Source organism: Bacillus sp. ISL-46 (genome assembly GCF_018613205.1).
In genome coordinates, this window is sequence record NZ_JAGGQR010000048.1 from 1 (window position 1) to 55,578 (window position 55,578).

Here is a 55,578-nt window from a genome sequence, read left to right on the forward strand (position 1 = left end):
CTTTACAACGGGTACAGTTTACCTTTTTACTATCCTTTTTTTATTTTTAACATCGAATTAGCATTTGTTTGAAATTCATAGGTTACTTTTACTTCCTCTACAGAATAACCTTTTTCGATAACATGATTTCTTACTTTGTCTAAATGTATATATCTTTTACCTTCTAAATCAACTAAGGGGAAGATGCGAACTTCCTCTTTAGTAACCCTTAATAATTCATCTAATGTATCTATATGAAATTGATAATCTAATCTATCGGCATACATAAATAAAAAATGTGCAGATAGAAGAATATCAAATTGTTCATTCTTAAACGGTAAAGTAGGTAAAGTAACGGGAATGTATCTTTCTCTGGATTCCATCATATCGTTGACACAATCATGTAAGGCTTTTAACCGATTGTTTCTAAGCCCCTCTATATTCTTGAAATAATCCCATTTATAATTGCTATGAGCTTTTTCCATATGCTTCATCGCGTGTTCAATATCCTGAAGACCTTTATTTTTCAGGTCTTCGCCTGAGTGATAATAGGCAATATCACACGCAGTTACATCTAAATCTGATTTGTTACCAACAGCAGTAAATGAACAAGCTCCTGCTGGACAATCGAGTATTTTCTTTCCTTTTAGTTCTTCTTCTGAAAGAGAAAACATATCCAAATACTCTTCGAATGTTCTCCCAATAAAAACAATTCGTTCTAAACCTAACTTTATATTCTGCTGAACATTACTCAACTAAACTCACCTCTTCTAAAAGATTACATTTCAATTTTCATAACTAAATACTAATCTTAACCTCTTTGTTTTGGTCAAATAACCGCCTTTAAATCAATATGAAAGCTGCCCATTTGGGCAGCCACGACCTCCTGCACACATTACCTATTAAAATAAATATTTATCTTGTTTGTTGCTCTCATTATTTGGCAGTGACCTTTAAATTATCCCATCTCCGATTTCCAGTTTCACTTCGCAAGCCGACAGAGCCTTTCATGAAGGGGTCTTGATAGTCGCTGACGGTTCCCATTTGATTTAAATCAATCTCAATTGTAAATTGATTCCCTATACAGGTTAGCTTTAAATAATGGTAGCCTGAAGAGTAAATGTACTCTCCTCCTTTTATCTCTCGCCATGTCGTTCCATCAAATTTATATAATTCATATTTGTTGCCTTCCTTTAATTCTAGCTGATAGAATCCACCATCCTGCTGTATGCGTGCGAGAATAGCTCCATTATTGGTAGTATCAGGTATATAAACATGGCCTTCAACCGAATAATCCCCAGTATTGAAACCATTTTTATATTTAGCAATACCCCCATTTGAGCTTGTAACAGTTAATTCCCCTGTAGAACCTGTAGGCTGTGTTATTGACCAGGCTCCGTTTAATGGGGCCCATCCCGTAGGCAATGTCCCCACCCCGTCCGACTCAAAGTCATTAAATATTATCTGACCTGTTTCATTTTGATCCTTCTCAATCCATACCATATCCCAATAGTGCAATTTAGGTACCGTTAAAGAAATATAATTTCCCTGAGAATCGCTTCCTTTAGTGTACGATAAGCTGTTTGCTTTACCGTTTTCAAAGTCAGGAGTGGCCCACCATACTTTGGCGTTTGAAGAAAGGGTCCCATCATAATAAATTTTCACAGGAATATTTTCCTGCACATTTGGTGCAGGATAGTCTCCATTATCATCCCGCCATTTAGTAGATGTATTGTTCATAAGATTGATTAAATGCACAATATCGTAACCATTCTTCGATTTCGCAAACGTCCAGATTTTCCCTGCCTCCCCATCGGTACTTGATGGAAAATTTACTTGGTCCGTCAGGGTAATTTTGTTGCTTCCCTTTACAATATTATCACGCAGCAGGTTTTCATAGGCTGTTAAAAAGTTGTAATAATTCCCCATTGCCTTCTTTAAGGAATCCGTCATAATGAGATTCTTATTAGGAAAGTACTCATCAGAAAGCATATATCCGCCGTCACCTAATTCAATATGTGAAGCTCCAGCTGCAAATATTGCCGCGTCTGCTAATCTTATTGAAGAATCATTAAAATTCCTCTTAGTCTCTGCAGGGGTTGTTTTGGAGTAGTTTCTATTCATGTAGGCTGCGAAGACTACTGATTTATTGCTTAATGCCTTTGATTTCTCTACCAATTTTACCAAATCAGCATAGTCATCATTGCTTGGATTCCCATCCCATAGCTCAGAATATACAAAGTCTGCATTGGACTTGGAAGCCTGATCTTGGCCATAAGCTTCCACAGAATTAAAAACTATATCCTTGCCTAAAGAAGCCTTAGCTGCATTTATGAAAGAACCATATGTGTCTTCAAGATTTATATGGTTCCTGTTCCAATCATATAAATCCCCGCGGGGTCCCAGAGAATCAATATGCCAGCCGTCAAAAGCAAAATTCTTAAAAACTTCACTTTCCTTTAAATTTATATAGTTCTGCCAATCTGTATTTGCAGGATTTGACAGGTAAATTTTGCTTGTAGCCCATCCATTTTCCAGTGGATGAGCATCCTGCCGTCCAGGATCGTAATTTCCATTGGAGTCCTTAAATAGCCCCCATGCCACCTGTACTCCATCATTCCAGTAATTATCAAATGCTCCATTTATCAAGTTATAATTCATAGCTTTCATATTATAACTATGTGCATTATCTATATAGCTGTTTACAGTATTTCTTGATATCCATCTGTTACCAATATCCTGCCAGTAAGCATGAGAAGGATCAGGGTTCGGGATATGATGTTTCCATTGCCAGTCATAAAACTGAAGTCCATTAATATGGTAGTTTTTTAACTCCCATGTTTTTTTAGCCGAATCAGTTGTATCCGAAAATTCACTAACATATCCATACCTAGGGTATTTAGTCCAGGTGCTAGAAACATCAACAGCAGTTGAACCAGAATCAATAATTGTGCCTGTGTCGTCGCGGACCCAAACTTCAACTAAATATCCTCTGTAATCATTTGGGGGCGGTGTCCAACTATATGTTAATGTTTTAGCTTCATTTTCTGCTAGGGTAATCGATTTAACCTGGTCTGTGTCAGCCTGTGAACCAAGATACCGAAAGTAAAGAGTAACGTTCCCTGAAAAATTAGCTCCCGTTTTATTTAGTAAATCCACAAATATTTCTACAGACTGGCCAGGATTGTATCGAGCCTTGTCTGTATTCACTAATTTTATAATTGTACCAGAATCCTCGGCTTGCGCATGTGGCTGATCTTTTCCGATAAAATAGAAAGGCACGGTAATCAGAATCATGATAACGAAAAATATACTCTTCTTTCTAATCGATTTCATCCCCTATCTAAAATGTGATAACGCTTACAAATAACTTGAAGGCCTTTTACGTTTTCATACACTAATAGATTACTGGCAATGCAAGTTGAAGCATTAGTATCCTTTGTATTTTCTATATACTCCCCCTTTCCTTGATAATTTCACTATACAATAAAATGAATCTTTATATGATTTCTTCTAGAATATTCATAATTTTAAACACTAAAAACAAAATAATTAACACTTAAATCGTAATATATTACACTATCCGTCCTAAACCAATTTCGTTCTTTGTATAAAAAAACACTTCCAATGAAAGGGCTAACCTGAAATGACCAATTAATATGAGACAATGAAAAAGTACCGATTTATGCTACCAAGTCACTGCTCCCTGGTAATTTTCCATTCTCGCTTTCAGCAATAAAGATCCTTTTATATTTATCAGTATGTGTAATGTACTTACAGATTTGACATAAGGAGTATTAGAAAGAATCTTTTCTATTTCTTTATCGGTAAAGAGTTATATATGATTATTCTTAATTTCTCACATTTTTTTCATTATACAAAAAAGTACCCGATGAGGTAGACCTTTTTTAGTGTCTACTCTGTCGGATACGTTTTATAATCTAAAATATATTTTTATTTTCTTTTATTTAATTCATTTTTTATTAGATTAATAAAATTTGGGCTTATATTTATTTTTAGTGCCTTTTCGTATACTTCTCTCAATTCTTCCAAGTCAAGTTTTCCCATGATTAGTCCCCCCTTAAAAAAAAGGTTTTTCCTTATATCTTTATTTAATAGCATTACTAGCCTGAAATATATTCATTTATTATGCTCATGCTTAGGGAGAGCTTTAAGACTCTCGAATCTATCGACTAATTCTTTAATTGTATCAATTAGAGTCATATTTTTAACATTCTTCCCAATTATTACATTTACCTTTTCTAATAATCCAGGATATTCTCTTACCAATAGGTAACCCTCCTTGGGGAAAATAAATTTCCATTTAAATTTAGAAAATAGCCCCAGAAGCAACTGCTGGGGCTATTTATTCATTAGAATTTTTTCTTTTACTCCATCACTTTACTGTAACAGGAGGCTTTCCCTTTAAATCGCTTGTAATAACTTGTGCTTGGGATGTTGATACCTGAGCAGTTTTAAAATATAACATATCGGTTTTGGAATCGTAGTACCAAACATCACTGTCTTTTTCAACTGCTTCTTTAGAAGCTACTTGTTTTAATTTTTTACCATTTCTTTTTACAGAGTTGAAAGCTTTACCTGAAGCGTTTGCCTTTATTTCAGCCATCCATGCTCTGTTTTGAATACTTCCAGCAAAGCTCCCCTTCATCGCTGCAATTTCAAATGTTACTTCACCTGAATTGGATGCTATGGAAAGCTTAGTATCTACTGACTGGCCTTTTTCATAATTATATGTTTGCCCATCATCTTCATAGAGGTTGAAGGTAGTTACTTCCCCATTTTGTTTCGGAAAAGCTTTTACATTTATTTGTGTTAAAGGTTTTTCATTTGTATAATTTTGAACCTCACGCTCTGGGATAATAGCTCCTTCCTTGGCAAAAACCGGAACCTTGGACAAATCAGCATTATACTCGATGCTTTGTCCACCTGTATATGCAGCTTTATTGTTCCAGTCATACCATGTACCTCCCGGAAGGTAGATACTTCTTTTGTTTGCTCCTTCTTTTGATACAGGAGCAACGAGCATATTCGGACCGAACATCCATTGATCTTCAATACCATATACTTTAGCATCTGCTCCGTAATCCATGACAAGTGGTCTCATCAACGAGATGTTGTTCTCTGATGTTTGCTTTGCAGCTGAGTAAATGTAAGGAAGAAGCTTATAGCGTTGCACAATGCTTTGTTTAACAATCGCCTCTGCATCTGTGCCAAACGCCCATGGCTCTCTTGTATTTGTTGGATCTCCGCATTCACAATTGTGGGCACGGAAAATTGGCATAAACGCACCTGCCTGCATCCAGCGTGTATAGAGTTCAGCAGATGGCTTCCCGTTAAACCCTCCAGTATCCGTTGTGAAGTAAGACATTCCCGACATTGAAGCACTTAAGCCCAATTGTAAATTGTGCTGTAAAGAATCCCAGCTCGCATCGACATCGCCGCTCCAAACTGTAGTTCCATATTCCTGAATCCCGGTGAAACCGGAACGTGCCAAGCTCCAAAGTCTGTCATTGCTGTAGCTTCTGTGCCCATCATAAAAGGCTTTTGCCTCATTTAGGGCATATACATTTCTAATTTCCGCTGCATTTCCTTTAGCGAATTGATGTCTAATGGAATCGGTTGCTATTTCGGGCTCATTTAAGTCAATCCAGTACCCTTTTACACCAGCATCATGTAAGGATTTAACCTGTGCATTGAACCATTCCACAGCTTTAGGGTTGGTAAAATCGACTAACCCCGATTTACCATACCAAGCATCATAAATAATGGTATTACCTGACGTATCTTGAACGAAATATCCATTCTTGTCACCTTCATTAAAGGTGTTTGCCGTTATTTGAACATACGGATCAACAAGTGGGACCATCTTAACACCTTTTTTCTCTAACGCTTCCATGCTTTCTTTCGGATTTGCAAAAGCTTCCGACCATGTCATGTCAAAGTAATGGTTATCTTTTGCCCAATAAGCATCAAGGATCATACCATCCAAAGGAATTTGTTTTTCACGGAAAGTATCTGCAACCTTGTTCACTTCAGCCCAGCTCTTGTATCCAAACTTCGATTGAATATAGCCTAATGTCCATTGTGGAGGCATTGGTGGAGTACCTGTTAAGTTAGCAAAGCTTTTCATAATGTCCGTTAGATTCGTTTTACTTTCTCCAGCGATAAAGTAGTAAACCATTTCGCCGTTTGGTGAATGGAATGTATACTTTTCGGTATCAGTTGCTCCCATATCAAATGTGACATTTTCATAGGTGTTATCAAAGTATAGTCCGTATCCTTTTGTACTTGTGAAGAACGTACCTGAAATGTCGGAAGTGTTACCACCGTACCCACCCTTCATAGCGTTGTTCATCACTATCCTTTGACCTCTTCTATCAAAGGATTGGGAGTCACGGTCCATACCGAGACCAAAGAAATGCTCATCTGTATCAAGTTTCATTGCAGCGTATACGCCTGTATCTTCGTCATAGCCTAAACCACTGCCTCCGAGCTGTTCTGTGAGCAGCTTAGCATTAGCCGTATCATAATAGGCAAGCTTAAATGGAGACTTGTATGCTCGTAAACTCATTTTGTCTGATTGAATTAAAATATAATCTTTCTGATCACTTACTTTAGGGACAATAGTTGCTGCTTCTTGATTAACAACATAAGAAGCCTTTTTCTTAAATGTTCCAGTCGGTTCCAGCCAAACTTTAGCAGTATCGTTTTGAACGAACTCGACCTTAACCTTTTCCCCGCCTGTAGAATTCAAAACAATGCTCTTACCATCTGCACTTAGAGTGTACGGTTTATCTGCATCTAAACTCTCAATATAAGAAACTTTCAATGGGACAGATGGATCCATTTTTGTTAATTTTATCTCATCAGCATCAAGGACGCTGTCAGCCTGACCATCTGCTTTTATGCCGACCTTCACGACTTCACCATTTAACAGTGAGATATTTGGAATCTTTATTTCTTTCCAGTCACTTCCTGCTGGGATAGACACCTCTTTTGTCCCACCTGAATAGGTAACATAAAGCGAAGCATTTTCAAAGCCTCCCGCTTTGCGAGTACTAACCGATAATTGGTAATTTCCATCGATCGGTGCATTGGCAAATTGCCATATATCAGATGAATATGCATCGGAACCAGCCACCCGTGCAAAGACCTTTCCACCTTCCGCTTCAATGGATTGATTCACCATATTGGTCCTGCTCCACCCTGTGAAACCTTCCTCAAATCCATTGTTGTAGAGTTGGATTTTGACTTCCTCTGGTGCCCCTGAGTCAGCTGATACAAGCTCGACATTATCAAGTTGCATGGATGTATCTGCTTTAGATGCCTCTAGATAAAATTCAATTGTCACTTGACCTTCTGTTACATCAATCGTATCCGTGCTAAACTTTTTATACTCAAAATCTGCTGCATCATATTTTTGCTTCACCGGGCCATTAGGATCTTTTAGATTCGGTTGAAGAGTTACTTCTACCTTCTCTTTGCCAGGCTGGGATACAATCATTTTTGCCACTCCGCCTGCAAAAGATGGATCCAAATGCGGCATCAGTTTAACCATAGACGAAACGGTATACTTTCCATTTTTTAAACCAGATACAGTTTGCTTAGAGGAAGCTTTACCACCATCATTTGGAGAATACAAGTATTGTTTAGCTCCTTGATAGGCATCGTTTGTATCAACTCCATGCCAAAGGGTTGTCCCCATCGTATCTACAGTCCAGCCAGTTTCATTGCCCATCTCAAAATCTCCATTAACAAGCTGTCCGCCGGCAGAAGATCCGAATTGAATAGAGTCAATTGAAGCAGAACCTTTGTCCTCCCCTGTGAATTCAAGGGTGATTAAATTAACACCTTTGTTAAACTGGATGGATTTTTCAGCAGTACCCCATTTATCTCCAGTACCTTTAAACGTTACCTGCACTGGAGTTTGGATTACCTTCATATCTCTATCCTCAACGGACAAGGATAATGTACTTTCTTCTGTGTCTGCGTTTGAATATTTTATGTCTAAAGGATATTTCCCTGCTTCCGGCATATCAACAGCCATTGTCACTTTTGACCCTTTTTTATTAAGTCCAGTGATATAGCCGAAGCCGCCAAATCCCGTCAGATCGTTATCAAAAATGGCTCCTCCTTGATAAGAAGCTACTTCCGTTTGATAAACTTTTTTGTTTGTTTCTGGTACTACTTTTATTACGGTACTGTCATGCGGGTCGAGCATCTTGGAGTACATCGTCCGGTAGCCTAAATCTTTATGTTCCCAGAGATCGCGGACAAATGCTTCATCTTCAATTCCAAGTAATTTTTTAAAATCCACTGAAAGTCCTTTGCTTGAATCACTGCGGTTGGAAAGAGAAACAACCCACGATCCATCAGGCAGCTGCCCGACCCATCTTTCACTGTCGCGGCTGTTACCGGTTTTATAATGCTTATTGGAATAGAAAATTGGTTTTCCAACGAATCCAAGTTTATTCAATTCAACCATTTCTGTGTTTTGGAAATATTTATAGTTGTCACCAATTGTGTCATATTGATCGGCAATCGTAATTGGTGAACCTGCCATAGTGAAAAGCGAAATGGCTGTTTTCTTTTCGTCCTCAGCATAACGGCCTTTGAAGGTATTCAGCTTTAAGAAGTCTCCGTCATTGATTATCGAACCCGTTCCAGAAATATCGGCAAAGCCAGTAAATCCTTGGAATGGATTAGCCCACTGTGACCAATTATTTGTCCACTCCTGCCTCCGTCCACTGATATGGTCCCAACCGCCGCTGAAAGCATCCTCATCAATCCGGATCATATCGCCGTATTTCTGTTCTAATTCACCATGGTTATTCAAGTTGGGCATAACGAGGCTAAGGAATACATTATTTTCTTTTGTGGCCTCATCCATCCATTTAAGTGCCTTTTCATACTGCTCTCTTGTGTGTCCTGTCCCGATCTGGCCAAGTCCCTTATCATAGCCGCTCTCATACCAGGAGAGGAAGTCGACACGTAAAAACGAAGCACCCTGTTCAGCAAAGAACTTTATATAACCTTTCAAGTACTTCTCTGCATCAGGATGATCAACATTTAACCAATAAAGTGCTCTTTCGCCGCCCTGACCACCATCAAATCGGTCACCTTGAAGTATTTTTCCGCCGCCAATATCTTGCGGTTCTTTAATGACAAGATCGGCTACCGGTGTATTCGTTCCTGGAACCTTGTATTTATCCGGATTTTTAACAACCTCTGGGGAAACCCAAAGTGGATTGTAATAGATTCCAAACTTCATTCCTTTACTTTTTACATAGTCAGCCCAATATTTCCATGTATGACCATCTGGATAACGCTCATTCGGGTAACCCTTCCATGAATCGTATTCCACTTTGACATCATCAATGTCAATTCCAGCATCGCGTCCTTGTTTTTCAGCAGGATTGACGATAAATTCAATCTTCAATTGGCCGGAAGTCACGTGAACCGTTGCTGCATATGTAGCCCACGTTTCTGAAGTTACTTGCTTACTTACAGAGGCGTCTGGATTAGCCTGATCATATCCAGAAAGCTTCATTTCAATAGTAACCCCTTTGTCTACAAAACTATTTTTCCCTTTAGCCTTGGAGCTAACAGCGTAATTGCCGTCTGGAAGATTAGTTAATGATTGTGAAACAGTTTGTTTGTTTGGATCCCCGCTATAGGTCCATAATGACTTATCACCCTCTGGGTCATCATTACGTCCATAACCAAATGAACCATCAAAACTCCATCCGCTTTTTTCGTCTTGCTCAAATCCACCATTAACGGCGATATTCCCTTCAGGTATCTGACCTTTTTCTACTGTTTCAAAGGTGATATCGTCAAGCTGCAAAGAAGCATTTCCCTGCTTAGCATCAATAACAAATTCGATTGTCAGCTCTGTTCCTACTGAATCCACATCAAGTGTATAGTTCTTATAACTTGAACTAGGCTCAATTGGAAATTTTTTTACTACCTCGCCGTTCTGAATAATTTGCATTACTGCATGGCTGCCAATTGCTTCATCATTAAACTGATTTGATCCTGTGAAATCTCCTAAAGCTGCCCATGCAGACAAATGATAGGTTTTATCCTTTTCTAGCCCTGTTACTTTTTGGCTTACGGAACCATTAAACGCTGCATTTTTATAAAAATAAAATTTAAAGTTATTACGCGCCCCGGACTTATCTACACCCGAATCTGCATTTCCTTTAATATCCCAGCCCTCTTTTGTACCATATTCGAAGTCACCATTAAATAACTTCCCAGGCAGAAGGTAGGGATTCTCGCGTCCATCCATATAAATCGGGTTCGTCATCCAGCGATCATTATGTGACACAACGTAACCGTTTTCATTTAAGAGTGTTGCACCTTCAATCCATCCATCAGTACTGATCATGTCGTACCCGTAAGGGAGGAAATTTTTGGCCATCCAATCAACATTTTCTTTTAACCGATGTTCAGGCATAAACACATCTTTACTCCACTGGTGTTCATAAGAATTCCAATACATTGGGCCGGCACCTTGCCTAGTAAATTTACTATCTCTGGCATATGCAAAATTAAAACTAAAAGTAGAAAATAGTAATGAAATAATTAGTGATAAAACAATTGACTTCTGTAAATGCCTTCCTTTTTGCATGTTTACCTCCCCAATAGCTTTATATAATAAATTCTATTTAAATGCAGCAGCCGAAAATCAATAAACACCTCCATAAGGGGCGCCGCAACTAAATTCATAAGATAGAAAAAATTACTTTTACTCTGAATGAAGTAAGTGGACCTAAGAAGTCCATATTAAAAAGCCTCTTATATGTTAATAGGAGCTGTAATTAACCATACGTCATCAATATGCACAGAGGAGGTTTTTCATATGTATCTATAAATAAACTCATACTTACTACAAAAAAGAAAAATGTTGCTAAATGGTTAACAAATCCTATTACTTCATGTTGTTCCTAGTTGTTAATTTATAAGTCTATTATGTTTCTAAATACCCTCTAGGGAAACCGCTTTCTTTCCGAAGAAGGTGTCTAATTATACGATTTTCCTGACACTACTTTTCTTAAAAAAGGAGGAGGTGTTTTATATTATTATTTAAAAGAAATAAAAGACACCTCATTTGATAGTTATGTTTAAAATTAACCACCTTAAATCTTCTGTTCATTATGGAATGCAGAAATTGAATACTCTTAAATAGACTTAATGTTTTTTTATCTACCTACTAAAATTCCAATCGAGTTCACAAAAGGTATATATTTGGTGTTTAAAAAAGGAGAAACTGTTGGGATAACGCTCCCCTAGAGCCATTTTTCGGTCATTTTAAAGATGAAGCAAATATAAAATCGTGTGTTACCTTAAACGAACTTATCAATTTTCACTATAATAGTTATAATTAAAATTTCCTTACTTAACCTTGGAGGTTAGATTATGCAATTTTGAAACAAATCTAGGAAATCTAATCAGAATATTGCACTCGCACTAAGATTAGTTTCAAAATAATCTCCGTTTGGTAAAGGTTTTGCTTTTCTCATATTTTCTGCATTGCATTAAAAGTGTCAATATTCCTGCTGTTACATCAAAAGTTTCACTCTTAATTTTTTTTTGACCGTACGTAAAGACTCGGCGAAGCCGCAAATATTTTGTATTGTGGAAAGTGAAAAGGGTGCTGACAGAATGAACCATAAGCACCCTTTTTATCAAAGTGTGATTTCTACTTCCCAATCATCTGGCTGTAAACCGGTGTACCAGATAGGAGAGAATCAACAAGGTTTAACATTTATTATGAAGGTAAATATTATCCTCCAAAATACGTGGTTTCTATTGCAAATATTTTCGCTAATGGTCAAGAATATTTACCTTCTTTGTTTAGTGGTGGTGATGAAACTAATAGGTTTTTAAAAGGTTTAGGATTTATAATAGTTGAAAGTAATTTCAAAATTGATTCTGAAGATAAAGGTCATTGGAATTATTTGAAAAGTCATTCATGGGAGATTATTTCGGGAGATTTAGCAATAAAAACACTTGATAAATCCGCATTCCTTCATCCTGGAACTGGTATTCCAAAAGAAATACGAAGTTATTTTTATGCTCAAGGAATGGGTAACGGCGAAAAAAGAGAAATTGTACTGGAATATAGAAAAAAAGTTTATCATGCTGCTATAGAAATGGACAAACAAGATTCACCTCGAAGTAGACTTTTTTGGAAAGCAGACTTTTCAGAGATAATAAAAAATATTTGAAAAATAAGGGGGGTATCCTTTTTTTTTGCTTTCGGCTGGACTATATCCCACACACAAAATTTATCCCATTTTACGTTTTCCTTGCTTTCCGCTTTTTTCTGCTGATTTTCGATTTTCTAAGCCTACCAGTTCTAAGCATAACGTATAATCTAACCTTCTTTGACTAATAATGGATTTATTATTGATTCTTGGAGGTTTATATATGCAAGAAGAATCCTATTATAAACGAACAAAAAGAGAAAAAGCATTGGTCAGAAAGTTAGCCCCTAAAATTATCGTCAAATTCTTCAACTCGCTTGATTTTAAAATAATAAGCTGGTCACACAAGCATATTGGTTTTTCTCATGGAACAGGACGCTATAATATTAATGTGGAATTATGTGAAGAAGTAATTCACTGTACATTATGGAGAATCCACTTAAATGAAAGAGATTCAAGTAAATTAATATCAACTATGTTGAAGTTTTTTCTATTTGAATTAAAGCCGAATGATAAATTATCTCTAAAGGGAGAAATTATTTTAAATGAAGATAGCCAAATTGACACATTAGAAACCTTGATGGCTATTGAACAATTTTTTGTGGAAAAAAGTAATGGCTAATCACTCGCTGATTAGCTTTTTCTATTTTCCCATAAGTAGGTGAACAAAATTAAAAAGAAATTTATTTTAGAATTTGACCATGAACCCAGCTTACTATTTGTTCCTTCAAAAGCTGGTAGAAGACGTGTAGGAGAATATGCAAAAGGAGAACAATATAAATCCCGTACACTATTAACAGAATCAGAAGTTATTGAAATCAAGCGATTATTAGCAGAAGGTGTAAGAAGTAAAGATATAGCAAAACAATTTAAGGTCAAAAATATTGACGCAATAAAAAGCAAGAAAAATTGGGCTTGGTTAAAAACACCATATGATGATAAAATTCCATATCCACCTAGAGATAAATTAACCGAAGAAACAGTAAAGGAAATTAAACAACTATTAAGACAAGGTGAAAAACAAAAGGTAATAGCTGAACGCTATAGTGTAGTACCAGCACATATTAGTGCAATCGCAACAGGAAAAAGATGGAAGCATATAACCATAGATTAAAAGCTACTCAATCGAGTAGCCTTTAATTTTGCCTTATTGTAAATGTTCGTTTGCTGGGCTGAAAAATTTCCCTTGTTTAAATAGCTGATTGTATTTTTCCTTTATTAGAAGTTCAACCACCGTACCCTTTGATACTGGTACTTTAAAATATGACCTGTTTAGTCCTAAATTGAAAGAGCAAAATTATTGCAAATGTTAAAGAAAAACGTCAAGGTAAGCCACGATGGAATAAATTAATAAAGATGAAAAATGACACGTTCACTCGTCTCGCCGTAATAAAACTATTAACAATAATACAGTAATTATAAAAGAATATATTAAAAAATCCACATTATTTTTAATCAACTATTTCTTTTTCTAAATAGTACACAATACGTTATCTAATATTTATTGAAAACTGTGTACTATTCTAATAACCTTTGACCAAACCAAACTCTACCTAAGAACTAAAATAAAGGTATCATTTTTTTTCTTTTCTTTTAACTATTTTTTTGGTTCTTCCATCTTTTTGCACTTCATAATTATGTGCAATAAGAAAGGCTTGTACTTCTCGATTTTTCATTGTGTTGGTTAATCTTTGCTTTGTCATTTTAGTAGATGCTTTCTAGTACCTTTACGCATAATAAAAAACCTCCAAATGATTGAATTTGAAGGTTCTGAACAAACACAGTTTTGTCTTCTCGGTCACTCTCAGTCTCGTCAAAAATGAACAAAAGACTGTGTGTGTTGGAAGTTGAGTGGTGGATTGAAAACATTAAATTGGCGGGACTGCGTGGGAATCGAACCCACCAGACCTGACACGCAGGTCTCAAGCAGTTTTGAAGACTGTGGAGGACACCAGTACCCCATTAAGCCCCTCCGAAAAGGCATTAAATCAACGTTTTTATCAAGATCCAATACAGTATATCAATTATTAATTATCAAGTTTTTTACGTAAGTTAATTTTATTTCGGATTAAATTGAATCTTTACAATTTCTTTATATAACAGAATTGGATTTCTTTGCAGTATAATATCATATATATATTTATCTTTAAAATTAATGCCCTTATCAGTTTTTAAGGTTTTGTTTGATTACGATAGTTTAACAGTGGTTAACAGATAAGACAGTACCTTTAAGTAACAGTCATTTTAATAAGTGGGCATTAAATTCCTGGAATTATTTTTAGATAATTCGGTATTATTCTTAGTTCTTTTTCCTCTTTTTAACAATTTATTACCCGCTTATAATCAAAAGTAATTAATGACCCCTTTATAAATATATTTCTTCGGACTCTCATACGGGAGTCTACTTTTTTTGTTTATTTATCATATTATTTTATCCTTTCCTTTCTATTGTTATTGATAATTTATAGTCCATAAATTGACGGTATTAGTTGTCCAATTACTGTCCAACCGTATCTCTGAAAAAAGGAAGAATCATGATAATTCTACCTCAATAACCCGTTTAACCATGTGATCATCTATTATTCGAAATCCGTTCTGTGAGCCATAAAGCAAACAATGAGTATATAACTTATTTATGAGCCTTGCGGCTCATCCAGAAAACCGGTGAATTTCATCTAATGCACCATCAGAAAAAAACTGCTGGTCCACTCCTGCATATTTTAGGTGCTTTGCTACATACTCTCCCACTTGAGCACGGTCATAATGTCCCAATTTGAACTGTATATAAATTCTTTGCCGAATGGCTGCGAATTATTGAAGACGTAGGTATTCTTATTGAGCTTTCGATGCATATTAGTGCCATAAGGTATGATATATAAATCTAATTGAAATTTAAACTCGTATTTGATTAATAACATAGAACTAAATGGGGAAATACTAAATGAGAATTAATCACCGGAGGAGGAAGAAACGATGACTATAGTACGCGATATTATGACAAAAGATGTTCAGGTGTGTTCACCACATGACACAGTTACAGCAGCAGCAAAAATTATGCGTGATATTAACTGTGGATCGGTTCCTGTGTGTGAAGGTAAAAAAGTTGTTGGTATGATTACAGATCGTGATATTGTATTAAATTGTGTTGCTGAAGAAAAAGATTGTAAGTCCGTTCATTGCCATGATAGTATGACAAAGGACGTAATCACATGCTCACCCGATACAGATGTACAGGAATGTGCTCGTATGATGTCTGATCATCAAATTCGACGTATTCCTGTTGTTGAAAATGGAGAAATGATAGGTATTTGTGCCATTGGCGATCTTGCAACAGTAAACATTCATGTTAACGAAGCAGGAGAAGCATTAAGTCATATTTCTGAACAAATTCACTAATATCATAATTTACCCTTCCAACATTAGGAAGGGATTATTTTTTTTGAATATTTTGATCATGTAATCGATATCTCTAATTTCAAACATTTAATACCTCGAAAATATTTAGGATGGGTGCTTTACTCCAAAGGCACTAAAAAGTGCCTTATATTATCTCTCATTTTCAATAACGTTTTTCCATGAGTCCTAATATATGTAATTTATTCATATGTATTCATTTGGATCCTCCGAAAATAAACACTTCTAGTTTACGCTTCCATCCTCGTCCATCTTTATATTTATTAATTGCCTTCCTTGAATCCTGAATTAATTCAATTTATTTATGGCCATATTCCATATTGCATTATCATCAATAAAATTCAGATTACCTTGCTTATATAAGGTTTGGCACTCTTTGCCTTGTGGCACTAGCTTTCCAACGATCTTGGCCTTTCTTGCTTGTACCTCTACCTGTTTCGCCTTTACCCTTAGCTTTATTTAAAATATAATCACTCCATTATTATAGTAAATCTGAGCTCCTGTGGTTTGTTAGTTTTATCCATTTTATACGTTATTAACCAAGCACACGAAATATACCATATCATTTCAGGAGGGTTCGTATTGAAACATAAACATTTTAAAAAAGTCATATACACCAATTTCCTTATTCACCTAAGCCCTTCCGTTAGTCATAAGAATGCTCTATTAAACTTTAATATTGTTTTAATGTCTGTTTGAGTTACATTAAAGAAGGCAAGCCCGTTTATTATACAGGCTTGCCTTTATCTATATGATGAAGTTTTAAAAAACGCAGCAGATTATCCGCGTCTTCCTCCTCTACCGCCTTGTTTTGCTCCAGTGCTACGTTTGAGGGTAGACAAATTCTCTTCACTAGTTTTTAAAAAACGAGCCATTTTATCTTCAAAATTTTCCTTTGGTTTGAAATTACTTTTTGAACGGAAGTCTTTTGAACGGCTAGAATCTCTTCCTTGGCGTTGTGGATAAGAAGAAGTTTGTCCTTCGGGTCTATCTATCGCTTGTTTGATTGACAAGGCAGTTTTTCCGTCTTTCTCACTAATCACTTTTACTTCAATCAGGTCGCCAACTTTGAGATGGTCATTAACGTCTTTAACGTAGCTATCAGCAACCTCACTGATATGTACAAGACCTGTTGTGCCTCCCGGTAATTCCACGAAAGCTCCAAAATTAGTAATGCCTGCTACTCTACCTTGTACTTTGCTGCCTACTTCTACTGACATAAAAATAATGTTCCTCCTCAATAATGTTAAAAACAATTCATTATAACTAAATAAGGTAAATGAAATCAACTGAAGTTATTATCCTCTTAATTTTGATTAGTTCGTCCTCTTAACCAAAAGACAAAAGCGTATTTCTTCATGGTTTTCCATCAATTGTTCATCCTGATTTTTTCCATATTTAAAAATCAACACTATTATTTTAACAGGGCCAAAAGAAAAAGAAGCTACCACAGCAATCCCATTGTTTAATAATAATGATGATATGATCAACATAATTAAAAATAACTTATATGTAAATATATAAGATAACCTGACATATATGTTGAAATATATTTTAAAAATATTGATAGAATCAATAATTAATTTTATTTTTTTTAATTTACGACTTACATATATCATTGGAACAAGCAATACGGCAAGTTTGCAATCCATCTGCCACCAGTTGACCACCAATGTTTCTGCATTCCACATGTGTGGAGTGTAATTGACAACACAAAGGGATGTTGGTGGGTTTATCAATAAAATCAAAGGCTAAATAATCAGCTTGGTATTGTTGAAACGATCAACCCATTGTATCGTTAATAAATTCGGTAGTGTAGACACTTCATGATGAATCTGAATATATTTTTTACACTTTACTGTTGCAACACATTCAATGAAAGAATGTCGATCTTCAATCAATACTTTATAACTACCTACATTCGGTAACGAATAATTCGGTAGTATACCATTCTTTTGACAATACTTAGTTTTATAAAAGCCTCCCAATAAACTCGGTAATTCACTAAGCTTTCGTTCTGTTAAGTGCTTCCGAATCAAAGTCGAACTAATTTTTTGATTATTCCACTTTAACTCCTCGACAACAGTTAGGCCTACTTGCTGTGTCGCCGCATAAACTGCCAGTGTTTTAACAGTACCACTTGCTTTTGCCCCATATGTATAGTCGAAACCGCAAATAACTTCCTTAGCATTCAAACCGATAATATAATCATCTAAAAAATCGTTCGCTTCTACTTTAGCTAATTCCTTTGTAAATTCTACGATATAAAAAATATCCACTTCAAGCTTTTCTAACTTTTCTACTTTTTGTTCTAGTGGCTCTAGATAGGAGAATTCTTTGTCTGGAAATAACACACTTTTTGGATGCGGGAAAAAAGAGAGAACGGCTAATGATAAATCTTGTGCTTTTGCTTTTTCTTTAGCTGTTTGAATTACACTTTGATGCCCTAAATGCACACCATCAAAATAACCAAGCGCCATTGCGACATCAGGAGCTGTTTGTCTAATCTCTTGTAAGTTATTAGCATTCACATAGATTACCTTCATTGCGATTCTCCTTTTTCTTTTATCTTGCCTTTTTCACTACTTCCTTCAAAATGGTAACGTTTACTTTTCCCAGTATACCGAAGTCAACTTCGAATTCATCGCCTGTCTCAAAGGTAACAGCCTTTGATAGTGCTCCTGATAAAACAAACATGCCTGGCTCGATAGAAATGCCATATGCACTTACTTCATTTGCTAACCAAACAACCGCATGGAGTGGGTTACCTAACACGGCCGAGCTCGTTGCTTCGTCTAAAAATTCACCATTTTTCTTCACCATCATTGGAATATTTGTGATGTCTTCAATTTCTTTAAGCAGTGTACGCTTTTCGCCTAAAATCGCACCTGCTGAAGAACCATTGTCTGCCACTGTATCCTCGAATTTTATTTTCCAATTCGCAATACGGCTATCGATTACTTCTACTGCTGGTACAACATAAGCTGTTGCATCAATTACATCTTGTACGGTTACTTTTGGCCCTTTTAACTCTTTATTGAAAACAAATGCTATTTCAAACTCTACCTTTGGTTGAATATAGGACTCGGCCACTAAACCATCTTCCTCGTCATATACCATCGTATCTAAAATAAAGCCGTAGTCTGGTGTATATACATTCAACATTTCTTGCATCGCTTTACTGGTTAAACCGATTTTTAGCCCTTTTACTGTCGCCCCTGTGTCAATCTTCTGACGAATTTGCGCTAATTGCACTGCATAAGCATCTGCAACTGTAATATTTTCATAGGTTTCAGTTAATGGGGCAATGGGTTGTTTCGTCCGTTCTGCTTCAAGCAATGCTTCAGCCATTATTTGAATATTCATAGACAATTCTCCTTTTATGATTTAACTGTTTCTAACACAGTCAATTGACGATATTTACCGCTGAAGAACAATAACGGATCTTTATCCAGAAGACGTAAATCTACTACTTTACCAATGAATAATGTATGGTCACCTTCTATATGTTCTGATACAACTTCACATGCGATTTGAGCGATCGCCCCTTTTAATACAGGTAGTTCAGCTAACGTCTCAAATTCAACTTCTTCACCAGGTTTTCCAGCGAAATGACGTGAATAATGCTCTTGATCTTCCGCTAAAATATTTACTGTATATTTTTTAGACTGTGAAACTTTCTCTAAAAACTTTGCTTTATGTCCAATAGAAATTAAGACAAGCTTCGGATCCAATGATACTGACATGAAACCGTTTGCTGTCATTCCATGTGTTTCTCCCTCGTTTTCAGTTAAAAGAACCGTCACCCCTGTAGCAAACTTTCCCATTGCATCCCTAAATAAACGATCATCCATCTCAATTCCTCCATTCTTAATCGATTGATTTAATCATAATTGAGTTAATTTAATATTATCATGGTATTTTTTATTGAAAATTCAAATATAAACAATAAAATTTACCCGAAACCAAATTTGAATTTTTTGTGAATTTTTTTTAAGAAAAAGTCAGATCTATCAATATATCATCATGTCAAAAATTTCACTTTTTGGAATTGGAATTTAGTTCTTTCTAATTTGTTCTCTTCCAAAAACAAATTAGTATCCTTCTTTTTTTTTCTTGTAAATCTCTTTTTTTTCAAATAGAATTCTTTTCATGGAAGATTCGTAATCTGAATATTCCCAATAGACACTATTATTTTATTAAAGAATCGCTGAAATGAATGCGTATCTTGCAAAAAAAATGGAGGTGGGAAATTATCCTAACAATTTTTTGAAAACGCTGACAATCGCCTTAGAGTAAAGTGGAGATGTGAAATTGCCTAAAGAATTTTCAAGTATATCTAACAATTTGGTTACAAAATGATAGGGATGGGAAAATACGGAAATATAAGGGGGCTTTTCATGCGTTGGGTTGTATTAGGATTTCTATTCTTGCTTTCTGTTTTAAACTATACGGATAAATCAGTTTTAGGATTAGCCGCAGAACCAATCATGACTGAACTAAATTTATCTTACGATCAGTTTGGTTTAGTGGGAAGTAGCTTCTTCGCTGCATACGCTGTCGGAAGTATTATTCTAGGCACATTAACGTATCGCTTCAACTCAAAATATTTATTAATGATGATCGCTACTGGATGGACACTTTCATTAGCAAGCGCTTATTTTGTCGAAACGTTAACTCAATTAATTTTACTACGTGTTGTCTTAGGTTTCTTCGAGGGTGCTACGCTCGGTTTTTGCCTAGTACACCTTGCACGATGGTTCACTATTGCACAACGTGGTGTCGCTACAGCTATTATGACTTCTGGTACAACAGTTGGTACGTATTTAGCTGCACCACTTATAGTTATGGGTATTACAAACTTAGGTTGGCAACATTCTTTTGCAATGTTAGGGGTAGCAAGCTTTGCATGGGCACTCTTCTTCTTCTTTATGAGAGACGAGCCAAAGCAACCACTGATCGAAGACGTAAAATCTTTAGCTTCTAACAAGGAAGTACCCTTCAAGCAAATTTTAAAAGTATTAATCAACCCGTATGTATTATCAATTTTTGTTGTAGGTTTCGTATCCATGTGGATTACAACTTGGGTTCTTACTTGGGCACCAACTTACTTAACAAAAATCGTTGGTCTTGAGCCACAAAGGATGAGCTTAATATTCGCTGGAATGGGTATTACAGGTACAGTATTCGCAATTTGTGCAGGTAAATTTACAGATTTCTTATTCAAGAAAAATAAAAGCCTTATCAAATCTTATGACCGTGTATTAGTTACAGTATTACTTGTTGGTGCAACCTCTTACGCAATGACAACCATTGTATCTTCCCCAGTTTTAGCATGTATTTTCTTAGGAGTGGGCTTAATAATGAACACAAGCTTATTACCGTTAAATGCTGCGATGACAACAATAATCATTCCGAAAAACTTAGTAGGCAGTGTGACAGGTTTTACACTATCTATTTCAAGTATGGCTGGTATAATTGGTCCATGGATTACTGGTTACTTAATTACACTTGCAGGTGATGACGTTCGCTCTGGCTTCAACTCAGGGGTGATAATTATCGTTAGTTTATATGTTGTAACTGCAATCGTGTTATTAGCTACGCGTAAATTAAAAATTACATCAACTGAAAAAGAAGATGCAAGTCGTGCTGCTGAAGAAGTGCAAATGAACTTAGACGTTGTTGTAGAGCAATAATATTCAACATGGGTTTATCCCATAAGAAAAAATATATCCGACTGTAGACAAACTCAAATAGTGAGTGTGTTTACAGTCTTTTTTGATTATTAATGGTAATCATTAAGTACGAGTGCTTGATGTCCAAATCAAATGACAAAAGGCATACGAGAGGTTAACTTTCGATGCCTTTTGTCGTCCATATGATTTGGCTTTTTAGCGTGCAAATTCCTCAAAGTTTAAGCTATCCGACAAAATTAGTGCCTGAATAACTAATAAAGTATACGCTGCAGTTGATGCGTTTTTTAGTGAAATTTGTAGCTGCTCCTCAATTTGCTTTATACGATATTGGATACCGCCGATTGATAACGTCAACTCATCCATCGTTTCTTTTAAGCGTTGGCTATTTAATAAATAGACGTAAAGCGTGTGCAACAATTCTTTTTTACGTACATCATTGAAATTGTATAAGTCTTTTAACGTCTTTTTCGCCATTTCATGCAGTTGCTCAATACTCATGTTCTTTACGATATCGCCAAGCATTCCTAAATCTTCGTAATCTGTTAGTAGCTTTTGGTTTGGGAAGCGCTGTGCGATACGCGCCTCTTGTAGAGAACGTTCGAAATCTTTAAAGTTGCTAAACGTTCCGCTTAGCCCTATTGAATATTTATAATTGCTATTTTGCTTCTCCATCTTTTGAAAAATTTTCGTGATTTTCCTTTGCCAACCTTGCTGATCGCTATTTAGCGAGTTAAGGAGAGCAATTTCTTCCCCGAGTACAGCAAAAATACAAGATAAATCCCACTCTTTTGCCAACTTTGAAAGCTCTGTTAGCTGGTCATGAATGTCAATAATTTCGTGATTTTTCTTTTTCTTTTTCACACTAATTATACCTGTAGAAAATGGCGGCTGAAACTTAAACGGTAAGAATTTATAGTAAGATTCGATATCTTTAATATTTCGATTATGAATTAAGCGCTCTAATAGCGAGCTACGCATACGTTGTTGCTCTTCAAACTGCGTCTCCTCGTATAAAATACATAACGCCACGACCGTCGAAATACGCTCTAAAAATAAGTGGTCGTTTTCATCCATATACTTGTCATCAAAGTAAAAAAACGAACAAGTGGCATAACTTTTTTTATTAATGAGAACAGGTGCCGTCAACTTCCAATATTTATCACCTTTATAATGCGAAACGTTGTGCTTATCGACAAAATGCGATAATTTCGCCTTATCTTTTTTTATTACTAGCTGCTGTTCTTCCGTTAAACCGATTTGACTTAACGGAGTGCCGTGAATATCCTCAATTAAAATCGGGATGTTCAACAGCTCATACGCAGCCTGTACAATTTCATCCATCGAATGCTTATCTGTTACTTTTTGCGTAAGTTGACCTTGAAATATCGAAATTTTTTCGAGCATTTGCTTATGATGCAAAAGTGCATCATATGTCATTTCAAGCTCGGATAGAATGTTGTCGTTTTGATAAAGGTGAATAAGATCCTCCTTCTCTTTGAGCCAATCGCGCTCCAAACGCACTTTAAACTCACAGCATGGATCACCTTTTGCGACGCACTTGTACTCAACGGCAATAATTGACTCGCCAAACTCATATGTCAATGCACCACTTGCAAAGCCGCATAACATATGACAAACACATTCATTTGCTAAACCGTAATTTTTAAGGTGTAATGCTGCTTCGAATGATTCTACCCATTGTCCCCACGTATCAATACATTCAATCGTGCCGTCCGGATGGCGCACAATTTCCCCCATGAAAATAACATCTTTTACGTGACCTAAGCGCGAATGTCTTTTACCGACAGGATTGATCGAGTTTTTACTTTGGAGCATATTTTTTGCTGATTCCATCCCAAACTCTTTACCAAATCGGAATAAAAAGCCTTTCGTTTTATGAGAGCCGATGTTGTTAAATAAATTGTTTTTTAATGTGTGGAAGGCATTTGCCGACATTAAAATATTTTTCGTTTCGCTAGAATCAAATGCTATTTCACTCATTAAAATCACAGCCCCTTTGATTTCCTATTTCCCATATTACAAAAAGGAGATTCATTTTTCAATAAATTTTAAAGATTATTACTATTCATTCAATAAAAATCACTATGACGTTTAATATTTTTAACAGTTATACTCAAAACAGAAAATAACAATCAATACAATACAAGGGGGCAAAACGATGACAATTTTTGAAGGATTTCATAATAGTTTCGTATTAGCAAACGGTGTACGTACACATTATTCCTGGGCCGGAACAGAAGGACCAGCTGTAATTTTACTACATGGTGCAGGACCTGGAGCTTGCGGCGCAGCGGGTTGGCGTTTGATGTTACCTGCATTAGCAAAAGCTGGCTTCCGAGCATACGCCGTAGATCAACTATCAATGGGCTTCACAGATGCACGCCCTCACGCATGGCCAGTAAATGGTCATCAAAGCTTAGTGGACCATGTACATAATTTTATTGAAGCATTATGCCTAGATGAAGTATCACTTGTCGGCAACTCACAAGGTGCTTACGTTGCAGCTAAATATGCAATTGACCACCCTGAAAAAGTAAATAAGGTTGTTTATATCGGCAGTAATACAATTTATCAAGCGATGCAAGAAGTACCCGAAAGAAAGCTACGTTCATTCTTAGAAGTGATTGGTTACGACTATACAGAAGAATCGTTACGTAAATTTATGTATCGCAATTCAAGTGAAGACACAGTCATTCCTGAAGAACTAATTCAACTACGTCATCAAGCAGCAACTCGACCAGGTGTAAAAGAATCAAATCACGCGTTCGATGCTTACTTAGCAAGAATGAATGAAGAACCAAGGCTTTGGGATCGTTACTGCATTAAAGATGCATTCCCAAAATTAAAAATCCCTGGCTTATTCATTTGGGGTAACCAAGATTCTGTTGCACCAGTTGAGACAGGTTATAAGCTTGAGAAATTATTACCGAACATTAAATTCGAATATATCGAAAGCTGCGGTCACCAAGCACAAACTGACCAACCAGAAATCGTGAACAAACTAGTCACCAATTTTTTAGCAGTGGAAAAAGATCAAGTAGTTACAGCACAATAAACTATTTTTGAAAGGAATGATCAAATGTTAACAGTAGTTGAAAATAAAGCTACTTATGAAGAAATTATGCAAAAGGCGAAGCGTATCGGTGAAGCTGCAGGGTTAGAAGCAATCGAAGCAGATCTAAACTCGACAATTTCTCCACGCATCGCGGATATTATCCGCGAGGAGGAAATTCATCGTTTAATTTTACCGAAAGAGTTCGGCTATCCACAACTTGATTGGCGCACGTTCGTTGATATGGTAAGTACAGTTGGTTACCACAACTTATCTGCTTCGTGGTTAACATACTTCTTCTCAGTGCACAACTCTTGGGTATGCTACTATCCAAAGCACATTCGCGATGAAGTCATTAACCAAGGCGGCTTCGTAGCTGACGTATTTGCACCCATCGGAAAAGTAGAACCAGTTGAAGACGGCTATATCGTTTCGGGTAAGTACAACTTTGTAAGCGGTATCAATTACTGCGATTGGGTTGGAGTTGGCGCAATTATGAAATTCGAAGACAACGACCAACCTGAGCGTGTAGGTATTTTATTAAAAGTTTCTGACTTAGAAGTTGTGAAAACTTGGGATTCGCTTGGTCTTCGTGGATCTGGTAGTAATACATTAATCATCGATAATGTTTTCGTTAAGCCTGATGCTATTTTACGCTTTAGCAAAATTATCGAAAAGAGCCAACCACCGTATGAAGAGTTCGATCAAGACTACTTATACTACAACACACCATTCTACCCTGGCTTCTATGTAGGGTTCGCAGCGATGGCTGTTGGTGGTGCAGAGCGTGTACTTGACGAATTCGAAAAGCATACAGCAGGTCGCGTACGCTTTTCTGGAATTAACGAAAAAGATTCTCCTACGAGCCAACGTGTGCTTTCGGAATTAAAGCTTGAAATGCTTACTGCTAAAAGTTTATTAAATGAATACATCGCAATGATGGAAACAGATAAAGGCGGCCCATACGAAGGGGCAAAATATAAAGCAATCCGTGCAAAGATTATCGATAAGTGTACACAAATCGGCGTTAAATCACTACTTACTTTAGGTGGACACGCATTATTAAAAGGTCACCCAGTCGAGCTATTCACTCGTGACTTAATGGCAATCGCAACACACATTACTTCTTTATATGAAGACGGCATTTTAGGTTACGGTAGACATTTATTCGGCGTAAATACAAACATTCAAGGGTAATATTAGTACTCGGAAATGTGATTTATAAAGAGTGGATTCATAATTCACATATCCTCTTAAATAAAAAAACAACTAATTATGAGGTGAATATAAATGGAAAAATTTCATTACGCACCAGAAATTGCAAAATTGGGACACGTAGCTTTAGTGTCAACAGATCTTGAAAAATCTTTATGGTTTTTCCGCGACACAATTGGCCTAGAAGAAACAGAAATTGTAGATGGTGTACACTACTTAAGAGCTTGGGGCGACTTCGAACACCATACATTATCAATTACAGCTGGTGAAACTTCTTACATCGATCACATCGGCTGGCGTACAAAACGTCGCGAGGACATAGCAACTTTCGCAACATTATTAGAAGATGCTGGTACAGAAGTACGTTGGATAGAGGCAGGTGAAGAAGTAGCGCAAGGTGAAGCAATCCGCTTCGAATTACCAAGTGGTCACCGCTTCGAACTTTACTACGATATGGAAAAAACACCTGCTGATGAATCTCGTAAATCAGTACTTAAAAACCAAACTTATAAATCTTGGGCGAAAGGTGTATCTCCACGCCGTATCGATCATGTAAACTTACAAACTTCTCACGACAATGCTGAGATCGTAAAATATTTACAAGAAGCATTAGGTTTCAAGCTACGCGAATACTTCGTAAATCCAGACGATGTGCAAGTAGCTAGCTGGTTATCAGTAACAAACTTAGTACATGATGTAGCAATCATGTCTACATCACGTTCAAAAGAGCCAAACGAAATGCACCATATCGCTTACTGGTTAGATAACGCACAAGACTTACTACGTGCTGCTGACATTTTATGTGAAGCAGATGTACAATTCGTTGGTCCTGGTAAACATGGTATATCTCAAGCAATGTACATTTACGTAAAAGACCCGGGAAGCGGCTTGCGTCTTGAAATCTTTACAAATAGCTACTTAATCTTCGAACCAGACTGGGAGCCAGTGAAATGGACTTATGAAGAATATTTGAAAAATGGTTCCGCATACTGGGGTGATCGTCGCCGCGATGACGTAGATCGTGAAGCACAAGTAAAAGAATTAGCGAAATTATAATAACTAGACCACCAGTATTCATGACGATGAACGCTGGTGGTTTCTTAAGTAATAAATGTAGCTAGGAATATTATTATAGGAAGGGGTGTTACTGTTGAAGGCAATGTTAAAGGTGTTAGTTTTATCTTTAATTGGCGGTTATATTTTTAGCCTACTGCACATCCCTATTCCATGGATGCTCGGCCCAATTGTTGTCATCATGTTAGCCCAATTTGTTTATAAAGGACCGCTCAGATGGTCCGGCCAAATGCGTGATTTAGGTGTCGTCATGGTCGGTACCGTAATAGGAGTACAATTTAACATCGATTTATTCGGCATGATGGGCTCAATTTTATTTTACATGATAACGCTAAACATTATTTTAATCGGTGGCTCAATCGGCATCGCTTACTTAACTAGTAAATGGGCAAAAATCCCGATGAAAGCTGCTGTACTTGGTGCAATCCCCGGCGGTTTAGGTCAAATCGTCGTATTTGCTGAAGAAGAAAAAGTTGAAGAAATTGGCGTTATTTCTTATTTTCAAGTAATTCGGCTGTTACTAGTCGTTGTATTCGTACCGTTTATCGTCGCTGGACAAGTAATAAGTAAGCAGCCAACCGACGCGAAGCTTACGATTAGTTTAGTATTATTAATTGCACTTGCATGGGTATGCTCATATTTAATGCAACGTATCCATTTGCCTGTTGCATTTTTCATCACACCCATTATTTTGTTGATTACGTTGCATCTTACAACACCAATCGCAATGCCACAAGTACCTAGCATGTTCATGAACGTCGCACAGCTACTAATCGGCGCCCATATTGGCTTAATGCTCAAGCCACATATGATTAAGCTTCCAGTACGTGTACTTGTAGGCGGCATTTTCAGCGCATTTGCACTGATCGCCCTAACATTCGGCTCAAGCTTCCTAATGTCGTTTGAATTGGACACAACATTCGCTACAAGTTTTCTAAGCACAGCCCCAGGTGGCTTAGATCAAATGGTATTATTAGCTGATGCAGTTAAAGCAGAAGTCTCGCTTGTTTCGATGTTCCAAACGTTCAGGCTATTGTTCATCTTTATTTTAATTATGCCTTTGATGAAAATGTTTTACGGTTGGCGAGAAAAAAAGAGATTGTCTACAATCAAGCAAGCAGTATAGTAAAGTATTAATATATAAAAGCGTATTTTGGAAAATTTTTATTGAGAATCTATAACGCTTACCTTTTATCTCTGAGTTTTAATATTCATATTAAAATAATGTTATATTTAATAATAATAATGTCATATTCAATAACATTAATAATAACAACAATTATATAATTTATGAGATTAATAAAATATATGTCAATATATATATTATTAATTTTTTGAAGAAAATTAATATTCAATCGTTCCCTAGCTTGAATAGATCAAAGTCAATCCATTGCAAGGAATAAAATTTCTTCGCAAATACAAAAAGTCTCGAAAATAATTTTCGAGACTTTTTTGATCTATTATGAATGAGTAAAATTTTATAGAAACACACAGTTTTGAAGTTAGAGGGAAGGTATCATGTTTGATTACATTTAGTTTTATATAATGCCGTAAAGTCTTGATTTAACGCACTTTTTATCAAGTCATATATCATTTAATTTTATCTAATTAAATATAAAAACATCTAATCTGTGACCAAGTTGTGACCAAAAGTGTGATTATTAATGGGATTAAATAAGTAATTGAGGAGGTTTAATAAAACCTCCTCTTCTTCCATTTGTCACCCCAAAAGGAGAATGAACCTATTGGAGACCTAGAATTATTACATCATGCCGACCATTCATTTTCAGATATAATAGAAAGAAATAGTGTATAAAAAAAGGCTCTAAATCAACATTTATAAAAAGTTCGACTTAAATGTATTAAATGAAATATAAAACATCGGAGGACAAACCGGAGGACAAAAGAGGACAAATTCAGGAGTAAAATGTATAAACAACCAACGGTATTTCAAACATAATCCCTTGGCATTAATCCCAAGGGGTATATCAATTATTTCAAACTAATATCGATGTGTTTTTTTAAATGCTTAACAATGTATTTTGCATCTGCTCCGACACCCCGAATGGTTGCTGAGGAAAGTGTTCGTTGTCCTGAAAGACCCACGTAATATAGCCCATCAATCTTATTGCTAATCCCTTTATGTTGCATTGGGTTACCTGAATGATGTATCGCATCTTTTAGTGTTGTTAAATGATTAATATTTGGCTTATAACCAGTAGCATAAATAACCGAATCTACTTTTTCCTCTCCGCCATCACTCCACATTACACCTTCTTCTGTATAGTTAGTGAACATCGGCTTACTATCGGGCCTTTTATTTAATATAGCTTCTTTATAGACCCCTGTATCCATAACTGACGTATTCATGGAGAATTTTCTACCATAAGGTAGCGTATCAACACCAGTTACTTTCAACCAGAAATGAATGTCTTTTCCTAAAATTCGCTGTGGTGTATAAGAAATCGGGTTTCTGGTTGCAAGGGACACGTTTGAAACCTGGGCTAATTCATAGGCAATTTGAATCGCAGAGTTCCCTCCTCCAACCACTACTACTCTTTGATTTTTATATTCTTCTACTTTTCTGTATTGGCTGGAGTGAATTACCTTGCCTTTAAATCGCTCACTTCCTTCTATTACAGGGATATTAGGATATGCAAAAGCACCAGTAGCGGAAATGACAGCTTTTGAATAAAATATGTTCCCCCTTGCAGTTGCAGTCACAAAGTCTTTTCCATTCTTACTTACTTCCGTCACCTTTTCTTCTGTACGAACATTGAATTTATTATATTTGGTATATTCGTTAAAATAAGAAATAACCTCGTCTTTTGTGGGATAGTGGTTTGGATCACCAGGAAATCGCAAACCTGGGAGTGATGAATATCTTGCTGGAGAAAATAAGGTTAAGCTATCATAATACTTTTGCCAGGAGCCTGCTGCCTGTTCAGTTGCCTCAAGAATCAAATACTTTAGTCCCCACTTTTTCAGGTAATACGCTGATGCTAATCCTGCTTGACCTCCTCCAATAACTATACAATCGAATGTATTTTCCATATCATCTTCTCCTTACATATCGTTATTTAACGATATGTTTTATTAAAAATAATGAACATATAGTTTTTTCTACACGTCCATTTAGCAACAGGCAATCAATAACTTATTTAGATCTTGCAGTAATTCCATGATTTTGTTTTTGTTTGTGGAATAAAAAACTCCCTTGCCTTCCTTACGGGAAAATAATAATCCTGCTTTTTTTAATATTGATAATTGCTCAGAAGCTGTTGATTGGCTAATTCCAACCAACTCTGCAACTTGGTTTACAGTTACCTCTTTTCTATCCAAAAATAGAAACATTATTTCCTGTCTCTTTTCACTAGCCAAAGCTTTCAAAAAGCTTTGTATTTCATCATTAATCAACATCAGTTCACCTAAATTCATATCTATTAATTTTGAATTTGTTATGCGGAATAAAAAGGGAAGGAGCATGATGCTCTCCAATCTTATGAGCAACAAGATGAAGAGTTTTTGATTTCTACTTTTATTGTTTGAGTTGCACAACATGTTGATTGAGTTTTCATAGTCTCTACGTCACCTTTTGTATAAAAGAACTCCCACTCGTTCCCGTCTGGATCGGTTACCCAAAATTTATCTTGAGTAGCATAACAGCAGGTAACATCCATCTCTTCCCTTGCAAAGAACCCTAATTTTTCTAAACGGTCTTTATGTTGCAGCACCTCTTCTTGATTTTCAACTTGAAAGCCGAAATGTCCAACCTGATTTCCAGATACCTCGTCTTTTAAGTTTAAAGTGAAATTAAGGGCTGGGTCATCAAGTAAAAATTTTGCGTAATCTGGTTTTACCTTTACTGGATCCGTATTAAAAACCTTTTTGTAAAATTGAATTGATTTCTCTAAATCCGTAACATTCACTCCAACATGCATTTTCATTATTAACAACTCCCTCACATTATTTTATAAATCAAATATTTTTGATTTATAATTCATAAATCAACTTTTTTTGATTTATGATTACAGTATATTAGCAATTTTTTCTAATTACAACCCTTTTATCAAATAAATTTGATTCTTCATTTGTATCATTTTTACATCTTCAGAAATATATTAAAATATAAGTTTAAATCAATTTTTTTTGATTTAATTAATTGACACATGAAAATATTGGATATATTATGAATGTATCAAGTTTATTTGATTTATGAAGTAGGTGATTTAGATGAAAGAAGAAATTCAATTACAAGATATATCCTTAGATAAAGTGTTTGAAAAATATGAACTAAAATTTAAAGCTATTGCTGATAAAAAAAGACTTCAAATCATGTATATTTTAACCCAGAATGGTTCTATGTGTGTGTGCGATCTGGCTCCCATGATGGATATGGCTCAATCGAAACTATCTTATCATTTAAAGATTTTATTAGATGCCAACATTATCAAAAAAGAAACAAAGGGCACCTGGAGTTATTATGAACTGAATCAAGAGGAACTAAATCATTTATTGTCCCATGAACTTTGCTGTATCTTTAAACCAACTTGTTGCTAATTTTTTTAAACTTTATATCAATTTTTTTTGATTAATAAATCAATATTATTATTTGATTAATAGGAGGAAATCAATATGTTTAATGAGTATGAGGTATATCAATTGATGAAATTACGCCAAGAGGAAGTTGAAAGAAAAGCACAAAATGCCTGGAAAATGGAAGATTTTCAAAAGGACACATTTTTTCAAAAGCTAGTTAAGAAATTTAAACCGAACCAACAATTAACTATCGTAAAAACAAATTGCGATTGCGTGTGCTGTTGTTAAGCACTCGGCCCTATAGGAGGTTGTATTTTGACTGTTAATCATGCTAGTACCTTGAGAAAAGAGTATTTTCTTTCCTATATCAATTTAGTAATGATTTCTCGAAATTGTTCCCTACAACAGGCAAAGGAATTAACAATAGAACTGTTTTTCAAAAACAACATTGAACAATATGGTAAACAAACTTATGAGAGATTTTTAGAAGCTTTTAAACATTTAAGTAAGAATGAAAATTAACTATTTCACGGGCCTTGTATTTGGCAATAAAATTGCTGTTTATTGCAGTATGTTTTTTGAATGTAAAAGCTGAAAATATCCAAGAAATGAATAAAAACTTGCATATTTTCGGCTTTTTTTATAATTTGTATATTGAACAAAAGCACCCTATAGTTTAAGTAATTCTTCACAATCTTTATTTATTCCTTAAATAAGACTATAGTTCCTCTAATTTCTCCAATTATAAATTGGAATTGACATCAAAAATAATCCCCCCAAAAAATAAAAGTGCCGCTGTAATAATTCAAAGCGACACTTTAACGGATTATATCAATCCCCAAGCAAATAAATAGTAAATACCGAAAATTAGAAAGATAAGCAGCAATACAAGCGATAAAAAGATAACTAAATTTCGTGGAAATATAAAAGTTTGTTGATTAATATCTTTCCCTTTTTTAAAATAGCCAATGGTTGACATCATTAAGGTCATAATCCCTACGAATATAGAAGCTAATCCAATTGTTTGAGCTAATCTATCTCCAATTGCTATATTTTCAGTTATAGAAGAAAAGTGAAGGTTGGTTATTAAAAAACCAACGCCAATAATCGTAATGCTTGTTCGTATCCAGGCCAAGTAAGTGCGTTCATTCGCTAAGTGTTGCTGAATATATTTTGAATCAAGCGTCTGTTGGTCGTTGTTTTTCATTTTTATCCCTCTTTTAATCCGTCAAATACCGTTTGGTAGAAAATCCTTTCATTCTTCTGAAAAGAAGAAGCGATATACATCCAGTGAGAATCAAAATGGAGATGACTTGAGCGATTCTTAGATGATCAGTTAGCATTAAACTGTCTGTTCGCATTCCCTCGATAAAGAAACGTCCAATTGAGTACCAGATAAGATACATTAAAAACAATTCTCCCCGACGAAGATTAACTTTCCGTAAAGAAATCAAAATAATTACTCCAGTTAAACTCCACAAAGATTCATATAAAAAGGTTGGGTGATAATAGGTACCATTAATATTCATTTGGTTAATAATAAATGTAGGAAGGTGTAAATTTTCAAGAAATGTACGTGAAACAGGGCCTCCGTGAGCCTCTTGGTTCATAAAGTTACCCCAACGCCCGATAGCCTGTCCTAATAAAATGCTTGGTGCTGTAATATCAGCTAATTTCCAAAACGATATTTTTCTTTTATTTGTAAAAATGATGGCTGTAATAACTGCTCCAATCAATCCCCCATGAATAGCTATACCACCGTTCCATATAGCGGGGATTTCACTTAAATGATTTTTATAATAACTCCATTCAAATAAGACGTAATAAATCCTGGCTGAAATGATGGCAATAGGTAAAGCAAATATAACTAAATCAACAAGAACATCGGGTGAAATTCCTCTTTTTTTACATTCTTGAGTCGCAAGATATAAGCCCAACATTGCCCCTAATCCGATGATAATACCATACCAATGGACACTAATAGCACCTAATTCAAAAGCAATTGGGTTTATAGGAGTAAGATTCGTATTCATATTATGTCCTCCCGTTTTTATTTCATTTTTTTATTATATCATTTAAATGTTAAAAAACTTTTAATTATCTATTACCTTTTGGCACTATTAAAATCATAAAGGGGTCAGTTATAAACAAATAATTGTCTTGTGAAACTCTAGACTTGTTAGTCGTAAAAAAAGACGATGCCTTTTAAAAGCATCGCTACGTTAGTTAAAGAAGAAAAATATATTCCACCATTAGAGACTGATGATAATAATGTCTTACTTACTTTTATCCAATACTTTCACTAAAGTAACTTCGATATTTTCTGCGATCTCTTTTAATTGTGGGTCATCAATCATACCAACCATCATTGTTGGTTTAGGTAATCCAATTTTAGTTATTCCATTGCTTTCATAAACTGTTATTTTACACGGTAGAAAATAACCAACTAGTTCATTTATTTCAAGAACCTTCCCTGCTTCAACTGGATTACATACTTCTAAGATTCGGTATGGATTGTTGTAGCTTTCTACACCCTTTTCATGCAACTTTGCAGGGAGATCTAGCTGCCATAAAATGCCGAATTTTTCTTCCTTTAAATTCTACTCTAAAGATGGAATAGCCTTATCAATTGATTTATTCGTTTCTACTGTATAATGAAACATTGCTAAGATCACTCCTTATTGGTAATTAAACAAGTATTCCAAACCAAATTTTAAAGGTAGTAATGACAATTAAAGTAGCTAAAGCTATTTGCAAAACTTTTGTATTTAACTTTTTTCCTAGCCGAACTCCTATAGGGGATGCAATAAGACTAACGATTACCACTAATACAGCAGGTAGGAAAGGTACTTGCCCTGTTGAGACCTTTCCTATTGTGCCTCCGATGGAAGATATAAATGTAATAGCTAAGGATGTAGCGATTGTAATGCGGATAGGGATTTTCAGCACAACAAGCATAATAGGAACAAGAATAAATGAACCACCAGCACCTACTACTCCAGAAGCGATCCCTACGATAAAGGAAAGGGTTATTGCCAACCCTTTATTAAAATCTTCGCCCCAATTGGTTTCAATTTCCTTTTTAGGAACCAACATAAGTATCCCCGCTAGTAACGCCACTAATCCAAAAATAACATTGATACTCTTCTCTGAAAAAAAGTGTGAAGTGTATCCCCCAATCAAACTTCCGGTTAAGATACTTGAACCCATATACAGAATCAATGTTTTCTTTATATGTCCCCCATTTCTATGGGCCCAAATCCCTCCAAGAGCTGCAAAAAATACTTGAACAGCAACCACTCCAGACACTTCATGGGCTACATAAAATAATTGATTGAATTATTATATAAACTCATTTGCAATCAAATAACGGAAGGGGAGGATTCCTTTAGTTTATTTATATCAAAATACTCTGTTCTTAAGGATGAGTTTTTGATTTCATAAATAGGTCTCATTAGCGGCTTTTTTGCACTAACCTGCCCGTTACATTGATGAGTCTTAATGTTGGTGAAGACATCGGTTTAGAAATTCATCAGGTTAGTTTAAGTGCATTTATTCACAATATTATTAAAAAATATACGAATAGAAGAAATTTAGTAAGACCCAATTCTGTGTTAGAATCAAAGTAACAGTTTATTAGGAACGGAGTGGGTTAATGGCGATTGTAAAAAATAATAACATCATTGAAATTTTTGCACTTGGTGGTTTAGGTGAAATCGGTAAGAATACTTATGTTATTCAATACCAAAATGAAATTATTCTAGTGGATGCAGGCATTAAATTCCCTGGAGATGAGTTGTTTGGGATTGATTACGTTATCCCAGATTATTCTTATTTGATTGAAAATGAGGATAAAATAAAAGGTTTATTCGTTACACATGGGCACGAAGATCATATTGGTGGTATCCCTTTTTTATTAAAGGAAATAAACATCCCCATCTATGCAGGAAAATTGGCCATTGAATTAATAAAAGAAAAACTAAAAGAACATGGCTTATTAGACAAAGCGAAGTTATATGAAATCGAAGAAGATAAAACTATCTCTTTTAAGATTGTTGCAGTAGATTTTTTTAGAACAACCCATAGCATACCTGATTCTTACGGTATTGTTGTCAGAACTCCAAAAGGTAATGTAGTTCATACAGGAGATTTTAAGTTTGATTTAACTCCTTTAGGTCATCCATCAAACATTTCTAAAATGGCTGCTATCGGTAATGAAGGAGTTGTCTGCCTACTTTCAGATAGTACAAATAGTGAAATACCTGGATTTTCAATGTCTGAAAGAAAAATAAGTCAAACAATACACGACCTTTTTAATCATATTTCTGGGCGGATCATTTTTGCTACTTTTGCCTCCAATATGTATCGGTTTAAACAAGCAATTGATGCCGCAATTATTAATAAACGAAAAATTGCTGTCCTTGGAAGAAGTCTTGTAAAAGCGGTTAGAATAGGCCAAGAGCTTGGCTATCTAACCATTCCAGATAACACATTAATTGATGAAACTGAAATTAACCAATATCCTGATGATCAAATACTGGTTATCTGCACGGGAAGCCAGGGAGAACCTTTTGCTGCTTTATCAAGAATTGCAAATAAAAGACACCCCAGACTCTCAGTCAAGAAAGAAGATACTGTGATTTTTTCATCGTCCCCAATACCAGGTAATACAACCAGTATCAACAAAATTATTGACCAATTAAGTCGTGCTGGTGCGAATGTTATCCATCATAAACTTATTGATATTCATACATCTGGTCACGGTGCCCAAGAAGAACTTAAACTCATGCTTCGATTGATGAAACCTAAGTTTTTTGTACCCATTCACGGGGAATTCCGAATGTTAAAAAAACATGTAGAATTAGCACAGGAATGCGATGTGCCTTTCAGCAATTCATTTATATTGGATAATGGTAATATACTCGAAGTCAATGAAACGACTGCCAAAGTGACTGGCAGTGTCCCAGTAGATCCAGTTTACGTTGATGGTGAAGGAATAGGTGATATTGGGGAGATTGTACTTAGGGATCGTAAAAAACTATCAGAATCAGGTATTTTAATGGCGGTTATAGCCATTGACTTTAAGAATAAGACTATTATTAGGGGACCTGAAATCATTACAAGAGGATTTGTCTTTATGAGAGAATCTGAAGAATTATTAGGAAAAATTAAGGATGCCGCACACACAGCTACTATAACATCTCTTGAAGCAGAAAGACTTCAGTGGGGAAACATAAAAAAGGAAATTTTAAATTATGTTGAGCCGTTAATTTATAAAGAAACAGGAAGACGGCCTATGATCCTTCCAGTAATTATGGATGTCAATTAGTAATGTCATGTAATGGTGGAATGTAAAAAAGCACGCTGAAAAATTCAGCGTGTTTTTGTCATTTTAGTTATTGGACAGCTCTTTTTGTGAATTCTTATTAAAAAACAACTTCATCATAGGAGGAGTAACAATCGTTGTTACAAGAACGACAACAACAATTACTGCAAACATTTCTTGACTCAACAGTTTTGATTCTAAACCAATAGCTGCAATGATTAATGCAACTTCACCACGAGACACCATGGCTGCCCCAATGACTAACGAACTGTTCCAGGAGAACCTAGCAGCCTTCGCACCAATGGATGCACCAATTAGTTTAGTCAAAATAGCCAAAATGCTTAATACAACAATAAGAGTTAGATTTTCTTTAACACCTGCAAAATGAGCAGTAACTCCAATTGATGTAAAAAATACAGGGACAAATATCGAGTAGCTAATGGTTTCAATCTTTTCGAATACCTCGTGCTTGAAGTCAGTTAAGCTTATTGCTACGCCAGCAATATACGCTCCAATAATTGCAGCGACACCTGTGTACTCTGCTAAATAGGCAAAAATAAAACAGATGATTAAAGCAGAAGAAACAACAGTTTCCGTTACCTTTAAAATAGCGAATCTTTTCATAAACAAAGGAACAATTTTCCAACCAACAATAATAGCTCCTGCGAAAAATAAAAATTTCTTTAATATTACTACTGTTAAGTTGACATCTCCTCCTGCAAAACTCATTAAAAATGCCAAAGCAATCACGACCACCACATCATCAATAACGGCGGCCCCTAAGATGGTCGTCCCTTCACGAGTTTTTAACTGGCCCATTTCTTTCAATGCTTGAACGGAGATACTTACACTTGTAGCCGAAAGCAATAATCCTAAAAACCAGGATTGTACAGAGGTAAGATTTAACATCAGTCCAACAAAATATCCTAAAACAAGTGGAACGATAATACCACCAAGGCCAACATAGGTAGATGCTTTTCCAGTTCGTTTAAATTCATCTATATCCGTTTCTAACCCTGCAATGAACATTAGCAAGATTACACCAATTTCACTAAATTCTTCTAGTGTTTCTGTTTCTGTTACCAATCCTAATACTGATGGTCCTAGTACAATACCAATAAGGAGTTTACCTAGGACTGATGGCTGACCCAACCTTACACTAAGACTCCCAGCTAATTTAGATGCAATTAAAATAATAGCTAATTGAAGTATTAACACTTTTACTACCGCCTTCCCTCTTACTAGAATTTGTATATAACATAAAAAAATACAAAAAAACCTGTCACTAAGGTATAAAATACCCTTGGTGACAGGCTCCTCCAATTTAAAAATTAAAAATTATTTACGATATATTAGTGACTAGCAACTTTCTCAAGCCCACCTGGCTTGTTATGAACCGCTATTTTATCAATTAGTTTATTACTTTCTGTATTTAATCCTTTAAGATTCACCTTAACACCATTTTGATGGTACTTGATGACCACTTTATCAATGGCACCTACAGCAGAATCATCCCAAAGGTGAGCATTGGACAAATCTATATCAATCTCACTTACAGCTTCTTTATAATCAAAGCTGTTAACAAAGTCTGTTACAGAAGCAAAGAAGAGTTGACCAGATACATGATATATCTTTTTATGTGATCCTTTAGAAGAAAGACTTGTTACAGTTACCTTCGAAATCTTTGCTGCAAAGAAAATGGCACTTAGAATAACTCCAACTAAAACTCCCATGGATAAGTTATCAGTTTTAACCACTGTAATCACAGTCACGATCATAACAATCGTATCAGTAACTGGTACCTTTTTTAATGTTTTTAGGCAGGACCAATCAAATGTTCCAATTGAAACCATGAACATAACTCCGACTAAGGCTGCCATTGGAATTTGTACCAGGAACCCTTTAAGCAACATGATTAGTGTCAATAAAAAAGCACCTGCAACAAATGTAGATAAACGTCCTCTACCACCAGATTTAACATTGATGACAGACTGACCAATCATCGCACATCCAGCCATTCCGCCAAATAATCCTGAGACGATATTAGCGATACCCTGACCACGTGCTTCCTTATTTTTATCACTTTCTGTATCTGTCATGTCATCTACAATAGAAGCAGTTAAAAGTGTTTCCACTAGTCCTACCAATGCAATAGACAAGGAATAAGGAAAAATGATTTGCAAAGTCTCAAAGTTAAACGGAATGTCAGGAATTAAAAATATAGGTAATTTCGAAGTCAATTCACCCATGTCCCCAACTGTACGAACATCACTTCCCGTAAATATTGAGATTGCTGTAATAACAATAATCGCAACTAATGGTGAAGGTACAGCTTTAGTAAAACGAGGTAAGATGTAGATAATGGCAAGTGCACCTGCTACCATCGCATACATTTGCCAAGATGCCCCTTTAAATTGGACTAATTGAGCTGAAAAGATTAATATCGCAAGGGCATTAACAAATCCAGTCATTACGGATCTAGGGACAAATTTCATCAAACGACCTAGTTTCAAAGCTCCCATGATTATCTGTAAAACACCAGTTAGGATGGTTGCAGCCAGTAAATATTGCAAACCGTGGTCTTTAACCAATGTCACCATTAATAAAGCAGTTGCACCCGTGGCAGCTGAAATCATCCCAGGTCTTCCACCCACAAAAGCAATCGTAACGGCAATACAGAAGGAAGCGTACAATCCTACCATCGGATCCACACCTGCAATGATTGAGAATGCAATTGCTTCTGGAATTAAAGCAAGAGCAACAACAATCCCTGCTAACACATCTCCCTTGACGTTTCCAAACCATGAATATTTAATTGTACTCAAATTCAAACTTAGCACCTCTCCCTTTTCTTTTGTTTTTTTATTGACTTTCAACTCTCATGAAAGTCGGGTCCGTTGTTAACAAAACAAAGTATAAAGGATTTTGACCAATTTGTGAAATCCCATGAAAGCGGACACAACAGTTATTTCCTTTGTTATACGATGTTTTTCTTCCTTTTTCGGGATAATTTCTAAAGTCGAAAGATTTTTTTCGGAAGATATAGGGACCTTTGGTTTGTAGTATAATCCAATTGAGTAACTTAATATTATTAGTTGGGAATTGTGATTTTAAAACGATTATGTAAAGAAGGGAGTGGCTATCATTTGATTAGCGAAAAAAAGAGGCATACGTTTTATTATGGATGGGTCATCGTGTGTATAGCTGGGTTAGGTAGTTTTTTTTCTGGTCCTGGTCAGACATATTCCAATTCTGTTTTTATTGATGAATACATAAAAAGTTTTGGATGGACTCGTTCGGAAATCTCTAGTCTTTATTCTTTTGCCACATTATGTTCGGGCATACTTATGATGTTCATGGGTCGGTTGGTGGATAAGTTAGGTCAAAGAAAAATGATGGTGATTGTTAGCCTATTGCTTGGATTGGCGTGTTTTTTTAATAGCTTTGTCGTTAATACATGGATGATGGCCATTGGTTTCTTTTTAATTCGATTATTTGGGCAAGGAAGCATGACACTTATTCCAAATACCCTTGTCCCCCAATGGTTCATTCAAAAACGTGGTCGTGCCATGAGTTTTATGGCATTAGGTGGTGTTGCTAGTGCCGCATTTTTCCCAGTTGCAAATGCTTGGCTAATTAGATTAACGAGCTGGCAAACAACTTGGCAAATATGGGGAGTGTTATTAATCGTTCTATTTGCACCTCTTGCTTTTTTTATTGTTCGAAATCGTCCAGAAGATATTGGCTTGCACCCAGACGGAAAACCGATCATTGTATCTAAAAATAATAAACACAGTGATAAAACAATGACCATTCAAGATGATGATTGGACATTACAAGAAGCCATGAGGACTAGGACTTTTTGGGCGATATTAATTTGTGTCGGTATTCCTGCACTCGTTAATACAGGGATAACTTTTCACTTATTGTCCATTTTCGGGCAGAACCAATTATCACCGCAACTGGCGGCTACCGTATTAAGTCTAATGGCTATTATAGGCTTCCCAATTTCCTTTATATCAGGGTTTATATTAGAAAGAGTAAGTACCAATCGATTGTTAATCTTTGTTTTTGTTTTGGAAGTGCTGACTTTATTTCTGTTAACAAAAATGAATAGTGCCACTTTAGGAATACTATTCGGGGTAATATGGGGAATTGGCGGCGGAGTGGAACGAATTACACTTAATATTGTTTGGTCCAATTATTTTGGCAGAAAATATCTCGGAAGTATTAGCGGGGTTGCGATGATGGTAATGGTTATTGGTTCTGCATGTGGACCTTTGCCATTAGGAATAGGTTTTGATAAATTCCATAGTTACAACGAAAGTTTACTTTTACTAATGTTCTTTCCAATGATCGGGCTCATAAGTGCAGCTATCGCAAAGAAACCTGATAAACAGAAGTTTTTAATTAAGAATGCTGCAAAGGTCAATTAGTTAATAGAAAAAACAGAATGGTATTGTACTAACGGGTTCTCTTCAGGGGAAGTTTTTTGCACACGTTTTAGCAAGTAAAATGGACATCGAATCAACCAAAAAGAGCATCGTATATGATGCTCTTTTAACATTTTATATCACCAGAAGAGGTTACCAACCAAATATCCCAAGTAAGCAAGTATAATTCCAGCACCATAGGTGATGATTGTGTAAAGGATAAATGTCCTTTTGAAATTTTTTAAGTGTATTTGTATCATTTCTAGTTTGAGTGTAGAGAAGGTCGTGAAAGCTCCCATAAATCCTGTTCCCAGCAAAAGACCTATCATCATATTCGCTTTAGCACCAGTAATAATCCCTAATAGAAAGGCTCCCAATAAATTTACTGTAAGAGTTCCCAACGGCAGCTTAAATGTTGATTTACCGTTTAGTTTCTTACTAATTGAATAGCGAGAAATCGCTCCGAAAAAACCGCCAATACCAACTAATAAAATATGTGCTGCTGTCACGATTCTTGTACCTCCTGACTTACTTTAAAGCCTAATCGACTCATTGCTAATCCACCAAGAATACTGACGAATACATAGGCTAAACCCAATACAATATTCCCAACCTGAAACAATTTGACGGTTTCGACACTAAGGGTTGAAAAGGTTGTAAAAGACCCAACAAATCCTGTTCCTATCGAAGTCGCAATGACAGGAGAAATCGAGAGCCATTTAAATAAATTTGTTGTTAACCAAGCCAAAAGAAAGCTTCCAATCAAATTAATGATTAATGTCGCATATGGGAAGGTGCTATTTGTAAATAATGAAGCCCCAATCATATACCTTAAAATAGCTCCTAGCGTCCCCGCAATTCCTACCCAGAAGTAAATCATTTTGTTGCCTCCCTATTTTTTTAAAATAAAAAGACTCCTGCCAGTAATTAAGTTACCAGCAGGAGTCATTAGCCATTCGGCGGTTAAAGGCGAACTCCATCGCCTATTTAAATTCAATTAATATTATATATTTTATTTCAACAGAAAGAAAGTAATTCCTTTATCAATTAGTAATATGAAATGGTATACATTTTAAACAACAAAATCTCACTATAAAGTTCGTGTACATAAATCATTGTACACTGCTATTTCAAGTGCTGAAATGGGTGCGATTTTCAATCTATATTTGTTATAACAGCTTTAATATCAACAATAATAGACTACTCCGCTATGTGCGAAATGGTCTGTGATTTCAACTGTTATTTCGAGTAAAACTCCCCTTAAAGGGAACCGTTCTGTTTTTTCTTTGTTTATTTATTTAACTATTAACACTGGACAATTTGCCCGTTTAGCCACTTTATGACTCACACTACCTAAAACAAATTCTTGAAGCACATTGAGTCCTCTGCTCCCAATGATAACGATTTCAAACTTATTTTTATTAACATAATCAACAATAACAGGACCTGGCTCACCATGTAAAATCTTAATCTCATATGAGACACCCGATTCTTTTGCCAATCTTTCTACTTCCCTCATTCGACTTTTACGGCTGTCACCAATATCTGCCGAATTCCAATTACTAAGCACATCAGATTTCACTTTATCTGGATCAACAACATATAAGACCTCGATTTTGGAATTAGGACTGCATTTAGCGATATTGATCGCATTTTCTGCTGCTCTTTTTGAGTGTTCTGAACCATCTGTCGCTAAGGCAATTTTTTTGTACATTCCCCATAACCTCCCTTAATGTGTTCCCAGTTTATTAGCTAGTTTATTTACTAATTCTGTACTATCCTCGTTTAATCCTGTTACATTTACCATAATATTATTTTCTTCAAACTTTGAAACAATCTTATCGACTGCTGCCACTGCTGAGTCATCCCATACATGGGAACGACTTAAATTTATCTCAACAATTTTGATATTTTCCTTGTAATCAAATTTCGTTAAAAGCTCGGTTACAGATGCAAAAAATAGTTCCCCATTTACAAAATATGTTCTTTTATTCCCTTCCTTCTTACTTTTTACACTAATTTTAGAAATCTTAGACACAAAGAAGATGGCACTCAATAAAATACCTGCAATAACACCGATAGCTAGATTATCTGTCAAAACAACTGAAAGGACAGTAACAATCATCACTATCGCATCACTTCTTGGAAGTATGTGAAGTGTTCGTATAGAATTCCAATCAAAAGTACTAATGGATACCATAATCATGACTCCAGCCAATGTGGCCATCGGAATCTGTACAACGATTTTCCCCAAAACGACAATTAAAAACATCAAAAAGACACCTGCAATAAAAGTCGATAACCTGCCCCTTCCACCTGACTTAACATTAATAACAGATTGACCAATCATTGCACATCCTGCCATTCCGCCAAAAAAACCAGCCACAATGTTAGCCATTCCCTGACCTTTACATTCGGCATTTTTATTACTTCCTGAATCAGTCATATCATCGACAATGGAGGCTGTTAAAAGCGATTCTATTAGACCGACAACAGCAAGTGCCAGCGAATAAGGTAGAATAATCACTAAAGTATCCCATGTGATTGGGATTTGAGGTATTAAAAATGTTGGTAATGTTTGTGTAATGGCTCCCATATCACCTACGGTTCTCACATTAATCTTCATAAAAATTACTAAAGCTGTAATTGCTACTATAGCTACGAGAGTGGAGGGAATGGCCTTAGTGATATACGGAAACAGATAAATAATGGCTAAAGTGGCTCCGACTAATACATAGATAATCCACGATTCTCCGACAAAGTGTTGCAATTGAGCCATGAAAATCAAAATAGCTAAAGCATTAACAAAACCAACCATAACTGATCGTGGGATAAATTTCATATATCGAGCCAATTTAAACATTCCAAATATTATTTGGAAGACACCGCATAATATCGTGGCAGCTAAAAGATATTGAAGTCCATGTTCCCTTATTAATTCAGTAAATACTAAGGCCATGGCCCCCGTAGCAGCAGAAATCATTCCAGGTCTTCCCCCTACAAAAGAAATAACGACTGCAATAGTAAAAGAGGCATACAGTCCAACCATTGGGTCAACCCCAGCTATTATGGAGAAAGCAATAGCTTCAGGAATCAACGCAAGTGCAACTACTATTCCCGATAGTATATCTCCTTTCACATTCATAAACCATGACTGTTTATAAGATAGTTGCTCCAAGTAATTACCCCCCATATTTAAAGCTTCTAAAATATTGTTAAATAACATACCCTTTTAATTTGAAATTAACGCATGTTATCTGTTGAGTGGAATATGTTACAATTAGTATTTTCAAATATCACTTTCCATTTATTACTGGGACATGGAAAAACCATAGAAAAAATACAGTAGCAATTATCGATAATAAGTAAGTTTGCAATGGTTTTTTGGAGTGTAATCCTATAAAGAAAAAAGCTATTATATCGTATGGCAAAGCATACAATAACGTCCAACCATTTTCATGCCTTATGACACCTAATTTTAAGGTTATGTATTCAATGATAAACCAATAAACAGCAAACAATAATACAAAGGTTTTATCAAATCTTATTATTATTTTAAACAACCACGGTAGGGGTATGAAAATTTTACTGATTAAACTTATACCTTTCTCTTTTATGAGAATAGAGGTTACCAACTCATTTTTAGAGGTAATAGAGTGGGAGTTATTATAAAGACACCCATTATTGCTCCAATTCAACGAAGTAACTCTGGAATAACAAAGATTAATTCAACAAAAAAGAGCACAGTTCTGGTGCTCTTTTATCATTTATTAGAGATTTTAAGGAGTAGCCTACCCCTTTTTGGTTGGCATTTGTCAGCCGCCTTCTACACAGGTTAAATTAGAACTTCCCACAGCACTGTTTAATCCACTTAAAAGAGAAGTAAGGAGATGACTCTCTACAAGATCTTGTAATGATTTTTCAGATTGCGGGACATTATATTTTTCAAAAATCTCCCTTGTTCCTTCCCAGAATTTAACAATCGCTTTAGGTGACATATTTGCCTGTATAACCATTTTTTTAACTCCTTATTAATGGTTTAATGTCTTGCTGCCCATAACATAACAGAAACCCCTATTAAACAAATAATAGCACCAATCCAATCGTATGTGTCAGGAGTTTTTTTATCAATTCCCCATCCCCATAGGACAGAAAGAAGAATAAAAACCCCTCCATATGAGCATAACCCCGACCAAATGATGGGAAGGTTTGAAATGTCGGTATTAGTCCAATTAATATACTATTTGAATAGCTTTTGCAAAATAGATACTATTTACATGCTTGAAAGTGGCAACAAAAATAAGAAAAGAGTAGTTAGCCCTTGATTTGCTAACTACTCTCTATGCTCTTATCTAACAACAGTTACTTTCATTTCCTAATAACACGAGACCATTTGCCTCTTGATTAAAATCAAGAGTAAGACCATCAGTATAAGGTTCAATGTCAGGATCAATTGCAACTTGTATTTCATTAATGGTTACTACTTTATCATTATCATCTGGCTTGTCCAAAGCCAGCCCAACTTTTGGAGCCCCTCAAGACATTCCTCCAAAATAGACACGAATGTTTTTTGCATCGTGTTCTTGGAGCAGTTGCTTTAATACATCACGTGCTTGATCTGTGATATTCAATTTGTCCATCACCTTTCAAAAAATTTTATTCTTACTTATCTTACTTGCTTTTTAACATTCAGGAAATTAAAAAGTCTTATCCATTAATCTTAATAAGCATTAGGATAAATGCGTTGTAACGCTTCTTTCATTTGAGGCTTTACATTAACTTTTGGACGTGCTGCCTTAGCCATTTCTTCAGCCTCATCAATTGTCTTCGCTTTACCTAATGACAATAAGGTTCCAACTGCGACAGTTCCCGCACGGGTGCTTCCGCCGCCACAATGAAAATAAACTTTTTCCCCTTCATTATAGGCATTTACAACGTGGTCAATCGATTTTTTGATTGATTCGTCTTGATGTTCGGCATCATCCACGATTGGGCTATGAATACGTTCGTAGCCTGACTTGTTCTCATGTGACTCTGCCCGCAAATCGAAAATAACATCGGCTTTTTCATTTTCCATCATATCTTTCACATCATCTGCCCCGCCGAAATAAATCCGATCTTTAATCAATTCATTATAGTTCTTTGTAGTCATGATTTCTCCACCTTTTATAATGATTTGCTCCAATCATGAGAAGCATTGCTTTCGAGATACCGTTCTGCATCTAGTGCTGCCATACAACCCGTTCCTGCTGCTGTTATGGCTTGGCGATACTTCCTATCTTGAACGTCTCCGCATGCAAAAACACCAGGAATATTGGTTTCTGTTGTTCCAGGTATAACATTAATGTACCCTGTCTCATCGGTATCGATTTGACCATTTAGGAAAGCAGTATTTGGTGTATGTCCAATAGCTACAAAAATACCGTCCGTTTCGATTAATTCTTCTTTACCTGTTTCGTTGTCACGGACCTTTAGGCCTGTCACTTTTACGCCATCTGAGAGCACTTCTAATGGTACCTTGTTAAGTGCCCAAGAAATTTTGTTATTTTCTTTTGCACGATCCTGCATAATTTTTGATGATCTTAGCTTATCTCGACGGTGAATAATGGTAACTTCTGATGCGAATTTCGTTAAGAAGTTTGCCTCTTCCATAGCAGAATCTCCACCACCAACAATAATGACTTTTTTTCCACGGAAAAAGAAACCGTCACAAGTTGCACAAGTGCTAACCCCTCGACCAATATTCTCTTTTTCACCAGGAATATTAAGCAGTCTAGCTGATGCACCTGTCGAAAGGATAAGACATTCCGTTTGTATTTCTCCTAATCCGTTTACTTGTAAGGTGAATGGCTTTTTAGATAGGTCAACATCGGTAACCCAACCTCTTTTAAATTCTGCACCAAAACGTTCTGCTTGTTTTCTCATATTATCCATTAATTCTGGGCCCATAATGCCATCTACAAATCCTGGGAAGTTCTCGACCTCTGTGGTTAACGTTAATTGTCCACCTGGCTGATTGCCTTCAATAACCAGTGGCCTCATGTTTGCTCTTGCTAAATAAATCGCTGCTGTTAAACCAGCAGGACCTGTTCCAAGAATAACGACCTTTTCCATACGGTTCCCCCCCGTTATCAGTCAATAAACTTTTTTAACTGGTTGTATCCTGTGTTTTCTTCACTCATTAAAGGGACTATTGCACATTTTTCTGCTAATTCAGTGGTCACTTTGTTAATCCAACCTTTTTCAGCTTCTGCTCTTCCCTTTAATACAGGATCTTTTGTTTCAGTGGCGTAAAGGCTCTGGTTAATTACCCACCATTTAGGGGTTATATCTGCACGTTTTAAATCGTCCTGTAATCGACTAGCTTCTAACACTGGAGTGGCCTCAGCTAATGTTACAATGACCACGCTGGTTTCTTTTGGATTCCTTAAACGAGGCAACAGTGTTTTCACACTCTCAGGTATCTCCCCTGTTGAACGGGCTAGTTCTTTATGATAAGACTGAGCAGCATCTAAAAGGAGTAAGGTGTGCCCAGTTGGAGCTGTATCAATCACAACGATTTCATCCTTTGAACGGGCCACCACTTCTGCAAAAGCACGAAATACGGCAATCTCCTCCGTACAAGGAGAGTTTAGGTCTTCTTCAATATAGGCAAGTGCTTCTTCATCAAGATCATTACTTACCTTCGATAACACTTCTGCCTTGTAAGCCTCAACCTCTTCTGTCGGATTAATACGACTAATGGTTAATTGTTCATTTAGTTCACTTTTTTGAAAAACGAACTCTAAATGGGCAGCGGGGTCTGTTGTGGTTAAATGTACTTTATGACCCTTTTCTACTAATCCAACGGCCATTGTGGATGCCATGGTGGTCTTTCCAACACCACCCTTCCCCATTGTAAAAATCACTCTAATATTATTTAAGGAGAAGTGTTCAATCACTTCATTTAAGGCAGGTAGAGATATAGTATTGTCTTCAACCTCTGTTCGTGTAGCTGGCATTGTATACCGTTTAAATAAGAAACGTAAGTTTTGAACACCTGTTAAGGAATAGGGAACAAACGGTAAGGAATATGTCACAACTTGTTTTAAATCGTTTGGCATTTGCTTTATGGCATTACGTTGTCGTTCATAAAATGCAGTTGAAACTTTATCGTCTGGCAGATAAGATTGCATTAAACCGTTAATAATGAGAGCTTGGTTTGAAATACCAATTTCTTTTAATTCCTTTGATGCACGGTTTGCCTCAAGTAGTGAAGACTCATCGGGTCTTGCAACAAGAATGAGCGTTGTTTTTGTTGAGTCCGATAGAGCGTCCATTGTAACGGAATAGACTTGCTTCTTTTCTGACAACCCAGATAAAGGACCTAAACAAGAGGCACCATGTGTGTTCTCTTCTAAAAAGCCACTCCACGCAGTTGGCAAGTGAAGAAGCCGTAGAGTATGACCCGTAGGTGCCGTATCAAAGATGATATGCTCGTAAGCATTAACTACATTAGGATCAGCCAATAGATTTGTAAACTCATCGAATGCTGCAATTTCAACTGTACAAGCACCTGATAATTGTTCCTCCATAGTAGCGACTACTGCGTCAGGAAGCTTTCCTCGATAGGGTCCAATAATTCTGTCTCGGTATGCTCTTGCAGCTTCTTCAGGATCCAGATTACAAGCATATAGGTTCGGTACACTTTGGATTGCCATTGGAATATTCGTTAGCCCAACTTCCAATACATCCTGTAAGTTTGAGGCAGGGTCCGTACTTACCAGCAAGACCTTTTTCCCTTCATCAGCTAGTGCTACAGCTGTTGCACACGCAGTCGATGTCTTCCCTACTCCACCTTTTCCTGTCAAAAATAAAAACTTGGTGTTCACAATCATTTTCGGATGGAAAGATTGAAACATGAACTTCACTTCTTTCTTATTTCGATGGTTTTAAATCAATTGTAAGACGTGGTTTTGGTTTTTCGCTAAGTTCCTCAGCTGTTACTCCAAACCATTCCGCAAATTCATCGTTGGTTGGATATGCTCCAACTTTAGCAATTTTACCTTCAACTAAGGTTACTGGGAGTGAATCTGGACCCTTTTCGTGAAGAACTTTGTTCACCTCTTTGTTTTCAACAAAAATGGCGGGTTCAAATCCAAGGTTATATCGTTTTATGTCATATCCTTTTTTCTCTAATAGAAAGATAGCAGTTGCCACTCTGGTTAACTCTGGATCTACACTGGGACCACATACACCAGTAGCACAGCACAATGCTGGGTCAAATATCTCAACTTTACTCATTTATCTAACCTCCTAAAGGGTTTCAATATAAGCATTTACTTATATGGATGCTAAAATTAAGGCCAAGAGTATTTATTACTCTTGGCTATTAAATTCTTTCTTACTCACCAGTTTCCGCAAAACGCTTAATGCGATCTCCGATTTCGTCACGCACACGTTGGAAGAATGCCCATTTTTCTTCGTCTGTTCCTTGAGCTTTGGCGGGATCATCAAATCCCCAATGAACTCGTTTAACTTTTGGTGGTGTGATTGGACATTTATCAGCAGCGTCACCACATAAAGTTACAACTAAATCGGCATTGTTTAAATACTCAGGATCAATAATATCAGAAGTATGTTTTGAAATATCAATGCCAGCCTCGTTCATTGCTTTTACAGCATTAGGGTTTAATCCGTGAGCTTCGATACCCGCACTGCGTACTTCCCACTCGTCACCTAAATGTTTCTTTGCCCAACCTTCTGACATTTGGCTTCTGCAAGAGTTTCCTGTACATAAGAAGTAAAGTTTCTTTTTGTTTTCCATGTTGATTTCCACCTTTATTATTAGTTTTAGGCTGCATGTTCTTTAAAATATTTTCTTTTAAACCATAATGCCACGTTTACCAATGCAATCATGACAGGTACTTCTACAAGTGGTCCAATAACGGCCGCAAAAGCTGCACCAGAATGGATTCCAAATACACCAACAGCCACAGCAATCGCTAATTCAAAGTTATTACTTCCAGCTGTAAAAGCAAGAGTTGTTGTTACAGGGTAGTTCGCTCCAATTTTCCTCCCCATGAAAAAGGAAACAAAGAACATTATTACAAAGTAAATTAATAAAGGAATTGCTATACGAACTACGTCTAATGGCAAGCTTACAATAGCGTCCCCTTTTAATGAGAACATAAGAATAATCGTAAATAGTAAAGCAATTAAGGTAATAGGACTGATTTTAGGAATAAACACTTTTTCATACCATTGTCTGCCTTTAGCCTTTACCAACGTAAAACGTGTAATCATTCCAGCTATAAAAGGTATTCCAAGATAGATGAAAACTGATTTAGCTACTTCTATCATCGTAATATTTACAACTGCCCCTTGGATTCCTATCCATTCAGGGATGATGGTTACAAACACATATGCATAAACAGAGAAGAATAACATTTGGAAAATAGAGTTGAATGCTACTAAACCAGCAGCGTATTCCGTATCTCCTTTTGCAAGATCATTCCATACAATAACCATCGCAATACAACGAGCTAAACCAATCATGATAAGACCAACCATATACTCTGGTTTATCAGGAAGAAAAATAATGGCTAATAAAAACATTAGAATTGGTCCAATGATCCAGTTTTGTACAAGCGATAAAGCTAAGACTTTTACATCTTTAAATACTCGCCCAATCTCCTCATAACGAACTTTTGCTAATGGAGGATACATCATTAATATTAAGCCAATGGCAAGTGGAATAGATGTAGTTCCTATCTGCAAACTGTTCATACTGTCTACAAATCCAGGAGAGACAAATCCTAAGCCAATTCCTATTGCCATAGCAAGAAAAATCCAAAGCGTTAGGTATCGATCCAGGAACGATAGACGTTTTTTTTCTGTATTACTCATTTTCTCACTCCCTATTTAAAATAAAGCTAACATCCGCATTGAAGTGTCGGATTCGCCTTTTCAATCATTTTGATTTTATCTGTCTGGTCTGGAACATGTTCCAAAATATCTTCAATAAGTCCATAATGCTCACTTTCATGGTTAAGGGAATAATATATCCACTGGCCTCTTCTTTCCTCTTTAACCATTCCTGCATCTTTTAATTTTCGAAGATGCTGGCTAATTGATGGCTGGCTCATATCAAACACTTCAAGAAATTCACATACACAACACACACGTTGTTTTAAAATAGCTATAATGGTCAAGCGCGTTTTATCACCCAATAACTTTAAAACATTGGCAGCACTTTCTAATTCAACTATTGATTTCAACATGGTATACACCTCCTCTTTATACATATAAGCAAATAGTAATTTACTTATTTAAAAACCATTAAATTATAAAGGTTTTATAATTTTGTGTTGAATTAATGAAAATTATGCATATCGTATTATTGATATCATCGTTTAAATTGGCATATAACTATTCGCTTATATATTAGAACAATCAACAATTTAAATCAAGTATTTTAATTTAAAGTTATTGTAAATAAAAAGACTGATAACCTAAGCTATCAATCTCATTTATAGCGGTTATAATAATTTTTCCATAGCCATAACATCAACAAATTCACCATCTAGAACCCCTTGGTTTTTAAACACACCTACTTCTCGATAACCCATTTTTTTATATAACCCTTGTCCTAATTGATTGAACGGGAACGTAAAAAGCACCATTTTATGAAATCCATTTTCTTTGGCTAGGAATTCAAGCCTAACCAAAAGCTTTTTTCCAATTCCCTTTCCTCTGTATTCTCTTGAAATATAAACGGAAAGATCAGCAACTCCACCATAAGCACATCGGTTATTGTATTGGTTTAAAGAGGCCCATCCCACAATATGTCCCTCTTCCTCAGCTACAATTGCCTTATATCGGCCAGTATGCTTATCAAACCAATCTTTCATGTAGGAATAATCCTTTATATCTGTTTCTAAAGTGGCAATTCGGTCCTCAATACCTTGATTGTAGATTTCCTTTACGAACTGTATGTCCTGTTCAGTTATTTGTCGTATAATTATGTCCTTCAATTTTCTTCCTCCCGTAATATAACCCCAATTTCATATTCTTTTATGATTTTATAAAATGTGTTCTTCTTTAATTCCATTTGATTCATAAAATCAACGGCTGTCATTTCCTTCCTTTTCCATTGTTCATAATTTGCTTTTAGAATTTTTAATTGCTTATCAGATAATGAGCCTAGGTTCATTTTTGGTCTGCCTAAATGTTTACCTTTTGCTTTTGCAGACTCAATGCCCTCCCGTTGCCTTTTATTAATATCTTCTCTTTCTTTTTCAGCAACAAAAGAAAGAACCTGCAAAACTAAATCTGAAACAAATGTACCTAAAGTATCTTTATATTGTGTTGTGTCCAATAACGGCATATCAATTACCTTTATATCAGCTTTTATTTCGGAGGTAATGATTTCCCATTCTTTTTTAATTTCTTTGGAATTGCGGCCAAAACGGTCAATTGATTTGATATACACTAAATCTCCTTCACGTAAACACTGCTTTAACGCTGTGTATTGCGGGCGATTAAAATTTTTTCCACTCTCTTTATCAATGAATATATCCCTTTCATTAATTCCTAACTCAAGCATTTCATTAAGCTGTCGATCTATGTTTTGATCTTTGCCGCTAACTCGAATGTAACCAAACGTTTTATTTTTCATGATGTAAGTATCTCCTTGATGCTGTTAGATTAGATACTTAAATTATATCACGATAGTTTATAAATATATATATTATTTTGCAAACGTTTGTAAATATCCTTTTATACCTTTAAAAACAAATAAAACATTAATATTTAAGTAGAGTCCTAGTGTTTATAATGGTATACCTTTACGAATATATTTAATTCCCTTTTATGCCAATAGCAGGTCAGGATGAAGAATTAAAATCTTTTTAGAAGTTATATTCGGCGTTAAACCACCTGATTACGTCAAAGAGTTAATGCTTTTTGCGTTGTATCTTAAGCAAAATTGGAAAATCACAATGTACAATTCAAAACCGCACTTAATAGATACTAATAAATTTCCAAGCGGTAGTTTACAGTAGGTAAGTATTCGATGCACGGCTGACTTGCGGATTGGTCGTCTTATTTGCATTTTATGACTGGATTACCACACTATCAAGGTCATCTTAGGCTACATAAAAACAAGTTTATTCGGAAAGAATATACCAATATATATATCTTTGGAGGGGGTACGGAATATGATCAACCTAACATCATCAGAAATCGCTTGTACTTGGACTGGCTATATGAACGATAGTATGGCTAAGTGCATTCTTGGTTATTTTCTAGTACATGTTGAAGACGCAGAGATAAAGCCTATTATACAGTTTGCATATGACCTTACAGTTTCTCATATAGAAAAACTAACTCATCTTTTCGAAGAAGAACAATTGCCATTACCAACAGGATTTACTAACGAAGATGTCAATTTAAATGCTCCTCGCCTATATACTGATTCATTTATGCTGACTTACATAAACCACATGGCAAAGGTTGGTTTACTTGCTTATAGTGGACTCGTTTCCATGAGTGCAAGAAAAGATGTAAGGGGTTATTTTATGGAAGGACTAAAAGAAACGTCAATTTTATTCGACAGAAGTTCAGATGTCGCACTTTCTAAAGGATTGTTTGTAAGAGCACCGTATATTGCATACCCAACAAAGACTGATTACGTAGATAGCAAAAGTTATTTAAGTGGTTTTTCTCTTTTCAATAAGCAACGCCCTTTAAACACAGTTGAAATATCTCATCTTTATATGAACATTCAAACCAATTTAATAGGTAGTCATCTTTCTATTAGTTTTGCTCAAACATCACCGAGAAAAAATATACAAAAGTGGATGTTAAGAGGTAACGATATTTCAAAAAAGCATATGCAGATTTTTTCTGCAACTCTACTCGACAATGATATACAACCACCAGTTTCACCAGATGTTGCTATAACAAATTCAACTACACCGCCATTCTCAGACAAACTAGCCATGTCTCATATGGCATTGTTAAGTGCGACTGGTTCAGGAAATTACGCAACTGGAGCGGTGGCAAGTCAAAGAACAGACCTTTTTCTAAATTATGAACGCTTATCGCTAGAAGTCGCTCAGTATGCTAAGGACGGAGTTAACATCATGATTGATAACAAATGGCTAGAACAACCACCTGGAACTACCGATAAACAAAAACTATCCCAACAAAAGACACCGAATAATTAAAGTTTATGGCTGATATTTCAATAAGAGTGTCGCCTTTTCTTATTTAGGGATACGACAATTTAGTCTAGTTACTGTCACTGGAATACTGGTCGGTATTGATTACTTATTTATGGTGTGTGCTTTTTTACCCACTTATCCAGATACTTTTATAAAACTTTATTTCACAAACCTGCCACGTTAGCGGAATGAGGAAAGCGATTGCTCTTATTGAACAATCGCACCCGTTTGTTTAAGTACAATTATTCACAAACTGATTATTGAATAAGAATCTTAATGAATGTCCCCATTTATCACCGACAATGCAGCCTTGTTTTCTGGGTCCACTTTTAAAATTTCTTTAGCTATTTTTGTAGCTTCATCTTTACTAAGCAAAGGCTCAGGCATTTCAAAAAAAAGTAATAAATACTCTTTATAACTAATATCTTCTGGAGCTAATTCTATTGCTCTTTTTGCGTGGAAAAATGATGTTTGATATGCACCATCTAAATGATTCAATCCCATACAAAGTAGAAATGACGCTAAGTAATGTAACTCAGAGGTTTCCTTATCAAATAATAAGTAGTTCGCAAATCCATAGGGAGCAATTGTCTCATCATCATATGCTATAAGGAAAAGTGTTTCTGTTAAAGCTTCCAAATCCATAGTCTTAGAAAGCTGCTTTGCTTTAACAAATTCGCCTTTTTTTATTGCTTGTTTAAAATCTTCCAAAATTAATCCCCCCTAAATCCTTGTATGTGCAAAAAAGGCTGCTGTAACAGCCATAATTTCTTGTACTCAAGCACCCGTTAGCTGAATAAGGAAATATAGCAAATTAATTCTGTTTGAATGAGTACAGCCGTTCTAACGTCTCTGAAAGTACATTCTGTTTACGTTCTAATTCAGATAGTTCATCTTTAAGCGTTTCTATACTTTTTAATAACATTTCATTTGGGAATCTGCCATTCATTGATTGGATAAGTTGAAATGCTTCAGCTTGGACTTCAAAATTTCCAGTTATCAAATGATGAACTAAAGAATCAAGATGTTCGGAACAATCGAACGGTTCAAGAGAGTAAAGAAGTGTACCCCTATTACCTAAAGTCTTAGGATTGTTAATCATATCTATTATTGGTTTTACTACTTCATCGCTACCAATATCACTAAGGCACAATGCAATTTGATTCCTTAGTTGATGGTTATTTGTCTTTTTAAAAAATTCTACAAGGAGTGGAATGGCTTCTTTGACCTGTTCAGTTCCAACTACATCTAACAAATGTTCCACTTCTTTTAAATCATCAGATTCTAATAACTTTTTTAGTAATTTAAGGTCCATTCCTTTTAATCACTCCTTCTTAGTTTTTCATATTCAATTTTATCACTTGTTGTTCATGACAGATAGGTAA

General features: G+C 35.8%; 50 protein-coding genes, 1 tRNA gene, 3 pseudogenes and 1 riboswitch. Of the genes and pseudogenes, 15 read left to right on the top strand and 39 right to left on the bottom strand.

The window, feature by feature from the left end; all coding sequences use genetic code 11:
- Positions 1-29 precede the first annotated feature (29 nt).
- From J7E67_RS22370 to J7E67_RS22390, 5 genes are all read right to left on the bottom strand, one after another.
- The gene (locus J7E67_RS22370; protein WP_214713575.1) at positions 30-734 is read right to left on the bottom strand and encodes an SAM-dependent methyltransferase; all 705 of its coding nucleotides are present in this window, start codon (positions 732-734) and stop codon (positions 30-32) included.
- A 181-nt stretch (positions 735-915) separates the two neighbouring features.
- Positions 916-3,276: a glycoside hydrolase family 66 protein gene (locus J7E67_RS22375; RefSeq protein ID WP_214732865.1), complete on the bottom strand. Its 2,361-nt coding sequence runs from the start codon at positions 3,274-3,276 to the stop codon at positions 916-918.
- A gap of 657 nt (positions 3,277-3,933) precedes the next feature.
- Positions 3,934-4,047 carry a sporulation histidine kinase inhibitor Sda gene (sda, locus tag J7E67_RS22380; protein WP_214713577.1) on the bottom strand — a complete coding sequence of 38 codons (114 nt, stop codon included), beginning with the start codon at positions 4,045-4,047 and terminating at the stop codon, positions 3,934-3,936.
- Between the two features lie 72 nt (positions 4,048-4,119).
- On the bottom strand, positions 4,120-4,269 hold the full coding sequence (locus tag J7E67_RS22385; protein WP_214713578.1) for a hypothetical protein: 150 nt from the start codon (positions 4,267-4,269) through the stop codon (positions 4,120-4,122).
- 106 nt (positions 4,270-4,375) lie between these two features.
- A complete protein-coding gene (locus J7E67_RS22390; RefSeq protein ID WP_214732866.1) occupies positions 4,376-10,636 on the bottom strand; it encodes a TIM-barrel domain-containing protein in 6,261 nt (2,086 codons plus the stop codon).
- Positions 10,637-11,765: 1,129 nt separating this feature from the next.
- On the opposite strand from J7E67_RS22390, the pseudogene J7E67_RS22395 reads away from it, so the two are divergent.
- The 3 genes and pseudogenes from J7E67_RS22395 to J7E67_RS22405 form a co-directional block, all read left to right on the top strand.
- Positions 11,766-12,236, top strand: a pseudogene (locus J7E67_RS22395) (hypothetical protein); the annotation flags it as partial.
- Positions 12,237-12,438: 202 nt separating this feature from the next.
- Positions 12,439-12,837 carry a hypothetical protein gene (locus J7E67_RS22400; RefSeq protein WP_214732867.1) on the top strand — a complete coding sequence of 133 codons (399 nt, stop codon included), beginning with the start codon at positions 12,439-12,441 and terminating at the stop codon, positions 12,835-12,837.
- A 39-nt stretch (positions 12,838-12,876) separates the two neighbouring features.
- Positions 12,877-13,329 (top strand): hypothetical protein, encoded by a 453-nt coding sequence (locus J7E67_RS22405; RefSeq protein ID WP_214732868.1) that lies wholly within the window; start codon positions 12,877-12,879, stop codon positions 13,327-13,329.
- 760 nt (positions 13,330-14,089) lie between these two features.
- Here J7E67_RS22405 and J7E67_RS22410 read toward each other — a convergent pair.
- Positions 14,090-14,186, bottom strand: a tRNA-Sec gene (locus tag J7E67_RS22410).
- Positions 14,187-15,188: 1,002 nt separating this feature from the next.
- Between J7E67_RS22410 and J7E67_RS22415 the strand changes: the two genes are divergently transcribed.
- Entirely contained in the window at positions 15,189-15,611 is a 423-nt protein-coding gene (locus J7E67_RS22415; protein ID WP_214713583.1) for a CBS domain-containing protein, read from the top strand.
- 373 nt (positions 15,612-15,984) lie between these two features.
- Here the strand turns inward: J7E67_RS22415 and J7E67_RS32360 are convergent, their stop codons facing one another.
- The 5 genes from J7E67_RS32360 to J7E67_RS22440 all read right to left on the bottom strand — a co-directional run bounded on the left by J7E67_RS32360 (position 15,985) and on the right by J7E67_RS22440 (position 19,483).
- Positions 15,985-16,095: a DUF3934 family protein gene (locus J7E67_RS32360; protein WP_374102962.1), complete on the bottom strand. Its 111-nt coding sequence runs from the start codon at positions 16,093-16,095 to the stop codon at positions 15,985-15,987.
- 313 nt (positions 16,096-16,408) lie between these two features.
- The gene (locus J7E67_RS22425) at positions 16,409-16,849 is read right to left on the bottom strand and encodes a S1 domain-containing RNA-binding protein (protein ID WP_214713584.1); all 441 of its coding nucleotides are present in this window, start codon (positions 16,847-16,849) and stop codon (positions 16,409-16,411) included.
- A gap of 531 nt (positions 16,850-17,380) precedes the next feature.
- Positions 17,381-18,175: an FAD synthetase family protein gene (locus J7E67_RS22430; protein WP_214713585.1), complete on the bottom strand. Its 795-nt coding sequence runs from the start codon at positions 18,173-18,175 to the stop codon at positions 17,381-17,383.
- Between the two features lie 19 nt (positions 18,176-18,194).
- Positions 18,195-18,995 carry a 2-keto-4-pentenoate hydratase gene (locus tag J7E67_RS22435; RefSeq protein ID WP_214713586.1) on the bottom strand — a complete coding sequence of 267 codons (801 nt, stop codon included), beginning with the start codon at positions 18,993-18,995 and terminating at the stop codon, positions 18,195-18,197.
- A 14-nt stretch (positions 18,996-19,009) separates the two neighbouring features.
- On the bottom strand, positions 19,010-19,483 hold the full coding sequence (locus J7E67_RS22440) for a flavin reductase family protein (RefSeq protein WP_214713587.1): 474 nt from the start codon (positions 19,481-19,483) through the stop codon (positions 19,010-19,012).
- A gap of 546 nt (positions 19,484-20,029) precedes the next feature.
- Between J7E67_RS22440 and J7E67_RS22445 the strand changes: the two genes are divergently transcribed.
- On the top strand, positions 20,030-21,325 hold the full coding sequence (locus J7E67_RS22445; RefSeq protein WP_214732869.1) for an MFS transporter: 1,296 nt from the start codon (positions 20,030-20,032) through the stop codon (positions 21,323-21,325).
- 195 nt (positions 21,326-21,520) lie between these two features.
- Here the strand turns inward: J7E67_RS22445 and J7E67_RS22450 are convergent, their stop codons facing one another.
- Entirely contained in the window at positions 21,521-23,326 is a 1,806-nt protein-coding gene (locus tag J7E67_RS22450) for a V4R domain-containing protein (RefSeq protein ID WP_214713589.1), read from the bottom strand.
- A gap of 178 nt (positions 23,327-23,504) precedes the next feature.
- Between J7E67_RS22450 and J7E67_RS22455 the strand changes: the two genes are divergently transcribed.
- The 4 genes from J7E67_RS22455 (at position 23,505) to J7E67_RS22470 (ending at position 27,813) form a co-directional block, all read left to right on the top strand.
- Positions 23,505-24,401 carry an alpha/beta fold hydrolase gene (locus tag J7E67_RS22455; RefSeq protein WP_214713590.1) on the top strand — a complete coding sequence of 299 codons (897 nt, stop codon included), beginning with the start codon at positions 23,505-23,507 and terminating at the stop codon, positions 24,399-24,401.
- 24 nt (positions 24,402-24,425) lie between these two features.
- A complete protein-coding gene (locus J7E67_RS22460) occupies positions 24,426-25,595 on the top strand; it encodes an acyl-CoA dehydrogenase family protein (RefSeq protein ID WP_214713591.1) in 1,170 nt (389 codons plus the stop codon).
- 93 nt (positions 25,596-25,688) lie between these two features.
- Positions 25,689-26,669, top strand: a complete 981-nt coding sequence (locus tag J7E67_RS22465; protein ID WP_214713592.1) for a VOC family protein — start codon at positions 25,689-25,691, stop codon at positions 26,667-26,669.
- 103 nt (positions 26,670-26,772) lie between these two features.
- A complete protein-coding gene (locus J7E67_RS22470) occupies positions 26,773-27,813 on the top strand; it encodes an AbrB family transcriptional regulator (protein ID WP_251026930.1) in 1,041 nt (346 codons plus the stop codon).
- Between the two features lie 866 nt (positions 27,814-28,679).
- Here J7E67_RS22470 and J7E67_RS22475 read toward each other — a convergent pair.
- The 3 genes from J7E67_RS22475 to J7E67_RS22485 form a co-directional block, all read right to left on the bottom strand.
- A complete protein-coding gene (locus J7E67_RS22475; RefSeq protein WP_214732870.1) occupies positions 28,680-29,741 on the bottom strand; it encodes a flavin-containing monooxygenase in 1,062 nt (353 codons plus the stop codon).
- Between the two features lie 81 nt (positions 29,742-29,822).
- Positions 29,823-30,173 (bottom strand): ArsR/SmtB family transcription factor, encoded by a 351-nt coding sequence (locus tag J7E67_RS22480; RefSeq protein WP_214732871.1) that lies wholly within the window; start codon positions 30,171-30,173, stop codon positions 29,823-29,825.
- Between the two features lie 14 nt (positions 30,174-30,187).
- Positions 30,188-30,637 carry an ArsI/CadI family heavy metal resistance metalloenzyme gene (locus tag J7E67_RS22485; protein WP_214732882.1) on the bottom strand — a complete coding sequence of 150 codons (450 nt, stop codon included), beginning with the start codon at positions 30,635-30,637 and terminating at the stop codon, positions 30,188-30,190.
- Between the two features lie 283 nt (positions 30,638-30,920).
- Here J7E67_RS22485 and J7E67_RS22490 point away from each other — a divergent pair, with 283 nt between their 5' ends.
- From J7E67_RS22490 to J7E67_RS22500, 3 genes are all read left to right on the top strand, one after another.
- The gene (locus tag J7E67_RS22490) at positions 30,921-31,247 is read left to right on the top strand and encodes an ArsR/SmtB family transcription factor (protein WP_214732872.1); all 327 of its coding nucleotides are present in this window, start codon (positions 30,921-30,923) and stop codon (positions 31,245-31,247) included.
- Positions 31,248-31,322: 75 nt separating this feature from the next.
- Positions 31,323-31,514, top strand: a complete 192-nt coding sequence (locus J7E67_RS22495; RefSeq protein ID WP_214732873.1) for a hypothetical protein — start codon at positions 31,323-31,325, stop codon at positions 31,512-31,514.
- Positions 31,515-31,541: 27 nt separating this feature from the next.
- Positions 31,542-31,748, top strand: coding sequence for a hypothetical protein (locus J7E67_RS22500; RefSeq protein WP_214712709.1), 207 nt, complete (start codon positions 31,542-31,544; stop codon positions 31,746-31,748).
- Positions 31,749-32,052: 304 nt separating this feature from the next.
- On the opposite strand, the gene J7E67_RS22505 is transcribed toward J7E67_RS22500, so the two are convergent.
- The 4 genes and pseudogenes from J7E67_RS22505 to J7E67_RS22520 form a co-directional block, all read right to left on the bottom strand.
- Positions 32,053-32,433, bottom strand: coding sequence for a YidH family protein (locus J7E67_RS22505; RefSeq protein ID WP_214712710.1), 381 nt, complete (start codon positions 32,431-32,433; stop codon positions 32,053-32,055).
- 13 nt (positions 32,434-32,446) lie between these two features.
- Positions 32,447-33,259, bottom strand: a complete 813-nt coding sequence (lgt, locus tag J7E67_RS22510) for a prolipoprotein diacylglyceryl transferase (protein WP_214732874.1) — start codon at positions 33,257-33,259, stop codon at positions 32,447-32,449.
- Positions 33,260-33,502: 243 nt separating this feature from the next.
- Positions 33,503-33,802 (bottom strand): DUF302 domain-containing protein, encoded by a 300-nt coding sequence (locus tag J7E67_RS22515; RefSeq protein WP_308161467.1) that lies wholly within the window; start codon positions 33,800-33,802, stop codon positions 33,503-33,505.
- Between the two features lie 112 nt (positions 33,803-33,914).
- Positions 33,915-34,550 (bottom strand): annotated as a pseudogene (locus J7E67_RS22520) (sulfite exporter TauE/SafE family protein); the annotation flags it as partial.
- A gap of 331 nt (positions 34,551-34,881) precedes the next feature.
- On the opposite strand from J7E67_RS22520, the gene rnjA reads away from it, so the two are divergent.
- Positions 34,882-36,555, top strand: coding sequence for a ribonuclease J1 (gene rnjA, locus J7E67_RS22525; protein WP_214732876.1), 1,674 nt, complete (start codon positions 34,882-34,884; stop codon positions 36,553-36,555).
- A 63-nt stretch (positions 36,556-36,618) separates the two neighbouring features.
- Here rnjA and J7E67_RS22530 read toward each other — a convergent pair whose 3' ends face one another.
- Together J7E67_RS22530 and J7E67_RS22535 are read right to left on the bottom strand one after the other, a co-directional pair.
- On the bottom strand, positions 36,619-37,770 hold the full coding sequence (locus tag J7E67_RS22530; protein ID WP_214732877.1) for a cation:proton antiporter: 1,152 nt from the start codon (positions 37,768-37,770) through the stop codon (positions 36,619-36,621).
- A gap of 134 nt (positions 37,771-37,904) precedes the next feature.
- Positions 37,905-39,383, bottom strand: a complete 1,479-nt coding sequence (locus tag J7E67_RS22535) for a SulP family inorganic anion transporter (RefSeq protein WP_214732878.1) — start codon at positions 39,381-39,383, stop codon at positions 37,905-37,907.
- A gap of 315 nt (positions 39,384-39,698) precedes the next feature.
- Between J7E67_RS22535 and J7E67_RS22540 the strand changes: the two genes are divergently transcribed.
- Positions 39,699-40,988 carry an MFS transporter gene (locus J7E67_RS22540; RefSeq protein WP_251026929.1) on the top strand — a complete coding sequence of 430 codons (1,290 nt, stop codon included), beginning with the start codon at positions 39,699-39,701 and terminating at the stop codon, positions 40,986-40,988.
- Positions 40,989-41,125: 137 nt separating this feature from the next.
- Here the strand turns inward: J7E67_RS22540 and crcB (J7E67_RS22545) are convergent, their stop codons facing one another.
- The 16 genes and pseudogenes from crcB (J7E67_RS22545) to J7E67_RS22620 form a co-directional block, all read right to left on the bottom strand.
- Positions 41,126-41,494 (bottom strand): fluoride efflux transporter CrcB, encoded by a 369-nt coding sequence (crcB, locus tag J7E67_RS22545; RefSeq protein ID WP_214712715.1) that lies wholly within the window; start codon positions 41,492-41,494, stop codon positions 41,126-41,128.
- The gene (crcB, locus tag J7E67_RS22550) at positions 41,491-41,865 is read right to left on the bottom strand and encodes a fluoride efflux transporter CrcB (RefSeq protein ID WP_214732879.1); all 375 of its coding nucleotides are present in this window, start codon (positions 41,863-41,865) and stop codon (positions 41,491-41,493) included. The genes crcB (J7E67_RS22545) and crcB (J7E67_RS22550) overlap by 4 nt, the downstream gene beginning before the upstream one ends.
- Before the next feature lie 52 nt (positions 41,866-41,917).
- Positions 41,918-41,978, bottom strand: a riboswitch (Fluoride riboswitch).
- A gap of 301 nt (positions 41,979-42,279) precedes the next feature.
- Positions 42,280-42,699 carry a universal stress protein gene (locus J7E67_RS22555; RefSeq protein ID WP_214712717.1) on the bottom strand — a complete coding sequence of 140 codons (420 nt, stop codon included), beginning with the start codon at positions 42,697-42,699 and terminating at the stop codon, positions 42,280-42,282.
- 15 nt (positions 42,700-42,714) lie between these two features.
- The gene (locus tag J7E67_RS22560) at positions 42,715-44,163 is read right to left on the bottom strand and encodes a SulP family inorganic anion transporter (RefSeq protein WP_214712718.1); all 1,449 of its coding nucleotides are present in this window, start codon (positions 44,161-44,163) and stop codon (positions 42,715-42,717) included.
- 637 nt (positions 44,164-44,800) lie between these two features.
- On the bottom strand, positions 44,801-45,001 hold the full coding sequence (locus tag J7E67_RS22565) for a hypothetical protein (RefSeq protein WP_214712725.1): 201 nt from the start codon (positions 44,999-45,001) through the stop codon (positions 44,801-44,803).
- Positions 45,002-45,024: 23 nt separating this feature from the next.
- Positions 45,025-45,224 (bottom strand): annotated as a pseudogene (locus J7E67_RS22570) (YnfA family protein).
- A 113-nt stretch (positions 45,225-45,337) separates the two neighbouring features.
- On the bottom strand, positions 45,338-45,496 hold the full coding sequence (locus J7E67_RS22575) for an iron-sulfur cluster biosynthesis family protein (protein ID WP_214712727.1): 159 nt from the start codon (positions 45,494-45,496) through the stop codon (positions 45,338-45,340).
- Positions 45,497-45,705: 209 nt separating this feature from the next.
- Complete coding sequence (locus J7E67_RS22580; protein ID WP_214712728.1) at positions 45,706-46,137, bottom strand: protein-tyrosine phosphatase family protein; 432 nt, start codon at positions 46,135-46,137, stop codon at positions 45,706-45,708.
- Between the two features lie 14 nt (positions 46,138-46,151).
- A complete protein-coding gene (trxB, locus tag J7E67_RS22585) occupies positions 46,152-47,099 on the bottom strand; it encodes a thioredoxin-disulfide reductase (protein ID WP_214712730.1) in 948 nt (315 codons plus the stop codon).
- Between the two features lie 17 nt (positions 47,100-47,116).
- On the bottom strand, positions 47,117-48,886 hold the full coding sequence (gene arsA, locus J7E67_RS22590; RefSeq protein ID WP_214712731.1) for an arsenical pump-driving ATPase: 1,770 nt from the start codon (positions 48,884-48,886) through the stop codon (positions 47,117-47,119).
- 16 nt (positions 48,887-48,902) lie between these two features.
- Positions 48,903-49,268, bottom strand: a complete 366-nt coding sequence (gene arsD, locus J7E67_RS22595) for an arsenite efflux transporter metallochaperone ArsD (RefSeq protein WP_214732880.1) — start codon at positions 49,266-49,268, stop codon at positions 48,903-48,905.
- Positions 49,269-49,368: 100 nt separating this feature from the next.
- Positions 49,369-49,791: an arsenate reductase (thioredoxin) gene (arsC, locus tag J7E67_RS22600; RefSeq protein ID WP_214712741.1), complete on the bottom strand. Its 423-nt coding sequence runs from the start codon at positions 49,789-49,791 to the stop codon at positions 49,369-49,371.
- A 26-nt stretch (positions 49,792-49,817) separates the two neighbouring features.
- Positions 49,818-50,873: an ACR3 family arsenite efflux transporter gene (gene arsB / locus J7E67_RS22605; protein WP_214712743.1), complete on the bottom strand. Its 1,056-nt coding sequence runs from the start codon at positions 50,871-50,873 to the stop codon at positions 49,818-49,820.
- 26 nt (positions 50,874-50,899) lie between these two features.
- On the bottom strand, positions 50,900-51,247 hold the full coding sequence (locus J7E67_RS22610) for an ArsR/SmtB family transcription factor (protein WP_214712745.1): 348 nt from the start codon (positions 51,245-51,247) through the stop codon (positions 50,900-50,902).
- A gap of 258 nt (positions 51,248-51,505) precedes the next feature.
- On the bottom strand, positions 51,506-52,000 hold the full coding sequence (locus J7E67_RS22615; RefSeq protein ID WP_214712752.1) for an arsinothricin resistance N-acetyltransferase ArsN1 family A: 495 nt from the start codon (positions 51,998-52,000) through the stop codon (positions 51,506-51,508).
- Positions 51,997-52,644 carry a recombinase family protein gene (locus tag J7E67_RS22620; RefSeq protein ID WP_214712754.1) on the bottom strand — a complete coding sequence of 216 codons (648 nt, stop codon included), beginning with the start codon at positions 52,642-52,644 and terminating at the stop codon, positions 51,997-51,999. Before J7E67_RS22620 ends, J7E67_RS22615 begins: the two co-directional genes overlap by 4 nt.
- Before the next feature lie 541 nt (positions 52,645-53,185).
- Between J7E67_RS22620 and J7E67_RS22625 the strand changes: the two genes are divergently transcribed.
- Complete coding sequence (locus J7E67_RS22625; protein WP_214712756.1) at positions 53,186-54,196, top strand: DUF3231 family protein; 1,011 nt, start codon at positions 53,186-53,188, stop codon at positions 54,194-54,196.
- Between the two features lie 270 nt (positions 54,197-54,466).
- On the opposite strand, the gene J7E67_RS22630 is transcribed toward J7E67_RS22625, so the two are convergent.
- Together J7E67_RS22630 and J7E67_RS22635 are read right to left on the bottom strand one after the other, a co-directional pair.
- The gene (locus J7E67_RS22630) at positions 54,467-54,904 is read right to left on the bottom strand and encodes a hypothetical protein (RefSeq protein ID WP_214712758.1); all 438 of its coding nucleotides are present in this window, start codon (positions 54,902-54,904) and stop codon (positions 54,467-54,469) included.
- Between the two features lie 103 nt (positions 54,905-55,007).
- A complete protein-coding gene (locus J7E67_RS22635; protein ID WP_214732881.1) occupies positions 55,008-55,508 on the bottom strand; it encodes a HEAT repeat domain-containing protein in 501 nt (166 codons plus the stop codon).
- Between the last annotated feature and the right edge of the window lie 70 nt (positions 55,509-55,578).

Coding starts and splice junctions, on each gene's coding strand:
- J7E67_RS22375 (WP_214732865.1), bottom strand. CDS start 3,276: ATGATTCTGATTACCGTGCCTTTCTATTTTATCGGAAAAGATCAGCCA.
- sda (WP_214713577.1), bottom strand. CDS start 4,047: ATGGGAAAACTTGACTTGGAAGAATTGAGAGAAGTATACGAAAAGGCA.
- J7E67_RS22390 (WP_214732866.1), bottom strand. CDS start 10,636: ATGCAAAAAGGAAGGCATTTACAGAAGTCAATTGTTTTATCACTAATT.
- J7E67_RS22400 (WP_214732867.1), top strand. CDS start 12,439: ATGCAAGAAGAATCCTATTATAAACGAACAAAAAGAGAAAAAGCATTG.
- J7E67_RS22415 (WP_214713583.1), top strand. CDS start 15,189: ATGACTATAGTACGCGATATTATGACAAAAGATGTTCAGGTGTGTTCA.
- J7E67_RS22425 (WP_214713584.1), bottom strand. CDS start 16,849: ATGTCAGTAGAAGTAGGCAGCAAAGTACAAGGTAGAGTAGCAGGCATT.
- J7E67_RS22430 (WP_214713585.1), bottom strand. CDS start 18,175: ATGAAGGTAATCTATGTGAATGCTAATAACTTACAAGAGATTAGACAA.
- J7E67_RS22435 (WP_214713586.1), bottom strand. CDS start 18,995: ATGAATATTCAAATAATGGCTGAAGCATTGCTTGAAGCAGAACGGACG.
- J7E67_RS22440 (WP_214713587.1), bottom strand. CDS start 19,483: ATGGATGATCGTTTATTTAGGGATGCAATGGGAAAGTTTGCTACAGGG.
- J7E67_RS22445 (WP_214732869.1), top strand. CDS start 20,030: ATGCGTTGGGTTGTATTAGGATTTCTATTCTTGCTTTCTGTTTTAAAC.
- J7E67_RS22450 (WP_214713589.1), bottom strand. CDS start 23,326: ATGAGTGAAATAGCATTTGATTCTAGCGAAACGAAAAATATTTTAATG.
- J7E67_RS22455 (WP_214713590.1), top strand. CDS start 23,505: ATGACAATTTTTGAAGGATTTCATAATAGTTTCGTATTAGCAAACGGT.
- J7E67_RS22460 (WP_214713591.1), top strand. CDS start 24,426: ATGTTAACAGTAGTTGAAAATAAAGCTACTTATGAAGAAATTATGCAA.
- J7E67_RS22465 (WP_214713592.1), top strand. CDS start 25,689: ATGGAAAAATTTCATTACGCACCAGAAATTGCAAAATTGGGACACGTA.
- J7E67_RS22470 (WP_251026930.1), top strand. CDS start 26,773: ATGTTAAAGGTGTTAGTTTTATCTTTAATTGGCGGTTATATTTTTAGC.
- J7E67_RS22475 (WP_214732870.1), bottom strand. CDS start 29,741: ATGGAAAATACATTCGATTGTATAGTTATTGGAGGAGGTCAAGCAGGA.
- J7E67_RS22480 (WP_214732871.1), bottom strand. CDS start 30,173: ATGCTCCTTCCCTTTTTATTCCGCATAACAAATTCAAAATTAATAGAT.
- J7E67_RS22490 (WP_214732872.1), top strand. CDS start 30,921: ATGAAAGAAGAAATTCAATTACAAGATATATCCTTAGATAAAGTGTTT.
- J7E67_RS22495 (WP_214732873.1), top strand. CDS start 31,323: ATGTTTAATGAGTATGAGGTATATCAATTGATGAAATTACGCCAAGAG.
- J7E67_RS22505 (WP_214712710.1), bottom strand. CDS start 32,433: ATGAAAAACAACGACCAACAGACGCTTGATTCAAAATATATTCAGCAA.
- lgt (WP_214732874.1), bottom strand. CDS start 33,259: ATGAATACGAATCTTACTCCTATAAACCCAATTGCTTTTGAATTAGGT.
- rnjA (WP_214732876.1), top strand. CDS start 34,882: ATGGCGATTGTAAAAAATAATAACATCATTGAAATTTTTGCACTTGGT.
- crcB (WP_214732879.1), bottom strand. CDS start 41,865: ATGATTTACTTCTGGGTAGGAATTGCGGGGACGCTAGGAGCTATTTTA.
- J7E67_RS22555 (WP_214712717.1), bottom strand. CDS start 42,699: ATGTACAAAAAAATTGCCTTAGCGACAGATGGTTCAGAACACTCAAAA.
- J7E67_RS22565 (WP_214712725.1), bottom strand. CDS start 45,001: ATGGTTATACAGGCAAATATGTCACCTAAAGCGATTGTTAAATTCTGG.
- J7E67_RS22580 (WP_214712728.1), bottom strand. CDS start 46,137: ATGACTACAAAGAACTATAATGAATTGATTAAAGATCGGATTTATTTC.
- trxB (WP_214712730.1), bottom strand. CDS start 47,099: ATGGAAAAGGTCGTTATTCTTGGAACAGGTCCTGCTGGTTTAACAGCA.
- arsA (WP_214712731.1), bottom strand. CDS start 48,886: ATGTTTCAATCTTTCCATCCGAAAATGATTGTGAACACCAAGTTTTTA.
- arsD (WP_214732880.1), bottom strand. CDS start 49,268: ATGAGTAAAGTTGAGATATTTGACCCAGCATTGTGCTGTGCTACTGGT.
- arsC (WP_214712741.1), bottom strand. CDS start 49,791: ATGGAAAACAAAAAGAAACTTTACTTCTTATGTACAGGAAACTCTTGC.
- arsB (WP_214712743.1), bottom strand. CDS start 50,873: ATGAGTAATACAGAAAAAAAACGTCTATCGTTCCTGGATCGATACCTA.
- J7E67_RS22610 (WP_214712745.1), bottom strand. CDS start 51,247: ATGTTGAAATCAATAGTTGAATTAGAAAGTGCTGCCAATGTTTTAAAG.
- J7E67_RS22620 (WP_214712754.1), bottom strand. CDS start 52,644: ATGAAAAATAAAACGTTTGGTTACATTCGAGTTAGCGGCAAAGATCAA.
- J7E67_RS22625 (WP_214712756.1), top strand. CDS start 53,186: ATGATCAACCTAACATCATCAGAAATCGCTTGTACTTGGACTGGCTAT.
- J7E67_RS22635 (WP_214732881.1), bottom strand. CDS start 55,508: ATGGACCTTAAATTACTAAAAAAGTTATTAGAATCTGATGATTTAAAA.